The organism is Catenulispora sp. GP43 (assembly GCF_041260665.1).
Lineage (GTDB): Bacteria > Actinomycetota > Actinomycetes > Streptomycetales > Catenulisporaceae > Catenulispora.
On sequence record NZ_JBGCCT010000021.1, the window covers coordinates 55568 to 111858 of the forward strand.

The following is a 56291-nucleotide window of genomic DNA, read 5'->3' on the forward strand; positions in this document are numbered from 1 at the left end:
TTCCCGTTCGCGGTGTTCAGCAGGTGGCTGAAGTACCCGTGCCTGGTGATGCTGGTCGGGATGCACTTCTCGATCGCGGTCGTGATGGGGCTGCCGCTGTTCTCGGCGGCGATGATGGTCGGCGACGCGGTGTTCCTGCCGACGAGCATGTGGCTGTGGGTCGGCAGGAAGGTATGCGAACAGCTGGCGCGGCTGCCTAGGCCCGGGCTGTATCTGATTTCCAAGCGGGCGCGTCCTACTCCAACCACTCCGCAAAGTCCGGAAGGGTCCGTACTCCCCCATCAAGCACAGCCTCATAGATCAGCGTCCCATTGACCGTCCGGCCGTATTCGGGGCGCGGCGTCCACTCCTCCTTGATGCGCAGGATGGCGGCGCGGGTCTCGTCGGTCAGGCGCGGGAGCAGCGTGCGCAGGTGCGCCAGGTCCGGCTGCCGCTCGGGCTGGTCGACGAACCACAGGTCCAGACTCCAGTCCCGGGGCCGCGCCGAGCGGTAGCGCACCTGGAGGAACAGGCCGTCGGGGTACTTGTCGGGCTCGGTGTTCCAGGCGCCGGTGTCGTTGCGGAAGGTCACCTGCCGTACCCGCTCGTGCCGCGCGATTTTGGTCGCCAGCTGCGCCACGGCGTCGAAGGCCGGCAGGTCCAGGCGGGCACACGCGGTGGTCACGTCGATGTCCGGCTTCACCATCACACCGAGCGCGGAGCTGCCGGTCCGGATCGGATCGCCGACCGCCTCCAGCCCGGCCTCCAGGTCCAGATCGTCGAGGACCGCCTCCGCTTCGCCCTGCAGGAGTCGCTGCCGCCGGAACAGTTCGTCGTCGATGCCCATCCTTCGAGTATCGTCCACGCACGATCTAAGCTGCGGCTATGACCCGCACCGATCCCGCACCGGAACCGGAGACCAGCCAGACTCTGGACCGGGGGATCCGCGTGCTCACCGCACTCGCCGACGCCACCGCCGGCCTGACGGTCGCCCAACTGGCCGAACGCGTCGGCGCCCCCCGCACCGCCGGCTACCGCCTGGTCGCCACCCTGGAGGCGCACGGCCTGGCCCGCCGCGACCCGGACGGCCGCGTGCACCTCGGCGTGGGCGTACTGCGGCTGGCGGCGCGCGTGCACCCGCTGCTGCGCGAGGCCGCGACCCCGCCCCTGCGCCGGCTGGCCGAAGCCGTGGGAGCCACCGCGCACCTGACGGTCGCCGAGGGACCGGACGCGCTGGCGATCGCGGTGGTGGAGCCGACCTGGACCGACTACCACATGGCCTACCGCGTGGGATCACGCCACCGGCTGGCCCAGGGCGCGGCGGGCAAGGCGATCCTGCTGGGCCGCTCCAGGGCCGGGCGGCCGCCCTCGGCATCCAAGGACCCTGCGACGCTCTACACGGTGAGCGAGGGCGAACTCCAGCCGGGCGCGCACGGCATCGCGGCGCCGATCCGGGAGGTGCCGGGGCTGGAGGCGAGCGTCGGGGTGGTGTCGTTCGCGCCGTTGGACACCGGGGCGGTCGCGCCGCGGGTGATCCAGGCCGCGGCGGAGATCTCGGCGGCTTTGAAGTAGGGCGTGGGCGGCGCCACCCCTCAGCGCGGCGTCACCCCTCAGCGCGGCGTCAGCTCGAAGACCCGCAACTCCCGCCCGCTGCGCTCGGTGTACACATCGAAGTTGGGCCAGGTCGTGGTCAGCACCGGCCAGATCGCCGTCCGCTCCTCGCCCTCCAGCAGTCGGGCCGTGACCGGGATCTTCTTGCCCTTCACCGTCAGCGTCGCCTCCGGGTTCGCCATCAGGTTCAGCGTCCACACCGGGTGGTGCTCCTGGCCCCAGTTCGAGCCGGTGAGGTAGTACTTGCCCTCGTGCCCGACGTAGAGCAGCGGCACGGAGCGCTCCTTGCCGGTCTTGCGGCCGACCGTGGTGAGCAGCAGTCCGGTCAGGCCGGAGGGGGTCATGGCGCCGACGCGGCCGCGGCTCATTTTGTACAGGACGCGGTCCACGCGCGGGATCGTGTGCTTCCCGACCGCCACGAACCAGGGCTGGCGGGCGAGGGCCTGGGCCGTGTTCTTCAGTGCCTTGGGCGTCATGGCGCGGAGTATGGCAGCTGACGTGCCATCAGAGAAGGTCCTGAGCGATAGCGTCCCGGCGTCGTCCCCAGGGCCTTGCGGAACGTCTCGATGAACGCGCTCGGTGTCGCGAACCCGCACGCGGCCGCCACCGTCGTGACCGCCTCGCCGGTCGCGAGCAGCGCCAGCGCGTGCTGCAACCGCAGCTGCGTGCGCCACTGCGGGAAGGTCATGCCGGTCTCGGCGCGGAACAGGCGGCTCAGGGTGCGTTCGGCGGCGCCGGCCTCGCGGCCGAGGGCGGCCAGGGTGCGGTCGTCCGCCGGGTGGTCGGCGAGGGCGCGGGCGATCGTGGCCAGGCGGTCGTCGTGCGGCCAGGGCAGGCACAGCGGCAGTTCGTCGACGGTGCGCAGGCGGTCCAGCGCCACCTGTTCCAGGTTCCGGCGCTGCCGCGGGCCCGGGTCCTCGGTGGTGAGCGCGGTGATCACCTCGCGCAGCAGCGGGTCCACCGCCAGGACGGTCGGGCGGTCCAGGTGCAGGGGGTTGGTCGCGGCCGGGAAGATCAGGGTCCGCATCTCGGTGGGGCCGTGCGCCCGGTGCGCGTGCGGGACGGCGGCCGGGATCCACGCGGCCCGGTGCGGCGGCACCATCCACACCCCGGCCGACGTGGCGACCTCCAGCATCCCGCGCAGCGGGTAGACAAGCTGGTTCACGTCGTGGTGGTGGCGCTCCACCTGCTCGCCGGGCAGCAGCGGGTGCCGCGTGGGGCCGGTGAGGATCAGGCGTTTTCCCGACATCAATCGGCAGGATATCGAAAGCCGGACAGGGGCGCGCGGCGCGATCGTGGACACCATGAGCCTGATCAGCGGCCCGAGCCGGGTCCGTCGCGCGGATCCGCCAAGCCCACCCCGCAATCGCATGACCCTCTGGGGCGCGGCGCACGCCATCGACGACATGTACCAGGGCCTCGTCCCGGCCAGCGTCCCCTACTTCGTCCTGGAACGGCACTACAGCTACCTGGCCGCCTCCGGCCTCACCCTGGCCGCGACGCTCGGCAGCGCGCTCCCGCAGCCGGCCGTCGGGCTGGCCGTGGACCGCTGGCGGCTGCCCCGGCTGGCGGCGGTCGGCGTCGCGGTGGCCGGCACCGGGCTGGGCCTGTCGGGCCTGGCCGGGCCGTACGCGCTGGTCTGGCTCTGCATCCTGGTATCAGGGCTCGGAGTCGCGATGTTCCACCCGGCCGCCGGCCGCTCGGCCCGCGAGGCCGCCGGGGACAGCGCGGCCGCCATGAGCGTCTTCGCCGCCGGCGGCAGCGTCGGCTTCTTCCTGGCCCCGGTGCTCGCGACCCCGGCCCTGGACGCGTGGGGCGTGGACGCGACGGCCCTGTTCATCCCGCCGGCCTGGCTCATCGCCCTGGTCCTGCTCAGGAATCGCCCCGCGGGCACGGCGCACCACACCCGGACGGCCACCGGCGAAGACCGCTGGCGACCCTTCGCCGCGCTGACCGGCATCGAGGTGGTCCGCTCGGCGGCGTTCTTCGGCATCAACACCTTCATCGAGCTCTACTGGCTCAACCACCTGCACGCCTCGCGCACCCTCGCCGGAGCGGCACTGGCCTGCTTCCTCGTCGGCGGCGTCGTCGGCACGCTGCTCGGCGGACGCATCGCCGACCGCGTCGGCATGGTGCGCACCGTGCAACTCGGCGGCGCCCTGACCGTCCCGATGCTGCTGGCGCTGCGCTTCTGCCCGGGTGCCGTCGCCCCGCTGGCGTTCGCCGTCCTGACCGGGCTCGCGCTCAACATCCCGTTCGCCGTCCTGGTGAAACTCGGCCAGGACTACCTCCCGGGACGCCCCGGCACCGCGGCCGGCGTCACGCTCGGCCTGGGCGTCAGCGCCGGCGGCCTGATGGCGCCGGTGTTCGGTCTGATCGCCGAACGCCATGGGCCACAAGGGGTGCTGACGGTGCTGTGCGCGGTCCCCGTCGCCGGACTCGTCCTCGGCCTGCTGCTGCGCGAGCCCGAAGCGCGCCGATGAGGCTGTCGGGTCCGTGGTGTTCACTGAGCACGTGACCGTCCAGGACCTGACAGCCCGACTCCCCGAGCCCGCCGCGCTGCGAGCCGCCTGCCGCGCCTTCGGCGTGCTCGATGCCGTCTTCGACATCGAGTACGCGAAGTACCACTTCACCGCCGCGTGGCAGGAGGGCGTCGACCTCGCCTCCATGGACAACGGCGGCGGCGACTGCTGGAACATCGTCTTCGAGCCGGCCGGCGTCTTCCTCCACGGCTTCGACCACGAGTCGGAAGCGACCCCCTGGCGCGACGAACCCCGCGCGCACTGGCCCGGCCTGCTCGACGGGCTCCCGGCATCGCTGGCGCATTGGGCTGAGAAAGAGGAGTTCCAGTTCGAGGGCTTCTTCGACGCGACCGTGTGCATCTGGCGCGAGACCGGCGACACCGCCTGGCGCTGCGGACCGGTCGAGTTCGACGGCGACGCCTCATCGGACGACGGCTCGGGGTGGTTGTTCAACGCCGTCGTCGAAGGCAGCGTCGACTCCTACCTCGATCACGCCAAGTACTACTTCGAGCGGGAGATCGACGGGGAGGCTGTGCGGGCGGTCCTGGCCGGTGAGGCGCTGACGGCGGAGCTGGTTCGAGCGCTGAATGCGGATGCCGACTTCACGAAGGTGGCGAAGGTCGCGAGTCTGGCGGGGTATCCCGTGGCGGGCTAGTTCCCACCCTCGGCAGCCCACCGCCGCACCATGTCGATCCGCTTCTGCAACTGCGTCGCCGTCGCCTGCGCCACCGCCGGGCCGCCGCACATGCGCCGCAGATCGCCGTGGATCGTGCCGTGCGGCTTGCCGGTCTTGTGGTGCCACGCGCCGACCAGCCCCTGCAGCTCCTTGCGGAGCTCCAGCAACTGCTTGCGGGTCATCACCGGACGCTCTTCCGCGCCGACGATCGCCTCGGCCTGCGAACGCAGCAGGGCCTTCTTGCGCGCGCTGCTCAAGTGCATCTGCTGGCGCTTCGCCAACAGCACCTTGATATGCTCGGGCTCCAGCAGTCCCGGCAGCCCCAGGTACTCCGCTTCCTCGCGCGATCCGGGGTCCGCGGGGAGGCCGAACTCGGCGCCGTCGTACAGGACCCGGTCGAATTCGGCCTCTGAGTTCAACGCCTGGAAGGTGAAGAGCTCCTCCTCGTAGCCCTGCTCCTTCTCGGTGCGGTTGGCCTCGGCGAGCAGCGCCTCCTCCTCGCCCCAGACGTCCTCGGTCGTGGTGGCCTGGGTCGGCTTGTCCAGGGCGTGGTCGCGCTGCTTCTCCATCTCGTTCGCGAACTCGAGGAGCATCGGGATCGAGGGGACGAAGACCGACGCGGTCTCGCCGTGGCGGCGCGCGCGCACGAAGCGGCCGACCGCCTGGGCGAAGAACAGCGGCGTGGAGATGCCCGTGGCGTAGACGCCGACCGCCAGGCGCGGGACGTCGACGCCCTCGGACACCATGCGGACCGCGACCATCCAGCGGTCGTCGTTGTTCGAGAACTCGGTGATGTTCGCCGAGGCCGAGGGGTCGTCCGACACCACGACCGTCGGCCGCTGGCCGGTGATGTCCTTGAGTATGTCGGCGTAGGCGCGGGCCGCGCCCTGGTCGGTGGCGATGACCAGACCGCCGGCGTCCGGGATGCCGCGCCGCACCTCGCGCAGGCGCCGGTCGGCGGCCCGCAGCACCTGCGGCATCCAGTCGCCGGCCGGGTCCAGCGCGGTGCGCCAGGCCTGCTTCACCGCGTCGTTCGTCATGGGCTCGTTGAGCTGCATGGCGATCTCGTCGCCGGCCTTGGTGCGCCAGCGCATCCGGCCGGCGTAGGACATGAACACCACCGGGCGCACGACACCGTCGGCCAGCGCCGAGCCGTAGCCGTACGAGTAGTCCGCGATACTGCGGCGGATGCCCTCGTTGTCCGGCGCGTAGGTCACGAACGGGATCGGGTTCGTGTCCGACCGGAACGGCGTCCCGGTCAGCGCCAGGCGGCGCGTCGCCGGCTCGAACGCCTCGTAGGCCGCCTCACCCCAGGACTTGGAGTCGCCGGCGTGGTGGATCTCGTCCAGGATCACCAGGGTCCTGCGACCCTCGACGCGGTTCCGGTGCAGCATCGGATGCGCGGCCACACCGGCATAGGTCACCGCGATACCCTGGTAGTCCCGCGAGGTGCCGCCGGCCACGCCGCTGTAGTTGGGGTCGATCTTTATCCCGACCCGGTGCGCCGCCTCAGCCCACTGCGTCTTCAGGTGCTCGGTCGGCGCCACGATCGTGATGGTGTTCACCACATGCCGGTCCAGCAGCTCCGTGGCGATCCGCAGCGCGAAGGTGGTCTTGCCGGCGCCGGGCGTGGCGACCGCGAGGAAGTCCCGCGGCTCGCGGGTCATGTACTCGTCCAGGGCCGCCTGCTGCCAGGCCCGCAGGCGGTTCGCGGTGCCGCGCGCGGCGCGGTCGGGGTAGGACGGGGACAGATGGGAGGCCGCCGAGATGCTCACGGTTCCTCCTCTTGTTCCACCCGCTTGTTGTGCCGTCTCACGTTTTCGAACGCGCGATCCGTAAGGACCGACCCCCGAGAGTACCTCAACTGAGAACCCACCACGCCCGATCGGGTCGCAACGGCAGTCGAAGCGGTGAACCCTCCCGCGGATCCCCGACGGCGTCCCGGATCGCGGCCAGCACCGCGGCCGGCGTCGCCATCACCGACAGGTCGCCGACCGGCTTCATGCCGGCCAGCGGCGGGGCGGCGACCGGCAGGCCGTCCGGGCCGATCTCCTCCTTGGCCTCCTCGGCGGTCTCCAGCAGCGCGGCGACCACGACCTCCGGCGCGTCCATCGCCGAGGGCTCACCCCAGCCGAACGGCAGATCCGCGCCTTCGGACAGGACGAAGCCGGCGCCGGCCACGACCCCGGAGGCGACGCGGTGCTCGGCCCGCTCCCGGACCGCGACCCGGCCCGCGTCCTGCGCGATGGCCACCTGGACCACGTTCACCAGCCCGAGTTCGGTGTCCACGTCCACCACCGCGCGCACCGCGCCGACCGCGACGCTGGCCGCGTCGGAGGTGCCGGTGAGGGTCGGCATGGTGAGCATGCGGAACTCGCCGTCGCCGCGGACCACGCGGCCGGCCGGCAGGCACTGCCGGTAGGCGTCGTCCAGCGGGAGGTGGAAGACGTCGTCGTGGGACACCAGGTATCCGTCGACGACCTTCAGCAGGCCGCCGTCGATCCCGATCTGCTCGGCCAGCGCCTGGAAGAGCTTCGCACGGACCTGCTTCGCCGCCGCCTCGACCGCGCTGCCGTGCACCCACGCCGGGTGCGTGACGGCCGAGGACGAGGGCAGCGAGCCGGGGTCCTCCGGCGCCCGGACGGCGACCCGCTCCGCCGGGATGCCCAAAGTGCGCTCGACCGAGACCCGGATCAGGTCGTGCAGGCCCGAACCGGTCTCCACGGCCGAGCAGGCCACGGTCGCGGCCGGGCCGTCCGGGGACATCGAGACCAGCACCACGGCGGTCGCGTACTCCCCCAGCTGCGTCGGGTTCGACAGGTCCGCCATGCCCAGGGCCACCCCGACCCCGCGCCGGATCCGGGTCAGCTCCCCGGTCCGGCCCACGGTCCCGGGGTACTCGCGGATGTCCGGTCCCGGCGGGAAGCTCGGCATCGGGGTGTCCAGCACCTCGTGCAGGCAGTCCGGGATCGGCACCGGCGCGGCCGCCGGCTTGCCCAGCGGGTCGCTCGCGTCCGGCACCAGGTCGCCGGGTCGCAGCAGGTTGCGAAGCCGGACCTCCAGCCCGCCCAGGCCCACCGCCGTGCCCGCGGCGTCCATCTGCGCCTCGTACGCGGCGCAGGTCAGGGCCCCGCCCCCGCCGCGCACCCGGCCGGCCGGCGGGTTGTTGGTGCGCACCACGCGGCCGGTGACCCGGACGTTCGGCACCCGGTAGGGCCCGACCGCCAGCCGGCAGGCCTCGTCCAGGATGTCGATCGTGGTGGAGGCGTACGCGCCGCCGTCGAGCAGGATGTCGGCCTCGACCGCGACCAGGGCGCCGTCGTCGGCGACCACGTGCCGGTAGCGCAGCTGCGCCGCCGGGCGTCCCGGGTGCGCCGGGGCGTCGCGCGGCACGACGGCCTTCACCGGCCGGCCGGTCGCCATCGCCAGCAGCGCGGCCTGCACCTGCAGGCCGACGTCCTCGCGGTGGGTGTCGGCGCCGCCGACCCGGGTCGGGATGACGTGCACCTTCTCCACCGGCAGGCCCAGGCACTGCGCGACCACCTCGCGGTCGCCGCGCGGGGACACGGTCGCGACGTAGATCTCGATCCCGCGCTCGCCGTTCGGCACCGCGATCACCACGGCCGGGGCCGCGGGGCGCGCGGCCACCGCGTCGAAGACGTATTCGCCCTCGATCACCTTGCGCCCGGCGGAGGCGGCGCTCGCCGGATCGGCCAGCGTCGCCGGCTCGGTGCCGAAGGCCAGGGTGGTGCTGTGCAGGACGTTGCCGTCCGGGTGGATCGGCGCGGCGGTCGCGGACTGGTCCGGGTCGTGCAGCGGCCGCAGCGGGTCCCAGACCACGCGCACCCGCTCGGCGGCGGCGCGCGCCAGCGCCGGATGCTCGGCGGCCACCACCACGACCGGCTCGCCGATGTAGCGGGCCACGTCGGCGGCCAGCACCGGCTGGTCGATGGAGCGCGGCCCGTGGAAGTTGTAGCCGGGCAGATCGGCGGCGGAGAGCACGGCGTGCACGCCGGGGATGGCGCGCGCCGCCCGCATGTCCAGGCCGCGGATCGCCGCGCTGGCGTGCGGGGAGCGGGTCGCGGCCATCCAGAGCATGCCCTCGGCCCGCAGGTCCGCCGGGAACTTCGGCTCGGTCACGCGGGTTCCCCCGCCTCGAAGACGAGCATGGCGATCTCGCCGGAGTCGCCGGGGCGCGGGCCCGAGGCGTCGGTGTCGGCGTCGGCGTCGTCGCCGGCGGCCCCCCTCGCCCGGGCGACGGCCTCGATCCAGCGGCCCGACTCGGCGCAGCGGCACAGGATGCCGGCCAGCGCCTCGCGGATCGCCGCCGGGCCGGGATCGGCGGTGCGGCGCAACAGATGGGTGATCGCGACGGTGAGCGCGGGGGCGCAGAACCCGCAGGGGCTGGCGCCGGCCGCCGCGACCGCCTCGCGGGCGGTCTCGAAGGCCGCGTCCTGGGGCGTGCGGACGTCCCGGTCGGCCGCGGCGACTGCGGGGACCAGGCAGGCGGCCGCGGGCCGGCCGTCCAGGGTCACCAGACAGGACCCGCATTCGCCGACCGCGCAGCCGTCGCGCGGCTCGTCGAGGTCCAGGCGCTCGCGCAGCACCGCCAGCAGCGAGTCCCCGATCCACACCTGCGGCACCGGGTATTCGTGCCCGTCGACGCGCAGCGTCAGGCCCACGGCCGGCCATTCCATCGCCGACTCGGTCACCTAATGCTCACCGGTCCGTCCCCCTTGCCCGACACGCTCTACTGGTTTTCCTGGTTCCGCGCCTGCTCGGCCCGCTCGACACGCTGCTTGGCGCGCTGGAAGTCCGCACGCTTCTGCAGCTCGCGGACCTGGTCCAGCCAGCCCAGCGGCGGCAGCGCGCGCAGCAGGGCCCGGCGGGCGCAGATCTCCACGGCCTTCCGACGATACGGGTCGCCTCCCCCGCCCAGCGTGCCGCCCCCGTCGCCGTAGACGAGGGAGTCGGCGACCAGGCGGCCGAAGGTCTCATAGACGGTCGGGTCGGCGATCGCGCCGGCGTCCCAGTCCACCTGCTCGGCCAGCCAGCGGTCGGCGTGGTCGGCGCGCAGCAGGGTCGGCAGCCCGCCGCGGCCGGTCCCGGAGGGCAGCCCGGCCAGCGCCATCGCGCCGACCACGCAGGTCGCGCTGCGCCGCGCCGGGTCCACGGCCAGCATGATCGACAGGATCGCCCGCGAGATGCCGCCGCGGACCCCGATCTTCATGAAGCCCTGCATGCCCTGCACGACCGGCACCCGCGCGCCGACGACCAGCTCGCCGGGGGCGAGCTGCGGCACGCCGTCGCGGTCGTAGAAGTCGGAGACGGTCACGGTCCGCACGCCGTCGGCGGAGGCCACCAGCACGGACGCCCCGAGCGCGGCGAGCACCACCGGCAGGTCGGCCGAGGCCGGTCCGACCACCAGGTTCCCGCCGAGCGTGGCGGCGGCCCGGATGTGCGGGGCCCCGACGGTGCGCACGGCCTGGTTCAGCGCCGGCACCTGCTCGCGCAGCTCGCGCTGCTGCATCTCGGCCAGCGTCAGCCCGGCGTGCAGCAGCACCTCGCCCGCCCCGGTCGACCAGCCGCGCAGCTCGGCGCAGCGGTGCAGGGTCAGCACCGTGCCGGGGTGGCGGCGGCCGGCGGTGATCTCCGGCATGGCCACGGTGCCGCCGGCGATGATCACGGCGTCGGGGTGCGCGGCCAGGACCTGGACGGCTTCGACGACGCTTTGCGGGCCGAACAGGGAGCGCGGGGCGGTCACGGCGGAGCCGGCCAGGCCGCTGCCGACCGGGGGCGGCGTGGCCGAGGCCGGGGCTGGGGCCTGCGCCGACGCCTGGGCCGACGCCTCGGCCGACGCCGGGTGGCCGGCGGCCGCATCGGCGCGCTCGAACGCGCCGCGCGCCTGCTGCCGGCTGGCTTGTCCCTCGGCCGCGCCGCGGGCCCGGGAGCCGATCGCCTGCCCCCGCCCCTGGTTCCCGACCGGCGCCGAACGCGCCTGATCGCCGGCTATCGCGCCCGCGCCGCCGTCGTCGCCTTCATCTGCCTCATCGACCTCGAAAGTGCCCAGCTCGAACCCGGGCCGCTCGCCCTCGCCCCCAAAGACAAACGCACCCACCAGCGCACCCTCCGGGCTCCCGGCGGTCCGCGCCGGCAGCGCGTGGCCGCCGGCCGGCACCGCACCGCCGGCACCGCCCCCGAATCCCCCGTCGCCGGACGGCCCGAAACCGTCCGGCCCCATCATCCCGGTCAGCTCGTCCCGCCGTCCCCAGCGTCGCCGTCACCGCCGCCGGGCTCCAGGCCCTCGAAGATCTCCTTGCATTCCGGGCACACGGGGAACCGGCTCGGGTCCCGCGAAGGCACCCACACCTTCCCGCACAGCGCGGTCAGCGGCGTACCGAACACGGACGCCTCCATGATCTTGTCGCGCTCGGCGTAGTGCGCGAAGCGCTCCTCGTCACCCGGGTCGTAGCGGTAATCGGACTCGACGCGTTCCTCGACGATCGTCGAGCCGGCCGTGTCCGGTTCGAAAGTCGGCGTGCTCATGCTCTCGAGTCTATGCCGCGCCGCACCCCCGCGAGCGGCGGAGCGGAACGACGCGGCACTGGATCGTTACCTGCTGGTCACGGGCTAGCCGTGCAGGTAGACGATCCCCAGCTCGTTGAGCTGCCACAGCTGGTTCGCCGCGCCCGAGTACGGCTGCAGCTCGATCACCGGGTTCCCGGACCCGTCGGTCGAGCCGCCGATGGTGGCGACCAGGTTCTGGTTCTGCGCCGAGGCCACCGCGTAGTAGCCGCCGCCCTCGGGCTTGAAGAACCAGTGCTGGTTGGCGCCGCCGTTGCAACCCCACTGCTCCAGCTTCACCCCGGCCGCCGCGGTCCCGCCGGTGGCGTCCAGGCACATGTTCCGGTTGCCGCTGAAGTCGACCTCGTAGGAGCCGTCGGACTTGATCTCGGTGACGAAGGACTGGTTCAGCCCGCCGGTGGCCGCGTAGGTGATCAGCGGCCGGCCGTTGGTGGAGTCCCCGTCGGTGCCGCCGCCGGAGAAGTCCCAGACGTTGTGGTCGGCCTTGCTGGTCAGCTGGAACCAGCCGCCGTCGTCGACCTGGTCCATCCAGGGCTGGCCGGGGGTCAGCGGTTTGATCGTCGTCCCGTCCTGCTGGTCCAGGGTGCAGTACGACTCAGCGTTCGCCGTCCCGTAGAAGTCGCCCAGACACGCGCCCTCGCCCTCGTAGCCGGCCACCCGCAGGTGGTAGGACTGCCGGATCTCGTCCATGCAGATCAGCCCGCCGAACAGGACCTTCTGGTCGCAGCCGTTGCGGGTCATCTCCGAGGTGTCGATGACGTCGCCGTTGGTGTACTCGTACGGCGAGGTGGTGAACTCCGCGCAGACCTCGTGGCCGTAGCTGACCCGCCGCTCGTCCAGGTAGCGCACGCCGGGCACCTGCTCGGCGGCGTGCCGCAGCGCGTCGGAGAACAGCGGCACCACCAGGTTGTGGCCCCAGGCCAGGTCCTCGGTGAAGGCCGGGCAGCCGTTGGAGACCTTGGCGGCGTAGTTGTCGACGCCCGAACGCAGGTCCGGGGTGATCGGCGTGAAGTAGGACTGGAAGACGAGCTGGTAGTCGGAGTCCGCGTAGCCGGCGTTGCGCATGGTCTGCCGGACGTCCTGGATGGCCGCGATCACCTTCGGCTGCACGGCCGCGGCGCGCCGCTGGATCTCGGCGGTGCCGATGGTGTCCCGGCACCCCTGCGACTGCGGGATCGGGAAGTACTGGTCCAGGCAGGCCTCCATGATCCCGGTGAAGTCGAAGTCGTCGTTCGCGCCGATGGTCAGGACGACCATCTTGACGTTGTCCGCCTTCGCGATGGTGGTCAGCTGGGTGTCCTGCTTCGGCTCGCCGTAGTCGCCGCCGCCACTGCCGGTGACCGCGGAGTACTGCGGGAGCGAGACGATGTCGCCGGTCTGCGCACCGGAGCAGGCGACGTCGAACGGGGTGAGGCCGGACAGCCCGGTGTCGAAGATCTCGGACTTGGTGCTGCGGTGGCAGTAGTCGCTGGGGCCGTCGGTACCGGCGACGTAGTTGTCGCCGGTGTCGGTCCCGGCGCCTTCGCCGGAGATCGCGCTGTCGCCCATCGCGACGATGGCCGCGGGCCCGGCGTGGGTGGTGGCCTGAGCGGTCCCGCTCCAGGCGGACACCAGGGCTCCGGTCAGCACGGTGGCCGCGAACAGGGCCATGAGGGGTCTGCGCCGTGTTCTGTTCACTAGTGCTCCCAGCAGGTGAGGGGGTGCTACGGAGGTGGAACATGACGATTCCTCAAATATGACTTACCTGCCGGTAGCTAACAAGGGGCTTCTTCGGGCGTCCGCGCGGCGACGCCGATTGCGGGGCGTCAAACGGTCACAATGGTGCGAACCGTTATGAATGGACTGATGCTGTGACCGAGAACCCGAACACCCAGCCGGATCCGAACGCCGGCCAGCCGCCGGGCGGTCCGGTCGGCCAGCCCACGACACCGGAGCCGGCCGCGCAGGCCGAGCAGCCCGCCGCCGCGGAGCGCGCCGAGCCCGGCGAGCCCAGTGCGCCCGGCGAGCGCGGCGAGCGCGGCGAGCGCGGCGAGGCCGGCGCGGAAACCCCGGCGACACAGAGCCCGGCGACCGGCGCCTTCGCCGAGGAGACCTGGGTCGGACCCACCGAGGGCGAGCCCGCGTTCGGCGAGCCGATCGACCCGAACGCGCCGAAGACCAGCGTCGCGGCGACCTTCCTGCCCGGCATCGACGCCGGCTCGCTGCTGGCGCTGATCGTGGCCGCCCTCGGCGCCGGCTCGTTCCTGCTGGTCAACCCGCTGGTCCAGGCGCACGACGCGGCCCGCACCTGGTCGGACTTCAAGAACAACGTCCCGCGCACCAAGCAGGACCCGTTCGGCCTGCAGCGCGACTGGGTGTCCTACCAGTCCTGGGCGATGATCATCCTGGGCCTGGTCGCGGTGGTGCTGGCGCTGGTGGTCCTGGCCCTGTGGACGGCGCGCCGGAACAAGCTGCGGTCGCGCTCGTTCGCGCAGGCGGCGCTGGTGCTGGGGCTGGCGGTCCTGCTCTACGGCATCCTGCTCAAGACCGGCGCGGTCGGTTCGGAGATCCCGAGCCTGAAGGACATCTCCGCCGGGCTCAGCGCCACGCAGTAGCGCGGATCGCGACAGGCCCGGCGCGACCCCGCCGGGCCTGTCCGCCCGCGCCGTCCGCGGCCTATATCAACTAATTGAGATCAGGGTCCTCGGTCCAGTTCGCCACCATCGCCATGGTCCCGCCCTGCCGGCGCAGCACGCGCCGCCACAGCTCCTCCGGCTCGGTGGTGAACACGTCGGCCAGCTCCGGCTCCACCACGTACCACGCCCGCTGCGCCAGCTCGCCGGCCAGCTGCCCGGGCCCCCAGCCGGCGTACCCGGCGAAGATCCGCAGCGCCGTCAGGTCCGGGGCCAGCACCTCCGGCGGGGCGTCCAGGTCCACCAGGCCCAGGCGGCCGGAGAACTGGCGCCAGCCCAGCGGCTCCTCGCCGGGCACCGCCGCCTCCGGGCGCACACAGGCGATGCCCAGCGCCGAGTCCAGCGCGACCGGGCCGCCCAGGAACACCGTCGGCGGCTCGGCCGCCAGCGGCGCCCAGGTCTCCAGCACGTCCTCGACGTCCAGGCTCCCGGGCCGGTTGAGGACCACGCCCAGGGTGCCGTCGTCGTCGTGGTCGACGACCAGCACCACCGTGCGGTCGAAGTTGGGGTCGACCAGGACCGTGGTGGCCACCAGCAGCTTGCCGGTCAGCCGTTCCAGCGGCGCTCTGCCGCCGTCCTGCTCCCCCGCGTCGCGCCCTGCGTCCGTCATGGCACACATGATCCCGCACCCGGACCCCCGCTGGCGCCTTTTGCCCCAAGGCCCGCGCGTCCGCCACCGGTCGGCGACCCTCAGCGTTCGAACCGGCACACCCCGTTGACCCGGCACGGGTTTCGGGCACGGACCACGCGCGCACCAACTGCGATCTTCGTCAGCTTCGACCGCATGCGCCCAGTGTTCGAGTACCCTTGACCCGCCCCCACCCGTCTCCCGACCACCGCCCCACACGGAGACGCAGAGCGCCGCTGATCGATTCGTCCCGCCCTGCGTTGCCCCACCAGAGCGGACCGCACGCACACACCAGTGGAGAACCATGGCCCAGAGCACCGCCTCCGACGTCCTGACAGTGCACGGCGGCGCCGCCCTGTCCGGTGAGGTCCGGGTCCGCGGCGCCAAAAACCTGGTCCCCAAAGCGATGGTGGCCGCGCTGCTCGGACACGGCACGTCGGTGCTGCACAACGTGCCGAACATCTCCGACGTCCGGATCGTCACCGGACTGCTGGAGGCGCACGGCGTCTCGGTCACCCGCGGCGACGACCCGGACACGCTGATCCTGGACCCGGCCTCGGTCGAGGCCGCCAGCGACACGGCGGTCGAGGCGCACGCCGGGACCAGCCGCATCCCGGTCCTGTTCTGCGGTCCGCTGCTGCACCGGCTGGGCCGCGCCTTCATCCCGGACCTGGGCGGCTGCAAGATCGGCGACCGGCCGATCGACTTCCACCTGGACGCGCTGCGCTCCTTCGGCGCGGTGGTCGAGAAGCGCCCCGAGGGCCTGCTGATCTCGGCCCCCGAACGGCTGCGCGGCACCCACATCCGGCTGCCCTACCCCAGCGTCGGCGCCACCGAGCAGGTCCTGCTGACCGCGGTGCTGGCCGAGGGCGTCACAGAGCTCTCCAACGCCGCGACCGAGCCGGAGATCGTGGACCTGATCGCGGTGCTGCAGAAGATGGGCGCCATAATCTCCGTCCACAACGACCGCGTGGTCCGCATCATCGGCGTGGACCGCCTCGACGGCTTCACCCACCGCGCGATCCCGGACCGCCTGGAGACCGCCTCGTGGGCCTGCGCGGCCCTGGCCACCGGCGGCGACATCCGCGTCATCGGCGCGACCCAGGGCGAGATGATGACCTTCCTGAACGTCTTCCGCCGCATAGGGGGAGACTTCGAGGTCGACGACGCCCCCGGCACCCCCTCGATCCGCTTCTGGCACTCCGGCGGCCAGATGCGCGCCCTGGCCCTGGAGACGGACGTGCACCCGGGCCTGTCCACCGACTGGCAGCAGCCGCTGGTGGTGGCGCTGACCCAGGCCCACGGCCTGTCGATCATCCACGAGACGGTCTACGAGCAGCGCCTGGGCTTCACGGAGGCGCTGAACCGCATGGGCGCACAGATCCAGCTCTACCGCGAGTGCCTCGGCGGCAGCGCCTGCCGCTTCGGCCAGCGCAACTTCATGCACTCGGCGGTCATCTCCGGCCCCACCAAGCTGCACGGCGCCGAGCTGACCATCCCCGACCTGCGCGCGGGCTTCAGCTACCTGATCGCCGCGCTCGCGGCGCAGGGCACCTCGACCGTGCACGGCATCAGCCTGATCCACCGCGGCTACGAGGACTTCGAGGCGAAGCTCTCGGCGCTGGGCGCGGATGTGGAGATGGGGATCCCGGGCTGAGGCCCGGCCGGCGGGACTCGGCACTCGGCGCGCGGCTCTCGGCACTCGGCGCGCAGCACTCGGAGGCCGCCTCGGCACTGCCGGCCGAGGCGGGCACCGCACTGGACCAGCTAGCAGCTAGCGAAGCGAGTGCCAGTGCCAGTGCCAGTGCGGCGAGCGCACCTCACCCGACCTGCGGCGTCAACAGAATCGCCCGAGCCCCCAGCCGCACGGCCTCCCGCACCGCGGCCGGGTCCGGATTGCCCTGGACGTCGAAGCCGATGTTGTGGAACTTCGCGAAAGCGTGGTTGTCCCGGCACATCAGCGTGTACAACGCGGCGACCCGGTCCGCGTCCTGGACCACCTCGACGTCCGCCGAGCGCAGCCGTCCCTTGTACCTGACCTGGATCGGGTCGCCGGTGCGCAGGTTGCGGCTCCAGGCGAACTGCGTGCCGATGAGGACTTTCCCGTCGTGCGCCATGTAGGCGATCGGGATGGCGTACCTCTTGCCGCTCTTGCGGCCGAAGACGTACAGCAGGATCAGCCTCTTGCCGATCCCCTTGGCCACCCCGGGCGTGTTCAGGGCCGCGCGCGTAAAGGCGTTCACCAGGCCCTGCATCGGCAGCGTCTTAGCGCGCCCGGGCGGGCGTCCTGCGGTTTCCGTCCCAGTACCCATGGTGCGGACGCTACTCCGGCATCCGCACCACGACCACGTTTCGCGCTACTGCGCCGGTTCGCCCTTCACGGCCGCGACCACGGCCTCGGCCACGGTCTTGGCCAGGTCCTTGTGGAACACGCTCGGCACGATGTAGCTCGGGTTCAGGTCGACGTCGTTCACCGTCGAGGCGATCGCGCGCGCCGCGGCCACCAGGACCTCGGGCGTGACGTTGTTCGACTGCGCGTCGATCAGGCCGCGGAAGACGCCGGGGAAGGCCAGCACGTTGTTGATCTGGTTCGGGTAGTCGCTGCGGCCGGTGGCCACCACCGCGGCGTGCGCCAGGGCGTCGTCCGGGTCCACCTCGGGCTCGGGGTTGGCCAGGGCGAAGACGATCGCGCCGGGGGCCATGGTGGCGATGTCGTCGCCGGTCAGGATGCGCGGGGCGGACACGCCGATGAAGACGTCGGCGCCGGCCAGCGCCTCCTTCAGGGTGCCGGTGAGGTTGCCGGGGTTGGTGTGCTCGGCGACCCAGCGCAGGTCGCCGTCGCCGTGGGTGTCGTCGCGGCCGGCGTGCACCACGCCGTGGTAGTCGGCGACGGTGATGTCCGTGGCCCCGGCGGCGATCAGCAGCTTCAGGATCGCGGTGCCCGCCGCGCCCGCGCCGGAGCCGACGATGCGCACGTCCTGGAGCTTCTTGCCGACCACCTTCAGCGCGTTGGTCAGCGCCGCCAGCACCACGATCGCGGTGCCGTGCTGGTCGTCGTGGAAGACCGGGATGTCCAGCTCCTGGCGCAGCCGGCGCTCGATCTCGAAGCACCGCGGCGCGCTGATGTCCTCCAGGTTGATCCCGGCGAAGCCCGGCGCGATCGCCTTGACGACCTTGATGATCTCCTCGGTGTCCTGGGTGTCCAGGCACAGCGGCCAGGCGTCGACCCCGGCGAACTGCTTGAACAGCGCCGCCTTGCCCTCCATCACCGGCAGCGCCGCGATCGGCCCGATGTTGCCCAGGCCCAGCACCGCCGAGCCGTCGGTGACCACGGCCACCGTGTTGCGCTTGATGGTCAGGCGCCGGGCGTCCCCGGGGTTCTCGGCCAGCGCCAGCGACACCCGCGCGACGCCCGGGGTGTAGGCCATGGACAGCTCGTCGCGGTTGCGCAGCGCGACCTTGGAGCTCATCTCGATCTTGCCGCCGAGGTGCATCAGGAAGGTCCGGTCGGAGACCTTGCCGACCTCGACCCCCTCGATCTTGCTCAGCTCCTCGGTGATCGCCCGGGAGTGCTCCTCGCTGCTGGCCGCGATGGTGACGTCGACGCGCAGCCGGTCCCGGCCCGAACCGGAGACGTCCAGACCGGTCACCACACCGCCGGCGTCCTCCACCGCCCTGGTGATCCCGCTCACCGCGTTGCCGTAGGAGGGAGCCTCCAGACGGACGGTGATCGAATAGGACACACTGGGCGACGCGGACACGGGCGGTTCTCCTTTGGACAGCCAGCTTTCTTGATGTCAAGGGTAGACGCATCCGCCCTGCGCCCGAGGCATAGATCGGGTTGTCCGCCGCGCGCATTATGAACAAAACAGCGGCGCGTAGCGTCTCCTCGACGTGCGGTGGTGGGAGACGGGTGGGCGAGCAAAGCCCGATCCGTGACGTCCTTTGCGTGATCGGTTCGTGGCTGCATCGTGATCTGATGCGTGATCCACACCCTCGCCGGGGCCGGAATGATCGCGTACACTCGCAGCCAAGGTCATAGGTTCGCGGTGTTAAAGGCCCAGCGGAGCACATTCCGCCGGGCTTTTCTCGTCTCAAGCCGCCAAGGCCGACAATGGTTCTTCAAGCAGGAAATGAGAGCAGGATGGCTCAGGGGACAGTCAAGTGGTTCAACAGCGAGAAGGGCTACGGCTTCATCTCGCAGGATGAGGGCGGCCCGGACGTGTTCGTGCACTTCTCCGCCATCCAGTCGAGCGGCTACCGCTCGCTGGAGGAGAACCAGCGCGTCGAGTTCGAGGTCACTCAGGGCCCGAAGGGCGCCCAGGCGGAGAACGTCCGCCCGGTCTGAGCGATCCGCTCGGAAATAACCGAGCCGCATTCGGTGGGAACCCCTTCCGAATGCGGCTTTTTCGTTGTCGTGGAAAAACATCCGGGAAATCAGCCCCGGAAATCCCCCAAGGGCCGATATAGGCGACTAACGCCGATAGAAGGCCCACGCGTCGGCGACCGTCTCGGCCAGCTCGGTCCGCTCCGGACGCCAGCCCAGCACGGTCTTGGCCCGCTCCGCGGAGGCCACCAGCCGCGCCGGGTCGCCCGCGCGCCGCGGCTTCTCCGCCGCCGGCACCTCGGCCCCGGTGGCCTTGCGCACCGCCTCCAGCACCTCGTAGACCGAGAACCCGGTCCCGGTGCCCAGGTTGCAGATCAGGTGCTCGCCCTTCTTCGCCGCGGTCAGCGCCAGCAGGTGCGCCTCGGCCAGGTCCCGGACGTGGATGTAGTCGCGGATCGCGGTCCCGTCCGGCGTCGGGTAGTCGGTGCCGAACACCGAGGCCTCCGGCGCGTTCCCGGCCGCGACGTCCAGCAGCCGCGGGATCAGGTGGGTCTCCACCTCGTGCCGCTCGCCCTGCGCGCCGTACGCGCCCGCGACGTTGAAGTACCGCAGGGACACCGCCGCGATGCCGTAGGCCGGGGCGGCGAAGGTCAGCATCTGGTCGGCGGCCAGCTTGGAGGCCCCGTAGGGGTTCGTCGGCACCGTCGGCATGTCCTCGGTGATCGGCGTGGCCTCCGGCTCGCCGTAGCAGGCGGCCGTCGAGGAGAAGACGATCGTCCCGATGCCGTGGTCGCGCATCGCCTCCAGCAGGTTCGCGGTGGTGGTGATGTTGTGCCGGAAGTACCGGACCGGCTCGGCCACCGACTCCCCGACCAGCGAACGCGCCGCGAAGTGCAGGATCGCGTCGATCGGGCCCTGCTCGGTGACCGCCCGCAGCACGTCCCCGAGCTGCCGCTGGTCCAGCACGTCCGCGTGCCGGAACGCCGCGCCGGCCGGCACCGCGTCCCGGTGCCCGGTGGACAGGTCGTCGACCACCGTCACGTCGTGGCCGGCTTCGACGAGCACCGCGGAGGTGACCGACCCGACGTACCCCGCACCCCCAATGACCAGCAAACGCATGTTTCCTCAGACCTCCGCTAGGACGGGTTGGACGGTCCCAGCCTAGCCGATCTCCCAGAAATAAACAGACTCACCCAGAAATCAACACAACCACCAGGGTCCGCGGCCCGTGCACGCCCTCCACCCGGTCCAGCTCGATGTCGGAGGTCGCCGACGGCCCGGAGATGAACGTGGTCGGCCGGCCCGGCACCAGCGCCCGCACCGCGACCGGCACGTCGGCGGCCACCTGCGAGCTCCGCACGACGCACACGTGCAGGTCGGGCACGAGCGAGAGCGCACGCCGCCCCTGCCCAGCGTCGGCATCGAGCACGATGGTCCCGGTCAGCGCGATCCCCTGCGCGGCCAGCGTGATCACGCCGTCGGACGCGTCCAGCTCCGCGGGGGTCAGCGGCGGGTCGTCGGAGAGCCGCGAGCCTTCGTACCGAGCTAACAACGCGTCCGGAAAGCCCGGCGGGACAACGAGATTCGCGACTCCGTGCCCGGCGAGGACGCGCGCGATCTCGGCCGGCGCGTCCTGTTCGCCGACCCGGACCACCGTCGCCCGGTAGTCCTCGACCCGTTCCACGAACAGGTCGACGATGTCGCCGACCGCATGGCTGTCGACGTAGTCGCGGGTGACTTCGACGTCCTCGGGACGCTCGTCGTTCGGGACGTCTCGCAACGCGGAACGGATGCGCGCCAGGATGCGGTTCGCGGACGGCTCCCCGTAAAGGCCTTCTTCGCGCACCGGCTCAGCCGGCTTGGCCTCGCTCATCGCCGTCCCGCCTTCCGCCACCACGCCCGGAACGACTCCCGCGCCGGAACCGGCACGTCCCGCGCTCCCGTCCACTTCTTCGCGGGCCCCGGCAGCCACCGTCCGCCGCCGATGCCCGCGACCCGGCCGCCGATCGCCCCCAGCCGTTCGGCCCAGGCCAGCCGGCGCGGCGAGCCGAACACCATCCGCGCGCCCTTCATCGCCAGCGCTTCGGGCTTCGGCAATCCGCCCCGGTGCGCGTCCACGACCTTCGCCCGCAGGTGCACCAGCATCTCGGGGATGTCGATCCGGACCGGGCAGGCGTCGTAGCAGGCCCCGCACAAGGTCGAGGCGAACGGCAGCGAATCGGCGTGATCCGACGTCCCGATCCCGACCAGCTGCGGCGTCAGCACCGCCCCGATCGGCCCCGGGTACACCGATCCGTACGACCGGCCGCCGGTCCGCTCGTAGACCGGGCACACGTTCAAGCACGCCGAGCAGCGGATGCAGTGCAGCGCCGACCGTCCCGCGGTGTCGGCCAGCGTCTTCGTCCGGCCGTTGTCGAGCAGGATCAGGTGGAACTCCTGCGGTCCGTCGCCCGGCGTGACCCCGGTCCACAGCGACGTATAAGGGTTCATCCGTTCTGCCGTCGAGGACCTCGGCAGCAGTTGCAGGAACACTTCCAAATCGCTGAAGGACGGCAGGACCTTCTCGATCCCCATCACCGTGATCAGCGTCTCCGGCAGCGTCAGGCACATCCGGCCGTTGCCCTCGGACTCCACGACCCCGACGGTCCCGGTGTCCGCACAGGCGAAGTTCGCCCCGGAGATCGCGACCTTCGCCCGCAGGAACTTCTCCCGCAGGTGCACGCGCGCCGCCTCGGCCAGCGCGCGCGGCTCGTCGGTGAGGTCGTCCGGCGCCGGGACGCCGTGCTTGCCCATCTCGCGCCGGAAGATGTCGCGGATCTCGGAGCGGTTGCGGTGGATCGCCGGGACCAGGATGTGCGAGGGCCGGTCGTGGTTCAGCTGCACGATCAGCTCGGCGAGATCGGTCTCGGTGGCCTCGATCCCGTCGTCGTCGAGCTCCTCGTTGAGCCCGATCTCCTGGGTGGCCATCGACTTGATCTTCACGACCTCGGTCGCGCCCATGGCCCGCACCAGATCGCTGACGATCTGCTTGGCCTCACGCGCGTCCTCGGCCCAGTGCACAACGCCGCCGGCCGCGGTGACCGACGCCTCCAGCTGGAGCAGATAAGTGTCCAGGTGCCGCATCACGCGGTCCTTGATCTGCGAACCGGCCAGCCGCAGCGTCTCCCAGTCATCGAGCTCTGCGACAGCCCGCAACCGCTTGTCGCGGATCGTGGTCGTCGCGTGCTTCAGGTTGCGGCGCAGCTGGTCGTCCTGGAGCGCGTCGTGCGCCGCCTTGGGGAACGTCGGCGAACCGAGCCAGACGACGTTGACCTCGTCCCGGCTCATCGCGTCGCCGCCAGGATCTCGGCCAGATGCAGGGTCCTGACTCCGGACTTGATCCGGCTCAGCCCGCCGCCGATGTGCATCAGGCAGGAGTTGTCGGAGGCACACAGCGTCGGCGCGCCGGTCTTGCGCACGTTGTCCATCTTGTCCTGCAACATCGCCACCGAGGTCTCAGAGTTCTTCATCGCGAACGTCCCGCCGAAGCCGCAGCACGACTCGGCCTCCGGCAGCTCCACCAGCTCGATGCCCTCGACCGCGCGCAGCAACCGCAGCGGCTTGTCGCCGACCCGCAGCAAGCGCAGGCTGTGGCACGTCGGGTGGTAGGTGACACGGTGCGGGTAGTACGCGCCGACGTCGGTCACGTCCAGGACGTCCACCAGGAACTCGGAGAACTCGTACACGTTCGGCGCGGTCTCGGTCTTGTGGTGGTGCCGGACGTGGCCGCCGCAGGAGCCGGACGGCGTGACGATCGCGTCGTAGCCGCGGAAGGCGTCGTTGAACGCCCCGACCAGCGAATCCGCCTCACGCCGATAGCCGGTGTTGTAGTGCATCTGGCCGCAGCAGGTCTGCGCCATCGGGAACTCGACGGTGTGCCCGAGCCGCTCCAGCACGGCGGTGACGGCCTTGCCGGTGTCGGGGAAGAGCACGTCGTTGTAGCAGGCGATGAACAGGGCGATGCGCATCTCAGATCTCTGCCCACAGAGCGTCGGGAATCGGCAGCCGCGCCATCTCGACGCAGTCGAACACCTCGGCCGGCGAGCGCGAGCCGATCAGCACCGATCTCACCGCCGGATGACGGTGCGGGAACTGGAGCGCGGCGGCACGCAACGGGACACCGTGCCGCTCGCAGACCCCCTTGAGACGCAAGGCCTCGTTCAGGATCTCGGGCGGGACAGCCAGGTAGTCGTACGTCGAGCTCGGCTGGGGATCGACCAGGAGCCCGGAGTTGAACACGCCCCCGATCACGATGCCGACAGCGCGAGCAGCGGCTTCGTCGAGCAGCTCGGCACCGGACCGGTCGAGCAGCGTGTAGCGGCCGGCGAGCAGCACGACGTCCACGTCGGTCTCCCGCACGAACCGCAGCGGCACCGCGGTCTGGTTCATCCCGACGCCGATCGCGCCGACCACACCCTCGTCCCGCAGCTTCGCCAACGCGGGGAACGCCTCGCCGATCGCCTGATCCGCGTGGAGATCCGGGTCGTGGATCAGGACCGCATCGACGCGGTCCAGTCCGAGGCGCTCAAGGCTGGCCTCGATCGAGCGGCGCACGCCGTCCCCGGAGAAGTCCCACACCCGCCGGAACGCCGCCGGCACCGCGAACCCGTCGGGATCGTCGCCCACCGGATCGGCGACCGGTTCCAGGATCCGCCCGACCTTGGTCGACAAGACGAACTCGTCCCGCGGCCGCTCCCGCAACGCCGCTCCGAGCCGCCGCTCCGACAATCCGAGACCGTAGTGCGGCGCGGTGTCGAACACCCGGATACCCGCGTCCCATGCGGCATCGACAGTCGCCCGCGCGTCCTCGTCCGCGACCGCGGCGAACAGGTTGCCGATGGCCGCGGCGCCGAAGGCCAGGTCGGTGAGCTGGACACCGCGGCCGATGGTGGTTGCCATGGCCTCACTGTCCCACGGGACGGAGGCGCAACCCAGCCATTCCGCCGTCCACGGCGAGTGCGGTCCCGGTCACCGAGGCCGCCGTCGGCGAGGCCAGGTAGGCGATCGCCGCCGCGACCTCGTCCGCCGACACCAGGCGGCCCATCGGCTGCCGGGCCTCCAGGGCCGCGCGCTCGGCGGCCGGGTCTTCCGCGGCGTCCAGCAGGCGGCCGACCCACGGGGTGTCGGCGGTGCCGGGGTTCACGCAGTTCACCCGGATGCCCTCGCGGACGTGGTCCGCGGCCATCGCCAGGGTCAGCGAGAGGACGGCGCCCTTCGTCGCCGAATAGAGCGCGCGCTGCGGCAGGCCCGCGGTCGCGGCGATCGAGCAGGTGTTCACGATCGCGGCGTGCCGCGACGCGCGCAGGGCCGGCAGCGCGGCGCGGGTCACCCGCACCATGCCGACCACGTTCACGTCGTAGACCTTCATCCACTGCTCGTCGGGGTTGTCCTCGACCGTGCCCGCGGCGCCGATGCCGGCGTTGTTCACCAGTACGTCCAGACCGCCGAGCGCCTCCAGCGCGGCCGCGACGGCCGAGCGCACCGAGGCGTCGTCGGAGACGTCGGCCCGGAAGCCGTGCAGCCCCGCCGAGACGGCCGCCGCCGGGTCCAGGTCCAGCACCGCCACCGCCGCCCCGCGGTTGGCCAACAGCCGCGCGGTGGCCGCGCCGATGCCCGAGCCGCCGCCGGTGACGACCGCCTTCAGCCCTTCGAAGTCCCGCATGTCCCGCACCTCACACCTCTCCTCGGTCCGCGCGCCAGAACGATCCGTCAGGGAACGAATACGCCTCCAGGGTCGCCGGGAACATCTCCGCGGAGAAGCCCGGCGCCGTCGGGGCCTGATACGCCCCGCCGGTGACCACGGTCGGCGTCAGGAAGTGCTCGTGCAGGTGGTCGACGTACTCCACGACCCGGTCCTGCCTGGTGCCGGACAGCGCCACGAAGTCGAACATCGACAGGTGCTGCACCAGCTCGCACAGGCCGACCCCGCCGGCGTGCGGGCAGACCGGCACCCCGAACTTGGCCGCCAGCAACAGGATCGCCAGGTTCTCGTTGACCCCGCCGACCCGCGCCGCGTCCAGCTGGACGAAGTCGATCGCCCCGGCCTGCAGCAGCTGCTTGAACACGATCCGGTTCTGCACGTGCTCGCCGGTCGCCACCTTCACCGGCGCCACCGCGGCCCGGATCGCGGCGTGTCCGAGGACGTCGTCCGGCGAGGTCGGCTCCTCGACCCAGTACACGTCGAACTCGGCCAGCGCCTTGACCCACTCGATCGCCTCGCCGACGCTCCAGCGCTGGTTGGCGTCGATCGCCATCCGGATGTCCGGGCCCACCGCGGCCCGCGCGGCCCGGCAGCGCCGCACGTCGTCGGCCAGATCCGCGCCGACCTTCAGCTTGATCTGGCCGAAGCCGGCCGCGACCGCCTCGTGCGCCAGCCGGGTCAGCTTCTCGTCGGAGTAGCCGAGCCAGCCCGGCGAGGTCGTGTAGGCGGGATAGCCTTCGGCGCGCAGCAGCGCCTCCCGCTCGGCCGCCCCGTTCTTGCCGCGCCTGAGCAGGTCCAGCGCTTCCTCGGCGGTCAGAGCGTCGGTGAGGTAGCGGAAGTCGACCTGCGAGACCAGCCGCTCGGGGTCCGCGTCGGCCAGCAGCTTCCACAGCGGCACGCCGGCGCGCTTGGCCGCCAGGTCCCAGATCGCGTTGACGACCGCGCCTATCGCCATGTGCATGACGCCCTTCTCGGGCCCCAGCCACCGCAGCTGGCTGTCGCCGATCAGGGCCCGGTTGACGATGCCCGGGTCCGCGCAGACCTCGTCCACGTCCAGCCCGACGACGTGCTCGCGCAGCGCCTGGATCGCCGCCACCTGCACGTCGTTGCCGCGTCCGATGGTGAAGGTGAAGCCGTGGCCGCTCAGGCCGTCCTCGGCGTCCGTGCGCAGGATCAGGTACGCCGCGGAGTAATCAGGGTCCGGATTCATCGCGTCGGAGCCGTCGAGCTCGCGCGAGGTCGGGAAGCGCACGTCGAAGGTCTCGACACCGATGATCCGGCTCATGCCTGGACCAGATTCGAGCGCTGCGATCCCAGGCCGTCGATCTCCAGCTCGACCACGTCGCCGGCCCGCAGGTAGGGATGGTCGGCCATGCCGAGCGCCACGCCGGCCGGCGTCCCGGTGTTGATGACGTCCCCCGGCTCCAGCACCATGTGCTGGGACAGGTAGTGGATCACCTCGGCCACCCCGAAGATCATGTTCTCGGTGTCGCCGTTCTGCCGCTGCTCGCCGTTGACCGTCAGGCGCAGGCCCAGCTTCTGGAAGTCGCCGGCCTCGTCGGCGGTCACCAGATACGGCCCCAGCGGGTTGAACGTCTCGCACGACTTGCCCAGGTCCCACTGCCCCGAGCGCTCCAGCTGGAACTCGCGCTCGGAGACGTCGTTGCTGACCGCGAAGCCGCCGACGACGCCGAGCGCCGCCTCGTACGAGTCCAGGTAGCGGGCCCGCGCACCGATCACGACGGCCAGCTCCACCTCCCAGTCGGTCTTCACCGAGCCGCGCGGGATGAGGATGTCGTCGTTCGGGCCGACGACCGTATAAGGGTCCTTCATGAAGACCACCGGCCGCGGCGGGATCGCGGCGCCGGTCTCCTCGGCGTGGTCGCGGTAGTTCAGCCCGATGCACACCACCTTGCCCGGGCGCGCGACGGCCGCGCCGACGCGCAGTCCCGCCACCTCGGCGGCCGGGATCTCGGGCAGCGTGCCGGCCTCGGCCGCGGCGCGGACCGCGTCCGCACCCCGCTCCAGCCAGAACGCGCGGTCCAGGTCGCCGATGACACCGGTCAGGTCGAAGTGGCGGCCGTCGGCGGCGAGCAGCACGGGGCGCTCGCGGCCGGGCTCGCCCAAGCGGAGGAGTCTCACGCTCCGGGACTCTAGGCAAACATCGGATCTATCGTCAAGGGAATCAAGATCCTTCTCGTTCCCCGGACCGGGTTCGGCCTGCCAATTCCCCGAGTTGATCTAGTAAAACGACGTAACGATTGCGTTCCACAGTCTTTACAGGCCCTGATCCGGCGGCTATACATCGGATGACTGAACGGCACGTGATACAGACCACACCCCTCCCCCGCACACCCTCACCAGCGAGGACGACATGAGGCTGCACCGTACGTCGAGAACAGTTCTGGCCCTCACGGCCGTCGCGGCGCTCGGCCTGAGCGCCACCGCCTGCGGGCGCGGCGGCTCCAAGTCGGCCTCCGGCGGCAAGAAGATAGGCATCGACTTCCCCAGGTCGGACTCCGACTTCTGGAACAGCTACGCCAAGTACGTGAACGCGGACGTCAAATCGGGCTCCGTCAACGCCCTCCCCGCCACGAACTCCAACAACCAGACCGATGTCCTGGTCTCCAACGTCTCCACGCTCACCGGCCAGGGCGCCAAGGTCATCCTGATGGCCCCGCAGGACACCGGCGCGATCGCCAGCACCCTGGAGGACCTGGCGAGCAAGCACATCCCGGTGGTCAGCGTCGACACCCGCCCGGACAAGGGGCAGGTGTACATGGTCGTGCGCGCCGACAACAAGGCCTACGGCACCAAGGCCTGCCAGTTCCTGGGCGACAAGCTCAAGGGCACCGGCACCGTCGTGGAGTTCGAGGGCGACCTCACCTCGATCAACGGCCGCGACCGCTCCCAGGCCTTCGGCGACTGCATGAAGCAGAACTACCCCAACATCAAGGTCGAGGCCGAGCCGACGAACTGGGTCGGCGACACCGCCGCCGCCAAGCTCCAGGACGCCCTGAACGCCGGCACCGTCAACGGCATCTACATGCAGGCCGGCGGCGTGTTCCTGGCCCCGACCCTGTCGCTGCTGAAGCAGAAGAACCTGCTGGTGCCGCCGACCGACCCCAAGCACATCTTCATCATCTCCAACGACGGCATCCCGGCCGAGTTCCAGGCCATCAAGGCCGGACAGATCGATGCCACGATCTCCCAGCCGGCGGACCTCTACGCCAAGTACGGGCTCTTCTACGCCCAGGCCGCCGCCGAGGGCAAGACCTTCTCCCCCGGCCCGACCGACCACGGCTCCACCATCATCCAGCTGCCGAACGGCCTGGAGGACCAGCTGCCGGCACCGCTGGTGACCGCCGCCAACGTCGACGATCCCTCCTTGTGGGGCAACCAGGTTGGCAAGTGATCAAGCAATGACGACGCACGACCTGAGGGCGGCCGGGAGCACCGGCCGCCCCGTCGCCACGGCGATCGCCGTGTCCAAGAGCTTCGGCGCCACCCGCGCGCTGATCGACGTCGACATCGCCGTGGCCCCGGGCGAGGCGCACGCGCTCGTCGGGCGCAACGGCGCCGGCAAGTCCACGCTGGTGTCGCTGCTGACCGGGCTGGCCCGGCCGGACGGCGGGCGGATCCTGTTCGACGGCGAGGCCGCGCCGCAGCTGTCCGACCGCGCGGCCTGGCAGGCGCGGGTTGCCTGTGTGTATCAGAAGTCGACCATCATCCCGACGCTGTCGGTGGCCGAGAACCTGTTCCTGAACCGGCAGTCCGACGGGCTGCGCCGGATCAGCTGGAAGGCGCTGCGCGGCCGGGCGGCCGATCTGCTGGCCGAGTACGAGATCGACGTGGACCCGGCCGCGGCCGCCTCGACGCTGGCCGTGGACCAGCGGCAGGTGCTGGAGATCGCCCGCGCGCTGTCGTTCGGGGCGAAGTTCATCATCCTGGACGAGCCCACCGCGCAACTGGACGGCGCGAAGATCGCAGGGCTCTTCGACCGGCTGCGGCGGCTGCAGGAATCAGGCGTCGCGTTCCTGTTCATCTCACACCATCTGTCCGAGGTGTACGAGGTCTGCCAGACCGTCACGGTCTACCGCGACGCCCGGCACATCCTCACCGCGCCGGTCGCCGGCCTGGACAAGGACCAGCTGATCGAGGCGATGACCGGCGAGGACCGCTCGGAGCGGGCCCGGTTCGAGGTCGCCGCCTACTCCCCGCCGGCCGAGACGTCGACGCCGGCCCTGAGTATCAGGGATCTGACTCTCGCCGGCGTCTACGAGGACTTCTCGGTCACCGTCGGCGCGGGCGAGATCGTCGGCCTGGCCGGCGCGGGCGGGTCCGGCGTGGTGGCGCTCGGCGAGACCGTCGCCGGGCTGCACCGGCCGAGCGCCGGGACCGTGACGGTCGCCGGGCGGCAGGTGCGGACCGGCAGCGTGCCGGACGCGCTGCGAGCCGGGCTCGGCTTCGTCCCGGAGGACCGGCACGCGCAGGGCGTGGTCCCGATGCGGCCGATCGCGGAGAACATCACCCTCACCGCCACCGACCGCCTGGGCCGTCACGGCTTCTTCACCGGCGACTCGCTGCGCCGCGCCGGCACCGCGCTGATGGAGCGGCTGGACGTCAAGGCCGAGGGACCGGACCAGCCGGTCGGCGCGCTGTCCGGCGGCAACCAGCAGAAGGTGGTGATGGGCCGCGCGCTGGCCCACTCGCCGAAGGCGCTGGTGCTGATCCGGCCGACCGCCGGGGTGGACGTGAAGTCCAAGGAGTCGCTGCTGGGCACCGTGCGCCAGGCGGCCGACGAGGGCTGCGGCGCGCTGCTGGTCTCCGACGAGCTGGACGACCTGCGGATCGCGCACCGCGTGCTGGTCATGTTCAAGGGCGCGGTGGTCGCGGAGTTCCCGGCCGGCTGGACCGACGCCGACCTCGTCGCGGCCGTCGAGGGCCTGGGTGGGATCGATCAGAGGATGGGGAAGGAAGGTTCCGGCCATGAGTGAGGCCACGACGATGCCCGACGCGGCCGAGACCGTCCCGGCCGGCCGCGCGGCCCGCTTCAGCCGCCCGAGCACCCGCTGGCTGCGCGAGTTCTCGCTGCTGCCGGCGATGGCACTGCTGATCCTGATCGGCTTCATCGAGTCCCCGGACTTCCTGACCGGCGACAACTTCCTGGCGATGCTCCAGCAGTCGACCGAGCTCAGCGTCCTGGTCCTGGCCGAGGCGCTGATCCTGATCAGCGGCCGCATGGACCTGTCGCTGGAGTCGACGGTGACCCTGGCCCCGGTGATCGCGCTGTGGCTGGTGCTGCCGACGTCCGGGAACCGCTTCAACGGCCTGGGCCTGGGCGCGGCGTGGCTGGCGATCCCGGCGTGCCTGCTGGTCGGGGCCGCGGTCGGGGCGGTGAACGGCTTCCTGATCCTGAAGATGAACCTGAACGGCTTCGTCGTCACCCTCGGGATGCTGACCATGCTGCACGGCCTGGTGATCGTGATCGACGGCGGCCAGACCATCTTCACGCTGCCCGGCTCCTTCGCCTACCTCGGCCACACCGAATGGGGCGGCCTGCCGGCCTCGGTCTGGGTCTGCGGCGTCTTGTTCGCCGTCGGCATCGCCGCCCTGGGCTGGTACCGCCACGGCCGCGCCCTGTACGCGATCGGCGGCAACCCGGCCGCCGCCAAGGCCGCGGGCATCCGCGTGGAGCGCACGGTGTGGATCGTCCTGATCATCGGCTCAATGCTCGCCGCCTTCGCCGGCATGCTCTACACCGGCCGGCTGGGCTCCGCCTCGGCCAGCGCGGGCACCGGCAAGATCTTCGAGGTGTTCGCCGCCACCGTGATCGGCGGCGTGAGCATGAACGGCGGCCGCGGCTCGCTGTTCGGGGCGCTCACCGGCGTGCTGACGCTGAAGCTGATCGAGAACGTGCTGACGTTCGGGCACGTGTCGGCGCAGGACATCGAGTTCTTCAACGGCGTGGTGATCCTGGTGGCGCTGATCGTCTCGCGCTACACCTCGGGCGCCGCGCAGGACTAGGCGAGGCGGTCGGGTTCTGGTTCTGGTTCTGGTTGCTGTGCTGCTTCCGGTTCCGCCAGGACCAGGATCCGGCCGCTTTCCGCGGTGACCGGCGTGACCGGCGTGCCCGCGGGGTGGGAAGCGCAGGCGCTGCCGACACCACTCTGCCGACCTGCGGCGCCCGCCGGCGGAACCGCCCACGTCAGCCCCCTTGCGTCGACCGCTTCTCGCTCAACGTGTTCCGCAGCCACTGCTCGATGCTGACGATGTGGATCGTCGCCCACGCCCGCGCGCCCTCGGAGTCCCGCTCGGCCAGCGCGTCCAGGATCGCGGTGTGCTCCATGAGCGTCCGGGTCAGCGCCCCCTCCTGCGTCAGCCCGCGCCAGACCCGCGCCCGCGTGGTCGGCCCCGACAGGCTGTCCAGCAGCGACCCCAGCACCACGTTGCGCGAGCACGCCGCGATCCGGCTGTGGAACTCCAGGTCGTTGCGCACCAGGTCCTCCACCGTCGGGGCGTTGCCGATCAGCGCCAGATGCGCACGCAGGTCGGCCACCTCCTCGTCGGTGATCCGCTGCGCGGCCATGGCGGTGGCGGCCGGCTCCAGGATCCGGCGGACCTCCAGGAACTCCAGGACGGTGTCGTCCCGGTGGAAGTCCACCACGAAGCTCATCGCCTCCAGCAGCCGCGCCGGCTCCAGGCTGGTGACGTAGGTACCGTCGCCCTGGCGGACGTCCAGCACGTGGATCAGCGACAGCGCCCGGACCGCCTCCCGCAGCGAACTGCGGGAAAGCCCCAGCTCAGCGGCAAGGTCGGCCTCCTTGGGCAGGCGATCGCCGGGCCGCAGCCGGCCCTTGATGATCATCTCTTTGATCTTCTCGATCGCCTCGTCGGTCACCGCCATGCGGTCATTGTGCCAGCGCCGGAGCCGGACGGCGTGGTGGCCCGAACACATGAGCGCCAGCGCCCCTTACCGCGAACTGACACACCCCCCGCCAAGATCGGCACCGTGGACGTGTCGTTGCTGGACGGCTGGCTGCCCTGGGCCCTGCGGGTGCTCACCGTGGCGCTGGTCGTCGTCACGATCGGACGCAGGCGGCTGAGGGACCGGGTGTTCCTCCTCATGCTCCTGCCGATCGTGTTCGGGGGAGCTGTTCTGTTCGGCGTGCTGTGCGCGGTGCTGGTGCGAACGGCGCTGGGGGTCTCCGATCCCCTGCCGTTCGGGCTCTGGTTGTGGCTCGCGGTGTTCGCGCTGGCGGTCGGGCTGGCGGTGGTGTGCTGGCGCGGGTCGCGGTGGTGGCAGCGGACGGCCGCGCCGTTGGCGATGCTGCTGGCGCTGCTCACCGCCGGCGATGCGCTGGACATCAGTCTCGGCTACTACCCGACGCTGGCGGACATGTACGGCGAGCTGACCAACCAGGCGCTGCCGCAGCAGGTCAGCCTGGCGCAGCTGGGCAGCATCCACGGCAACACCAGGACCGGCCGGATCGTCGAGGTGGACATCCCGGACACCGCCAGCGGCTTCCAGCACCGCAGCGAGTACGTCTACCTCCCGCCGGCCTGGTTCCGCTCCACGCACCGCCCCAAGCTGCCGGTGGTGGAGATGATCGGCGGGGAGTTCGCCGAGCCGGACAACTGGATCCGCGCCGGCAACGCCATCAAGACCGCCGACGCCTACGCCGCCGCGCACCATGGCTTCGCGCCCGTGATGGTGTTCGTCGACGCCTCCGGCGGCTTCAAGGTGGACACCGAGTGCGTGAACGGCCCCGCCGGCCACGCCATGGACCACCTGGTGAAGGACATCCCGCCCTACGTCGAGAAGACCTTCGGCACCTCGGCCCTCCCGGCGAAGTGGGCCGTCGCCGGCTGGTCCATGGGCGGCACCTGCGCCATCACCCTGGCCCTGACCCATCCCACGGTCTTCGGCCACTTCCTCGACATCAGCGGCGACCTGGGCCCGAACAAGGGCGGCAAGAACTCCACCATCGCCACCCTGTACGGCGGCGACGCGGCCGAGTACGCCGCCGACGACCCGCTCACCATCCTGAACAAGCGCAAGAAGTGGCCCAAGAGCTTCTCCGGCATGTTCGCGGTCGGCAACCAGGAGACGGCGCAGCCCAAGCACGCCCAGCAACTGTCCGCGGCCCTGAAGAAGGACCACGTCCCGAACCAGATCTGGACCGGGTCCGGGAAGCACTCGTGGACGTTCGCCCAGGCGGCTTTCGTGCAGGAGCTGCCGTGGCTGGCCAAGGCGATCCAGGTGCCGGGAGCGAAGTAGCAGTAGCAGGACGCGTGTACCGGGTCTATTCTGCGATCGCCGTCGATCAGTCGCGCAGGGATTCCGGGGGACGCAATGGTGCAGCTGTACGGGACGACAGATCAGAGCACGCTGCCGGACAGCATCGCCAAGGCGGACAAGCTGATGCTGGCCGGTGCGGCGCTGGCCGTGGTGCAGGGGCTCGTCGCGGCCATCGGCGATCTCCACCGGCCCGTGAACGCCGCCTTCAGCCTCCTCAGCGGCGTGATCGTCGGCGCGGTCTGGTGGTGGGTCGCGAAAGCCTGCGCGGAGGGCCGGGGCGGAGCCCGCCTCCTGGCGACCGTCTTCTTCGCCCTGTCCACGCTCGGCATCTCGAGCACGCTCAACGGCCTGTACCACTTCGTCACCGCGGCGCTCACCGTCCTGGACGTCCTGAGCTGGCTCGTCGGCCTGGGTGTGGTCCTCCTGCTGTGGCAGCGCGACTCCAGCGCCTTCTTCGAATCGCGGCGCCGTTTCCCGCGCTGAGGCGAGGGCGGTTAAGGCGTCTGCGTCACCGCCGCGACCTCCGCGGTCACCTCCACGGCGTCCGTAGCCGACGCGCCGGTCACGATCCACCGGTCGGTACGGATCCGCGCCCCGAGCGCGATCAGCCGCGCCAGCATGAACACCCCGAGCGCCCACCACAGGCCGATCAGTCCCTGGTCCAGGTGGTACGAACCGAGGGCGGCGGCCAGGTAGGCACCGGTGGTCCCGATGCCGGCCCAGGCCAGGAACCGGCCGTCGCCGGCCCCGATGAGGATGCCGTCGAGCACGAACACCGGTGCCGCGATCGGCAGGAACAGCGCCTCCAGCAGCAGGACGTCCTCCAGCAGGTTCCGCACCGCCTGGTCGTCGGTGAACAGCGGGATGAACGCCTGCCGCGTCGCCAGCACCAGCAGGGCGAGCACGACGCCGACCACCACGCCCCACTCGATCGTCCGCCGATTGGCGCGCCGCGCGCCGGCCACGTCCGAGGCCCCGAGCAGCTGCGAGATCCACGCCTGTCCGGCGATGGCGAGCGCGTCCAGCACCAGCCCGAGGAAGCCCCACAGCGACCACGCGACCTGTTGCGCCGCCAGCGCCTCAGTCCCATAGCGCGCGGCGAGGATCGTCCCGGCCAGGAGCGCGATGCGCAGCAGTATCGTGCGGATCAGCAACGGGATCGAGGCGGTCGCGGCCTGCTTGATCCCCTCGCGGTCCGGTCGTAGTGGCGCCTCGTACTTGCGCGCCGCCTTATAGACGACCACCGCATAAGCGGTCGCCATCCCGTACTGCGTGAGCACCGTCCCTGTCGCCGAACCGGCGATCCCCATCCCCACCGGATAGACCAGCACCAGGTTCAGCACCACGTTCATCCCGGCGCCGGTCGCCGCCACTACAAGTGTCGTGCGGATGTCCTGCAGACCTCGCAGGACTCCCGTGGAGGCCAGTACCAGGAGCATCGCGGGCTGCCCGATAGAGGCGATCCGCAAGTACGTCACGCCATAGGGCACCGCCTCGTGCGACGCCCCGAACAACCGCACCAGCGGCGCCGCGAACACGATCCCGGCCAGTCCCAACACCACGCCGAGGATCACACCGAGCCACATCCCGTCCACGCCCTGCCGCACCGCCCCCGGCAGGTCCCCGGCGCCGATCCGCCGCCCGACCGCGGCCGTCGTCCCGTAGGCGAGGAACACGCACAGGTACGTCAGCGTCGCCAACAGCGCGCTCGCCGCCGCCAGCCCGGCCAGCTGCGGCGTCCCCAGGTGCCCGACGATCGCCGAGTCGGCGAGCAGGAACAGCGGCTCGGCGACCAGGTTCCCCAAAGCCGGCAGCGCCAGCTTCAGCAGCCGCGCGTCCTCGGCCGTCGGGCACAAGCTGTGCACGGACGTCATCGGCGGTCCCCGGTCGGCGAGGTGGTGGACGGGAAAACAAGCGCGCGTCACAGGCGAAGCGCCGCCACGAATATTACCGCCCAGGATCGGCCCCCAGCAGGAGGCGCCGTGGAAAACTGATCGCATGACCGTCGAGGACATCCGCTACCGCATCCCCGCCGAGCGCGCCGCCGAGTTCGAGGCCGCCTACGCCGACGCGGCCAAGGCCCTGGCCGCCACTCCGGAATGCGTTGGTTACGAGCTGATCCGCGGTATCGACGAACCGGACCAGTACGTCTTCCGCGCCACCTGGAACGCGCCGAAGCCGCATGCCCGTACGACCCAGAGCGAGGACTACCTCCAGGGCTACGAAGGCGACATCACCGACCGGCGCACCTACGAGCCGACGGCCGTCCGGGGCGACGGCGGCGCGGTCCCCACGCTGTACGAATGGCTCGGCGGCGCGGATGCTCTGCTGCGCCTGACCGAGGCCTTCTACCGCGAGGTCCTCAAGGACGACCTGCTCCACCCGCTGTTCGCCGGCATGGACCCCGAACACCCTCAGCACGTCGCGGTCTGGCTCGGCGAGGTCTTCGGCGGTCCGAGCGACTACACCGGCTCGCATGGCGGCTACCGCCACATGATCCGGCAGCACCTCGGCCGCGGCATCCAGGAGAAGCAGCGCCGGCGCTGGGTCAGCCTCCTGATGGACGCCGCCGACGAGGTCGGCCTCCCGGACGACCCGGAGTTCCGCGCGGCCTTCACGAGCTACATCGAGTGGGGCACCCGGCTGGCCGTCATCAACTCGCGGCCCGGTGTGAAGGAGTACGACGCCCCAATGCCGAAGTGGCATTGGGGCGGGCACCCTCCGTACCGCGGATGAGGTCTACTTCACGAACGTGATCGGGTACTGCGACGCGCCACGGCCGTCCAGCAGGTGGTCGTCGCAGCCCTTCAGGAACCGTTCGAAGAACGAGTCCACCAGCGCGCGGTCGGCCGCCACCGCCTTGGCCGGGTCGACCGTCCCGTTGTCGTAGGCCAGCGTCGAGGCCGGGATCCGGTCGGCCAGCTGCGCCAGCAGGGGCTCGGCATCGGTGAACGACTGGTGCTGCGAGTCGTTCAGCGTGATGTCCGCCTTCCACCCCTTCTGGTGCTGCCAGAACGACGCCCACGACGGCTCGACGTGGATGCTGCTGGGATAGCGGCCGGTGCTGCCCATCAGCAGGAGCGGCTGCTTCAGCCCGTGCAGCGCGACCTGGCTCAGGTGGGTGCCGTCGGCGTTCTCGGTGAACTCCATGGTGCCGTCCAGGTTGACGCCGGCCTTGACCCGCGGATCGTTGTACATCGTCTCGGCCGCCTCGAACCCGCCGGCGGAGTGTCCGAACATCCCGATGTCGGTCAGGTTCATGCCGGCGGTCAGCCGGTGCGGCAGGCTCGACAGGCGGTTCAGCACGAGCTGAGTGTCGGCCAGGCGGACGTCCATCACCTTGGTGAGCAAGACCGTCGCCGCCGCCTGGTCGTTCCCGACCTGGTTGAAGGCCGCCAGCAGCGGCCCGTTGCCGACCACGTGGCCGTCGGGGAACTCCGTGGCCGGCGCCTCCCCGGTGTGGTCGATGGTGACAACCACATAGCCCTGCGAAGCCAGGTTCTCGACCAGGGTCACGTTCGAGTCCCGCGGGTCCCCGGCGCCGGGCGAGTACAGGACGACCGGGAAGCGGCCCGGCGCCATGGCGGCGTTCCGCACCGAGTGCGTCTTGGTCGCGGCCCAGTTCACCAGACCAGTGGGCAGGCTGTTGCCGTCGTCGAGCGAGGCACCGATCGCGGCGGCCGCGGCGGCGGGGTACTGGTTCGTGAACGGCTTGCCGGCGGTGTGCACCGCCGGGTAGAAGACGCTGATCATCAGCTCGCGGTAGGGCTGGTTCGGCACCCACGGGTCCGCGCGCTCGTCGTCGACGAGCCGGAAGGTCGACTCGCCGGTGGCGTAGCGGCCCTGGGGCGCGGGAAGCGTGAGCGTCCGGCCGTTCGCAGGGTTCGATGACGCGGACCAAGCCGGCGCGGTTGCCGATGCCGTTGCCGAGCCCGAGGCCGTTGCCAAGGCCGGAACCGCGGTCGAGAGAACGAGACCGGAAACGGCGACCCCGGCCAGAGAAGCGGCGAGGAGACGAGAGCTGCGCATGGGAGTTCCTTCTGATGCGGCGTTGCGTTGTTCGGACACCTCGATCCTCGCAACGCACGCACCTCACGAACCACCGCGCTACCAGGCGTTTCAGCGCTCGTGAAGGCCGAACCGCCATAGGGCGGATAACCGCCCTATGACAGCGTTCGTACTAGCGCGTCAGCCGGACGTGACGCACGCGCTCGCCTTGTTGGACCACAGGCCCTGCACGTCGAAGGTGCCGGTCGACAGGGTTTCGTAGGCGTCCAGGTTCTCGCACTCGTCGCCGACCTCGCCGCCGCTGGAGTTGTACCAACCGGTGGTCGGCCAGAAGTCGGTGACGGTCTCGGCGTACTCGTGCGTCTCGGTGGACTCGATGCCGGAGAGCATGCGGCCGTCCGTCAGCGTGGTGCAGGCGCCCGCGCCGAGGTCGGGGACGTACGGGAGGTTGGTGTAGGCGAGCGTCCCGTAGCCGGACGTGGTCTTGTCGTGCCAGGCGCAGAAGCTGCCGTGCGGACCGAAGCCGTCCGGGTGCGTCCCGGTCGGTGACACGACCACGTACTGGGCGTTCAGATTCGGGGTCTGAGTCGTGTTGCCGAAGTGCGCGGCGGCACTGGCCGCCTCGGCCGCCAGCTGCGTCTTGGTGGCCTTCCTCGGCGCCGCCGCCGCGCTGTCGAACCAGACACCGGCCAGCGGCGAGGAGGCCGGGTGGTTCACGAACGTCGCGCCGGCCGGGCAGGCCGTGGTGCCGGCCGGAGCGTTCTCGCAGTACTGGGTGAGGATCGTGCCCCAGGTGTCGGACGCGCCGTACAGGCCCTTGAACATGGCCTGCAGGTCCGGGGCGACACCGGCCGGGTCACTGGACCACTGGCTGCCCCAGAAGACCAGGTAGACCTGCGGGTTCGGGGACACCACGCCCTGGGTGCCGTTGGTCTGCAACGAGAGTTGGCCGACGCCCCCGGCCTTGCCGGCCGCGAGGGCCGCAGAGCTCGGATGAAGCCGCTTGGCGTGCGCCGACGCGGCGACCGTGGGTGCGGGCGCGGCGGCGATGGTGGCGAGGGCGGCCGCTGCCAGGGCGGCGATGCGGAGGTAGCGCATCAGACTCCTTCTGGACGACGAGAGGACCGTGGTCGGCCCAGAAAGAAGGCGCCGCGACGGCGTCGGCCGTTACTGCTTCGCCCTCGCCGCGGCCGCCCTCGCCGCGCTCGCCGCCCCAGAAGCCTCGTCCACTCCCGTCAGCCGATCCCGTCAGCCGACGCCGTCAGCCGATCCCGATCCCGATCCCGTTCAGCATCGCCTTGATCGCCGGCCCCGCCTTGACGTCCCCGAACCCGCCGTTCAGCACCACGCAGGCCACCGCGATGTCGTGCTGCGGATCCATCGCGATCATCCAGCTGTCCGGGTCCTCGTTCTGGCGCTCGGCCGTCCCGGTCTTCGCGCCGAGCGTCGGGCTGATGCCGCGCAGCGAGGTGGCGGTGCCCTCCGTGATGACCCCGCGCATCAGGGTCTTGAGCTCGGTGTCGACCGTGGCCGGCAACGGCGTCGCCGCCGCCTGACTCTGCCCCGGCACCAGGATCGGCTGTTTGAAGGTGCCACTGGCCACGGTCGCGGCGACCGAGGCCATCGTCAGCGGGCACATCGTGATGTCGCCCTGGCCGAAGGTCTCGGCGGCGAAGCGCTCCTGGCCGTCGGCCGCGGGGACCTGCTCGTTGCCCGCCGTGCAGTACGTCGCCGAGCCCAGTCCCATGTCCCACGGCTGGTTCAGGCCGAACTGCGTCTTCGCCTCGTTCTCCAGCGCGGACAAGCCCGACAGCCGGTTGCGCAGTCCGACGTAGGAGGTGTTGCAGGACTGCTCGAAGGCGTCGGTCAGGGTCGCGTTCGGGTAGCCGTTCTTCAGGCCCTCGTCGTTGTGGTAGGTCTGCGACCCGACCGTCGAGGTCGGCGGACACGGCGCCGGGTCCGAAGGCTTCAGACCGGTCTGGAGCAGAGCCGCGGTGGTGATGGTCTTGAACGTCGAGCCCGGCGCGCGCAGCGCGTGATACGCCAGGCCCGCCGTGGTCTGGGAGTTGCCGGCCATCGCCAGGACGCCGCCGGTGCTCGGCTTGATGACCACCATGCCGGAGTTCGGGTACGCGCTCAGCGCCTTCTCGGCCGCGGTCTGGACGCGAGCGTCGAGCGTGGAAGAGATCTGCGACGTGGCGCCGCTCGGCGCCGTGCCGAGCGCGACCGGCGTGCTCCCGGCGATCGGCGCGCCGGTGTTCGCGTCGACGAAGGTGATCTGGAGCGCGGTCGGCGCCGCGCCGCCGGGCTGCTTGGCGGTCGCCAGCCGCGAGAGCACGGTCACCAGACCGGGATGCGCCGACGCCAGGAGCGGCTGGCCGGTGTCGTCGACGACGGTCGCGGGCGGCGGGGTCGCGGTGAGGTTCGCCTGCGCGCCGAGTTGCGGATGGATGACGGCCGAGGACCAGTGGACCAGGAGGCTGTTCGCGTTCCCCGCCGCCGGGGCCACGGCGAGGGTGGAGTTGTAGCTCCACTGCAACCCTCCGTCGAAGGAATCCACGACGCTGAAGGTGTAGCGGGTCGCCGAGTCCGGCGAAGCACCGGTCGCAGGGACCTGTGATCCGAGAATGAGCTGGGCGGACTTGGGATTCAGCGACTTCATCACCGCCTGCAACCGCGGCCCGGCAGCCGCCGCGTTGTCGGTGAGCGAGCCGGCCTTGGTGTAGTCCCCCGATGCCCACGCCGCCAAGAAGTCCTTCGCCACCGCGTCCGGCGTCGCGGGGGCGGCGTCCGACGACGTCGCCGCCGAGCCGCCCGGCCCGCCCGGGCCCCTCAGACCATTCTTCGCCGTCGGCTCGGTGCCGTGGTCGGACCGCAGCCAGAGAGCCACGGAAGCGGCCGCCACCGCCGCGACTGTGACGATCGCCGCGGTGACCGTCCGTGTAGTGCGGTTTCCCTGCCGTTGCTTGCCTGCCATAGCTCGCAAGGAAAGCGCGCCCGTCACGACTCTGTCCAAGAGTCGTATGGGAAACACATCCATAGTGATGTGGCTATGATCCGATGTCATGGACCTCTTGGCGCACCTCCGCTACTTCCGCGTGGTCGCTGAGGAACAGCACTTCGGGCGGGCCGCGATCCGCCTGCGGCTCGCGCAGCCGTCGCTGTCGCAACGGATCCAGCGCCTGGAGCGCGAATTCGGGGTGCGGTTGTTCGACCGGGGCCGCGGCGGCGCGGTGCTGACCCCGGCCGGGCGTCTGGTGCTGGCGCAGAGCGAGGCCGTTCTCGACGCCGCCGACCGGCTGCGCTCGGTGGTCGGGCGGTTGCAGGACGGTGAGATGGGGACCTTGCGCGCGGCGGTGCCGCCGCACCTCGGCGGGGCAGCGGTGGCGGCACTGCTGACCGCGTTCCAGGAGCGCAGCCCCGGCGGCGAGCTCGATCTCCGCGAGCTCGCCACCGCCGAGCAGACCGCGGAGCTGGCGGCCGGCACGCTGGACGCCGGGATCGTGCGGCATCCCTGTCCGGCCGGCGGCCTGGCGTTCGGGCCGATCCTGCACCAGCCCCTCGGCGTGCTGCTGCGCGACGACGACCCGCTTGCCGCGGATCCGGACGTCGATCTCAGGACCCTGAGTGGCCGCGCCCTGGCCATGCCGCCGCGCGCGAACAGCCCGGCACTGCACGACGAGACGGTGACCGCCTGCGCGCGCCACGGTTTCACGCCGACCACGATCCGCGACGTCGAAGGCCTGGACTTCACCCGCGCCCTCATCATGGCCGGAGCAGACCTGATCGCCCTGATACCCGCCCCGCCGCCCGAACCAGGCACCGCCTGGCGTCCGCTGACCGGCCATCCCCTGTCCTGGCGCACCTCCACGTCCTGGCGCGCGGGCCACGACGGCCCGGCCGTGCGCGTGTTCGCGGAGGCCGCCGACGCCGCGTTGCGCACGCACGCCGGCATGTACGCGGCACCGGCCGAACGTCCGCGCACCACCCGACCGGAGACGGAGTTCGCGCTGTGACCGAATCCCCCTCCCCTTCGACCGCCTCCGTGTCGACCGCCTCCGTGTCGACCGCCGCCACCCGCCGCGCCGCGGCCCGCATCAACGCGGCCTTCGCCGACGCCGGCGTGACCGGCCGGCTGCACGCCCTCGACATCGATTCCGGAGCCTCGATCTCGGTCGCGGCCACGCAGCCCGTCCCGACCAGCAGCCTCCACAAGGTGTGCCTCCTGGCGGCCCTCTACCGCGAAGACGCCGCCGGACGCCTCGATCGCACCCGCCAGATCGACGTCTCCGCCGCCGAGCGCACCCCGGGCCTGTCCGGCCTGGCCGTGATGCGCGACGCCGTCCGGCTCTCCCTTCGCGACCTCGCCACCCTCGTCGTCGCGGTCAGCGACAACGCCGCCGCGGACGTCCTGTGGCGCGAGATCGGGTTCGACACCGTCAACCGCACCATGGCCGATCTCGGCCTGCCCGACACGATCGCCGTCCACGACATGGCGGCCATCAGGGACGCGCTCCTGGCCACCCCGAACCTCGCCGACCCCGCGGCGTTGGCCGATGTCAGCGTCCTGAATCCGGAGCTGACCAACCGCTCCACGCCGCGCCAACTGGCCGAGCTGTTCGCCGCCATATGGCGCGACGAGGTCTGCACCGGCGAGCTCGCCGGGGAACTGCGCTCCGTGCTCGGCGTGCAGGCCTGGACCCATCGCCTGTCGTCGGGCTTCCCCTTCGACGACGTCCGGGTCAGCGGCAAGACCGCCACGCTCCCCACGATCCGCGCCGAAGCCGGCGTCATCGAGTACCCCGACGGCGGGCGCTACGCCGTGGCCGTCTTCACCCGCGCCGCCTCGACCGCCGCGGTCCTGCCCGCCGCCGACGCCGTCATCGGCACCGCCGGGCGCATCGCGGTGGACGCGTTGCGGTCGCACTGAAAGCTGCCAAAGGAACAAATGCATCACAAGGATCTGCTTATGGTTTTCAGTGCATTTACGGACACGCGCCCGGCCTCCTGAAAACGCCGCACCCCAGGTTGCGGCAAAACGAATTGTTAGGAACCTTGACAGACCTCTGGTCTAGTCCAATGATGTCCTCCAGGGCGGCCGCCTCTTTCAAGATCCAGTCCTGATCAACGCCCTTCCATCCGGGAGCATCATGAAACGGACAGGCCGTCATCTCCGCGTGCTCGCAACAGCCGCGGCGACACTGGCCGCGAGCACCGGCGCCTTCCTGGCGTCGACAGCCGCGGGCCATGCCGCCACGGCGACGCCGGCCGCGTCGACCGGCACCCCCATCCCGGCGCACGTGTTCGCGCCGTATTTCGAGGCCTATAACGGCGACAACCCGGCGACCCTGAGCCAGCAGTCCGGCGCCAAATACCTGACGATGGCGTTCATCCAGGCCGCCACCAAGGGTTCGTGCACGGTCTACTGGGACGGCGACACCTCGACGCCGATCTCGTCGTCCACCTTCGGGTCCTCGATCTCCACGATCCGGGCCGGCGGCGGCGACGTCATCCCGTCGTTCGGCGGGTACACCGCCGACAACCAGGGCACCGAGATCGCCGACAGCTGCACCAATGTGAGCTCGATCGCCGCGGCGTACGAGAACGTCATCACCACGTACAACGTCACCCGGCTCGACCTGGACACCGAGGACAACTCGCTGACCAACACGGCGGGCATCGACCGCCGCAACAAGGCCATCAAGATGGTCGAGGACTGGGCCGGGACAGTAGGCCGCACCGTCCAGTTCAGCTACACGCTGCCCACGACCACCAGCGGCCTGGCCTCCTCGGGCCTGGCGGTGCTGAAGAACGCGGTCACCAACAACGCGCGCATCGACGTCGTCAACATCATGACCTTCGACTACTACGACGGCGCGACGCACGAGATGGCGAACGACACCAAGACCGCCGCCACCGGCCTTGAGGGTCAGCTCGCCTCGCTCTACCCGGGCAAGTCCGCGGCCCAGCTGTGGTCGATGGTCGGCGTCACCGAGATGCCCGGCATCGACGACTACGGGGCGGCCGAGACGTTCCAGACCTCGGACGCGGCGCCGGTCTTGAACTGGGCCAACTCCCAGGGCATCGCCGAGATCTCGTTCTGGGCCCTGCAGCGCGACAACGGCGGCTGCGTCGGCACCGGCGGCTCGGACACCTGCTCGGGCATCGCGCAGAGCACGTGGTACTTCAGCAACACCTTCGAGCCGTTCACCAGCGGCGGGAGCACGCCTCCGCCGCCGACGAACGACTTCTCCGTGGGCGTCTCGCCGACGTCGGCCTCGCTGGCTCAGGGCGGGACCGCCACGGCGACGGTGTCCACGGCGGTCACGAACGGCAGCGCGCAGAGCGTCGCGCTGACCGCCGGCGGAGCGCCCTCCGGGGCCACCGTCAGCCTCAGCCCCACCTCGGTGACCGCCGGCGGCACGTCGACGCTCACCGTGGCCACGGCCTCGACCACCCCGGCCGGGACGTACCCGATCACCGTCACCGGCACTGCGGCCTCAGGAAGCCACAGCGCCACCTTCACCCTGACCGTCACCGGTCCGGGCGGCGGGGGCGGCGGCGCGGTCGTCAACGGCGGGTTCGAGACCGGGTCGTTCAGCCCGTGGACGTGTCAGAGCACTGACGCAGTCGTGGGCAGCCCGGTGCACTCCGGCTCGCACGCGGCGAAGATCTCGCCGACCGCGAGCGCCACCGGCGAGTGCGACCAGGCGGTCACCGGCCTGACGCCGAACCACGCCTACACGCTCACCGCGTACGTCCAGGGCAACTACGCCTTCATCGGCGTCAGCGGCGGGGCCAGCGGCAGCGCGTGGACCTCGGCGTCGGGCTGGACCAAGCTGTCGGTGCCGTTCACGACCGACGCCACCGGGAACGTGACGGTGTTCGTCCACGGCTGGTACAGCCAGGGCGACGTCTACGCGGACGACTTCGCCATTTCCTGACCGGTTCCCCCTCCTCCCGCGCGGTGTCCCTGCGGACCCGCGGCCCCACAAGGTCCGCGACCGCCGGGGCGCCGCGTCAATCCCGGATAGACGCTAATCACTCGAAGTAAGGAAGTACCAAAGCCGCATATTGCCGACGCAAGAAGGACATTGGTTACGTGGAGGCATGCCGACCGATCCCATGCCGCAGGACCTCGTCCAGGACAGCCAGCTGAGCCTGAGCACCGCCGCCGCCCGCAACCTGGCGACCACCACCAAGACCGTCCCGCAGATGCAGGGCATCACCTCGCGGTGGCTGCTCCGCAAGCTCCCGTTCGTCCAGGTCTCCGGCGGCACCTACCGGGTGAACCGCCGGCTCTCGCACGCGGTCGGGCGCGGCCGGATCGCCTTCGACCAGACCGGCGAGGACCTCAGGGTCCTGCCCCCGACGCTGACCGAGCTGCCGATCCTGCGCGGCCTGGACGACGAGGCGCTGCTGGCGGAGTTGGCCGGCCGCTTCACCCAGCGCCGCTTCGCCGCGGGCGAGCAACTCGCCGAGGCCGGCCGGCCGGTGAGCGAGATCCTGGTGGTCGGCCACGGCAAGGTCGCCAAGGTCGGCACCGGCAAGTACGGCGAGACGACGGCCATCGGCTCCTTCGCCGGCGGCGACCACTTCGGCGACGAGGCGGTGGACGGCGGCGTGGTGGACTCGGTCCCGTGGGCCTACGGAGCCCGCGCCACCACCTCCGGCATCCTGCTCGCGCTGCCGTTGAGCGCGTTCCGGGAACTGCTGGACCGTTCGGAGACGCTGCGCACGCAGATCGCCTCGCACACGGCCCGCCGCGCCAAACCGGTGAACAAGAAGGGCGAGGCGGAGATCTCCCTGGCCGCCGGCCACGAGGGCGAGGCCGACCTGCCGGGCACGTTCGTCGACTACGAGCTCCAGCCCCGCGAGTACCAGCTCTCGGTGGCGCAGACGATCCTGCGCGTCCACTCCCGCGTCGCAGACCTCTACAACGCCCCGATGAACCAGACCGAGCAGCAGCTGCGGCTGACCGTCGAGGCGCTCAAGGAGCGGCAGGAGCACGAGCTGCTGAACAACCCGCGGTTCGGCCTGCTCCACAACGCCGCGAACGAGCAGCGCATCCACACCCACAGCGGCCCGCCCACCCCGGACGACATGGACGAGCTGCTGTCGATGCGCCGCTCCACCAAGTTCTTCCTGGCCCACCCCAAAGCCATCGCCGCCTTCGGCCGCGAGTGCACCAAGCGCGGCGTCTACCCGACCTCCGGCACCGTGGACGGCCACCGCGTCTTCGCCTGGCGCGACGTCCCGATCTATCCCTGCTCGAAGATCCCGGTCACCGGCCACACCACCTCGATCCTGGCCATGCGTACCGGCGAGGACGAGCAGGGCGTGGTCGGCCTGCACCAGGCCGGCCTGCCCGACGAGTTCGAGCCGAGTCTGAACGTCCGCTTCATGGGCATCGACGACAAGGCGGTGATCAGCTATCTCGTGAGCGCCTACTACTCGGCCGCCGTCCTGGTGCCCGACGCGCTCGGCGTGCTCGAGAACGTCGAGCTCGACCGCCCGCGCGGATAGGCGCGGCGCGGGCGGTGTCCTCGGCGGCCCGTGCGGCGGGCCGCCGGGGACGTGCGCGCTCGACGGACAGAGAACTGACAGGGGACGGACAGAGGACGGACAGCGAACAGACTCAGTCGCCGAAGAGCAGGGTGTCCAAGCCGCGCCGCACCCCGACCGCGTCGCCGACGTGCCGCACCGCGAGCAGCGTGCCGTCCACGTAGGGCGCGGGATCGGGCCCGGCATCGTGCTTCATGACCAGCCGCTCACCGGCGCCTCCGAAGACGATCTCTGTACTGACCACATAGCTCGGCAGCCGCACCGAATGGACACGGGCCCCGCCGACCTCCGTACCCCGCGCCTCGACCGGCCCCTGCAAATCGCCAAGTGGCACCGCGGGCACCGGCCGACGGATCGCCCCCAACCGCTCGGCCAGCTCCCGCGCCGTCCCACTCGGCACATCCGGTTTGCTCACACTGGCGTAGTCGATGATCTCCCACCGATCCAGATGCTCCGCCGCGAGCGCCGCAGCCTTCTGAAGCACCGCGGCCATCACGGAGAAGTTGCCGGCGGCGATCACCCCGACCTCGTGATCACGCGCGGCCTCATCGAGCTCGGCGTAATCCTCGGCACTCAGCCCGGACGAACCGATCACGACATGCGCACCGCCCCGGACCGCGGCGAAAGCGTTCTGCTTCACAGCCGCCGCACTCGTGTAGTCGACGACGACATCAGCCGGCTCGGCAGCGAGCGCCTCGGCGACGGAGGCATAGACCTGCCCGGACGCGGTGCCGCCGACAGCCTCCGCGATCGGCCTCCCCGCCGCCGACCGCGAGACCCCCGAGACGAGCACGAGATCGGCCGACGCCTCGATCCCCGCGACGATCGCCGAAGCGGCCCACCCGGTGACCCCGGAGAAGCAGATCCTGATCATGTGCTCAGGGTAAGGCGCCACCCCGGTTCCCGCCCGCCGCGCTGACCTGCGCGTTCGGCCAACCGCTCGGCTCGGCTCGGCTCGCACCGATCGCACCCGTTCAGGCCGGCCGATCAGCGCGGGCTCCATCACTCGCCCCACGCTCATGGCGCCCGTTCAATTCGGCGCACATCGGCCGAACCTGCCGCCTCGCCGCACGAGCTCCCGGATCGCCCGCTTACTCCCCCACCACCCCCGATTCCACCGGCAGCCCGGCCCCAGTCCAGTCTTCGATCCCCTCCCGATACTTCCGCACGTTCGTGTACCCCAGCCGCTCCAGCTTCGCGGCAACCTGGCCGCTGTTCGGGCAGGCCGCGTTCGAGCAGTACGTCACGATCAGCGCGTCGCGGTCCGGCAACAGGTCGCGGTACACCTGCTCGGCGTCGTCGGCGTGCAGGGGGATGGCGCCGGGGAGGTGCTGCTTCTCCCAGTAGGCGCCGGCGAGGGCGTCGAGGACGGTGGCGGTGCCGTCGTCTATCGCGGCCTTCAGCTCGTCGCGGGTGATGAGGGTGGTCATGGGTGTGCCTCCTGAATCGCCGATTCGGACCGCGATGCGGACTGCGGTCCGCTTGCCTGTTAATAGAGTATGCGGACCTCGGTCCGCTTGTCTAGAATGAATCCATGCCCGAACCGTCCCGGCCCGATCTGCCCCTCGCCGACGATCCGCCCCGCGAGCGGGCCGATGCCGCGCGCAACAGGGCGCTGGTGCTGCAAGCCGCGTGGCGCCTCTACACGCATGGCGGTGTCGAGGCGCTGACCACCGATGCGGTGGCGCAGGAGGCGGGTGTCGGCAAGGGGACCGTCTACCGCCGCTTCCGGGACAAGAGCGGGCTGGTCGCGGCGCTACTGGACGACAAGGAGAAGCAGCTCCAGCTCGCGATGATCGCCGGGCCGGCGCCGCTCGGGCCGGACGGCGCGCGGGGCGAGCGCCGTGTGGCCTTCGTGCACGCGTACCTGGACTACCTGCGGGCGCATCTGGATCTGCTGCTCGCCTCGGAGACCGCCGCGCCGGGCGCCCGCTACCGGCTGGGCGTCTACCAGTTCTGGAAGACCCATCTGACCATGCTGTTCGCCGAGGACCGGGACCCGGAGTTCCGGGCCTACGCCGTGCTGGCGCTCCTCGACGCGAGTCTGGTCAGCCACCTTCTCGCGGACGGCTGGTCCTGGGACCGGATCCGCGCCGGAGCCGAACAGGAGGCGCGCCGATGATGCGCGAGCTGGTCATCCTCGGTACCGCCTCGCAGGTGCCGACGCGGCACCGTGCCCACAATGCCTACTTCCTCCGCTTCGACGAGCAGGGCTTCCTGTTCGATCCCGGCGAGGGTGCGCAGCGGCAGATGCAGTTCGCGGGGCTCTCGGTCAGCGAGATCACCCGGCTGTGCGTCACCCACTTCCACGGCGACCACGCCCTGGGCCTGCCCGGCATCCTGCAGCGCATGTCGCTGGACGACGTGCCGCACGAAGTGGTCTGCCACTTCCCCGGCGAGCACGAGGAGTACTTCGAGCACCTGCGCTTCGCCACGCCGCACCACGCCCGCGCGAAGATCGCGACGCAGCCCGCCACCGGAGCGCGCTCCTACCCCCTGGGCGGCGGCCTGACGCTCAGCGTCGCCCCGCTCGACCACGGCATCCCGTGCCAGGGCTACCGCATCGACGAGGCCGACGGGGTCAGGATGCTGCCCGGCAGGCTCGCGGCGGCCGGGATCAAGGGCCCGGACATCTCACGCCTGCGCGCCGTGGGCCGCATCGGCGACGTCACGCTGGCCGACGTCAGCGCCCCCAAGCCCGGCCAGAGCTTCGCCTTCCTGATGGACACCCGCCGCTGCCCCGGCGCCGAGGAGCTGGCCGCCGGCGTGGACCTGCTCGTCGTCGAGGCCACGTTCCTGGACTCCGAGCAGGAGCAGGCCGGCGAGTTCGGCCACCTCACCGCCCGCCAGGCCGCGCGCCTGGCCGCCGACGCGGGCGTGCGCGAGCTGGTGCTGACGCACTTCTCGCAGCGCTACCCGATCGACGAGGCGCCGGCCCGATACCGGGCCGAGGCCGCCGAGGAGTTCGACGGCCCGATCCACATCGCCGAGGACCTGATGCGGATCCCCTTCCCGAAGCGGGTGGAGGCCGCCGAGGCGAAGGAGGCGAAGCGATCCAAGACAGCCCCCTGACACCCGTCACACCGCGGCGAAGGGCTTCCCCTCCAGGGGCAGCCCGGCCATCTCCGCGCTGAGCCCGACCGCCTCGTACACATGCGCCGCGACATCCACGTGCCGCAGCGTCCCCATCTCCGCCCCGGCCGTGATCCCCGGCCCGTTGGCGGCGATCCACGCCGTGCGCTCCACCTCGCTGTCCCCGCCGTGGCCGCCCTCGTCGACGTGGCCGTGGTCGGTCACCACGATCACGGTCCACCGCTCCTGCTCGTACGCCGGCCGCGCGCGCAGCGTCGCCACCAGCCGCCCGACCCGCGCGTCGGCACGCTCCACCGCCGCGCGGTACTCGGCCCCGACACCCAGTTCGTGCCCGGTCTCGTCCACGTCGCCCAGGTACACGAACGCCACGTCGTAGTCCGCCGCCAGCAGTTCGCGCTCCGCGTCCACCGTCGCCGCCTCGTCCCCGCGGTCGCAGTCCAGGCCGTAGGACGTGAACGTGACCCGGTCCGGCGCCGCGAACAGCGGTCCGCCGCACGCCGCGGTCGCCAGCGGCTCCCAGCTCCCGACCGACAGATACGTCCGCTTGCCCGCCAGCGAGGCCAGCGTCAGGAAGTCCGGATGGTCGGCGAGCCGGTGCCCGGTGAAGACGTTGTGCATGATGCCGTGCTTCGCCGCGGACACCCCGGTCGCCACCGTCGCCCAGCACGGCCCGGACCACGTCGGCGTGGCGTCGTCGATGCGCACCGGCGCGAGGAACCCGGCGGCCGCGACCGCGTCGAGGTGCGGGGTGGGGACGGCGCGGAGCACGTCGAGACGGACCCCGTCGATGCCGATGACGAGGACGCGTGATGGTGAAGTCATTGGTACCGGTCTACCTGTTTCTTTAGCGGACGCCGCGAATCCTGTTGATACACACCGCGCCGGCGACTGAAGCGATCGCCGACGCCCAGAACAGCGCAGCATACCCACCCGCGAACTTGATGAGCAGCGCCGCGATCGGCGGCACCAGCGCGAACGGGATGATCGTCATCAAGTTCGCGAAACCCATGTCCCGTCCCCGGTCCGCGCCGGAGGGCAGGGTCTGCGTCACCAAGGCGCCGTCGACACTGAGGTAGACGCCGTATCCGAGCCCGAGCACGGCACCCGCGGCGAGCATCATGCCCCAGGTCTGGTGCACCGCGAGCATCGCCGCCGCGACCGCCATCACCGCCGATCCGGCGGCCACCAACGGCTTGCGCCGCCCCCAGCGGTCCGACAGCCAGCCGGCGATCACGACCAGCGCGACCGTGGAGACGCTGTTCACCGCGACCACGATCAGCAGGTGGCTGTCGTTGCTCTTGTCCGTGGGCGTGTTCTTGAACCCTAGGACGTCGTCCAGGAAGTACGGCGTGTAGAGCGTCCCGAGACCGTAGCCGAGCACCATCAGGAACCGCGTCGCCAGCGCCCAGCCGAAGTCGGGGTACTGCCGCACCTGGATCCGGTAGTTGGCCAGATAGGCCTGGAAGCTGAAGGGCTCGCGCCGTTCGCGCGGCAGCCTCCGGTCCCCGACGCGCCACGCGAACAGCATCACGAACACCATCAGCGAAGCCAGCGCCGCATACTGCCCGACGTACCCCTTCGACAGCGAGACCAGCACCCCGCCGATGATCAGCGCGGCGGCCTGCGGCACCCCGCCCCAGCCGAGCACGACGCCGCGCTGTCCGGCCGGCACCTGGTCCGGGATGATCGTCACCATGCCGGCCGCGAGCGCGGCCACGAACACGGTCTGCAGCAGGTAGCCCAGACCGACGCCCCACACAGAGTTCTGCGTCCCGCTGAAGACCAGCGCTGCGGCGCACGCGATGCCGCCGAGCGCGATCCACGGCCGCCGCCGCCCGAACCGCGAGACCGTCCGGTCCGACAACATCCCGAACAGCGGGCCCAGGAACAGGATCGACAGCGTCCCGATCGTGTTCACCCAGGCGAAGTCCGCCACGTGCCCGGCCGGGTCGATGTCCTTGATCTGCTGCGGCACCGTGAACGTGCTGGGCACCTGGCTGGCCACCTGCCAGCCCAGCCCGGCGAACACGAACCCGGTGATCCACGGCGCCCGCACCTTCTCCGTGGGCTCCACGTCGAACGGGGAGGACGTGGTGCCCGGGCCGTGCGAAGTCTCAGTGGACAAGGCGCGCTCCAGATATGTGAAGCTTCTTCATGTTCTCGGGAGGCTCATCGTAGGCGTGTGCGAGTCATCCAACAAGAGGTGGTGCCCCAGCGGAAGAACCGCTGGGGCACCACGTCGTCTCCGTTGTCGGAGAAAGGCTTACGGCTTGGCCGCCAGCGCCTGGTCCACGCTCGGCCCCGGCGTCCCCAGGCCGGTCACCGTGTCATACCCGGCGCGCGCCGAGCATTGCGTCGCCGGGCACGCGCCGTTGCTCCCGGAGGTGACGTCGACGAGTGCGGATCCGAGCCCGTAGACGTCCCGGAACACCGAACCGTCGGCCGAGGCCAGGTGCGCCTTGCCGAGCGCGGCCCGCCCCTGGTCCGTGGCGGCCAGGATCGCCGACCAGATCGGTGCCGACAGGCTGGTCCCGCCGACTTCGGCCCAGCCGGAACGGCTTTGCGTCACGTCCGTGTAGTAGACGGCGACGCCGGTCTGCGGGTCGGCGACGGCCGAGACGTCCGGGGTCCCGCGGTGCGGGTCGGGGTTCACGCCGTCCTGGTACGCCGGCCGCTTCTCGAAGAAGGACAGGCCGCCGCCGGTGCCGCGCCATGCGGTCTGGCTCACGGTGTCGCCCGCGGCGTTCAGCTTCAGCGTGGTGCCGCCGATGGAGAGCACGTTCGGCGAGGTGGCGCTGTAGCCGTCCGGGTTGCCGCTGTCGCCGGCCGATTCCACGCAGACGGTGTCGGTGTACAGGCACCTTCCGTCGTAGAAGGACTCGCCGGAGAACTCGCGGTTCAGGCCGTAGCTCATCGACACCGCCGCCGGACGCAGCGCCGCCGCGGCGTCCACGGCCTCGTTCAGGTGCTGCATCGTCGGATCCTGCGCCTCGACGAGCACGATCTTCGCGTGCGGGGCGACGGCGTGCACCCACTCGACGTCCAGCGCGGCCTCGCCGTCCCAGCCGCCGCCGTCGACGGTGGTGCCGGGCATGGTGTGCACGGAGAAGTCGAAACAGTCGGTGCCGGCCGCGACGCTGTCGCACGACGGCGGCAGGCCGAACTGCTTGCTGAAGGTGTTCAGGTCGCTCGGGAGCGCCGAGTGGTGGTAGGCGTCCACGATCGCCACGGTCTGGCCGGTGCCGTCGCCCTTCAGCGCCAGGTTGTGCTGGATCTGGGCCGGGGTGTAGCCGCGGAGCGTGGGAGCCGCCGCCGGGATCACCGAGTCCGGGGTGAGGCTGCCGCCGGTCGGATCCTGCACCGGGGTGGTCGGGGGTGCGGTCGGCGGCGCGGTCGGCGCGGCGGCCTTCAGCTGCGCCTTGGGGGCGCTCTTCGCGGCCGCACCAGGGGTCAGCGTCCCGGTCAGGGTCGAGACCGTGAGGCCGTGCATGCTGGTGTCGCTGTCGAAGTAGAACGACCCCATCCACTCCGAGCCGATGCCCCATTCACGGATGTCCTGCTGGAGGCCCAGAATCTGCGAGCCGTCGATGACGAGCTGGTATCCGTCGTCGAGGGGCCCGGTGTGCGCGACGTCGTACGGGTAGTCGTTGTTCCCGTCGAACTGTGCCGGGTCATAGGCCTGCACGCCATACGGCGAGTCCAGCAACACCGTCGAGCCGCCGGTCGAGGTCCCGAAGCCGCCGGAGTAGGTGTCGGAGTACATGCCGGTGTCGGCCCACGTCTCGCCGTCCGGCATCAGACGGCTGATCTGCGCGAAGTGGTACCAGGCCAGACCGAGCTTCGGATCGGCGCTGAAGCCGATGTGGGTGGTGGTGCCGCCGGCGGTGTGCGAGGTGAGGACGGCGCCGGTCCTGCTGTCGCGGACCTCGACGAGCATGGTACCCGCGACGCTGTTGGGCTCCGTGGCGCCCCAGGCAAGGGCGACGCCGTGGCCGCCGGCGCCGGGAATGTCGGCGCTCGCATAGGCGGCTTGCAGGAGGCCCCCGCTGGTCACCGACTGATCAGCGGGCTGATTCCACAGTGTCGCACCGGTCCGCGCATCGACCGCGAGAACGCGGTACTGCGGCGTCTTGTCGCCCGCGGCTGTGCTGTACTCGGCGATGACGCGGCCGTCGGGGTCCACGGTCGCGTTGCTGAACTTCACCGCGCTGCCGGCCGGCTTGAAGGTCCACAGCTGCCTGCCGTTCAGGCCGTAAGCGGTGAGCGCGTGGGTCGGGTCGATGATCTCAGTGTTCTGACCGGAGCCGGTGGCGGTCACCGACCACGTGTAGCCGCCGGGCACGTCCTTGGCCACCGTGACCTTGCCGGTCGCCACGTCGATCAGGTCCCAGCCGCCGGTCGCGGCGACCAGCACCTGCCTGCCGTCGTCGACGAGCTCGGCATGGTGCACGGCGCCCCGGACGGCCGCGGTCCACAGCACCCTCGGCTCGCCGTTGGGCTGCGGGTGGCCGTCGAGCAGGAACACGCCGCGGCTCTGGCCGGCGCCGACGATGTTCTTGACGCCGTCCTTCGCCGTGGTCGCGCCGGGCACGAGGACGCCGGCGTAGAGGTCACCGAGCTGCGGCTGCACGGCCACCGGGGCGCCGTTGGAGATCTTGTAGGCGTAAGCGGTCTGATCGGCGGCCACCGACAGGATCCGGTCCCCCCACTGCGCGGGCTCCAGGCCGGTGCCGACCGCTCCGGACCGGCGCCAGCGGAGCTTGCCGGTACGGGCGTCGAAGGACATGATCTGCGTGCCCTCGGGGCCGTTCGGGACGGCCTCGGTCGGGTTCTGCGGGTCCTGGGTGGTGACCACGACGCTCGCCCTGTCGGCGTCGGGCAGCATCATGCCGCCGACGACCGGCGCGTCGCCGGCGAAGGCGGCCGGGATCGGTGTGGTCCACAGGTTCTTGCCGTGCGCGTCGAAGGACAGGACCGACGAGCCGACCGGGAGCGCCTGGTCGCCGGACAGGTCCAGGGTCAGCTCGGTGGCCTCGTACGCGGGGTTCTTCCCGCTGCCGGGGCCGGAGTCGGCGACGCGCAGCGAGGTGACGAACGTGCCGGCACGGTTCGCGAGCACCTGCCGGCCGCCGGTCCGCGGGTCGATCGCGGTGAGCTGCCAGCTGACCGCGTCCTCGGGGTCGTTCTCCTCGGCGACGACGAGCCGGTGCCGGCCGGGATCGTCACGGATGATGCGCGGGTAGCCCGGCGTCGGGACGTCCAGCTTCAGCTTGCCGGTGGCGGCGTCGAGCAGGATCACGTGGCCGTCGGCGGGACGCGGGGTGCCCAGGCCCATGGGGGTGTCGCTCCACCCGGTCGCGATGCCCTCGGCGGTCTGGGTGATGGTGGCCAGGGCGGCGAAGGGGACCTGCGTGCTGTAGGTCCAGGCGGTCGTGCCGGTCACCGCGCCGCCGGACCGGCGGAACCTCACCAGCGCGACGCTCGTCCGGCTGTCCCCGGACAGCGGCGCCTGCTCGACGCTCCACATCGGCCCGCTGACGTCGCCGACGATCAGGCCGCCGGCGCCGGCCGCGAGGCGGTTGACGTAGCCGGGATACACCTGGTGCCACAAGGTCTTCCCGGTGCGGCCGTCGATGACGGTGACGAAGGACGCGAAGTGCGTGAGCGGCGAGTCCGGCACGGTGAACGGGAAGCCCGCACTGGCGCCCAGCGTGTAGGCGACGGCGATGTCGTGCCCTGATCCACCGCCGAAGTCGCCGATCGCGAACGTCTGGTCGGAGCTGACGCCGGTGCCGGATATGGGGTCGTAGCCCGCGAACATGTCCAGCGGCGGCGGCTCGGGAAGGTAGGGCACGGTGCCCTTGAGGCCCCAGTCCGCAGCCAGGCCCTGCTCGGTCTTGGTCCAGACCGGCCGGCCGTCCCGCCCGACCCGCGCGACCTGGCCGGAGGTGTCGACGTGGAACCAGTCGTCGCTGCCGGGCACGGCCGCGGTGAGACCGAGGCCGCGCGCGGTCTCGATCTGCTGGTCGGAGGTGAGGGAGAGCCCTGACGCCGAGGTCTGTCCGGTGGCCGGATCGCTTTGCGCGGTAGAGGAAGCCGGGCCGGCTCCGGCCGCCGCGGCCTGCGCCGTCCCGACGCGCTGGGCGGCGGTGCCGCCGGTGCCGACGCCGACGGTGTACTTCGCGGACAGGCTCCGCACCTGATCCGCGGTCAGGCGCACGGCGGCGGACACGTCGGCCGCGGAAGCCACACCGGCGGCCGAGCCGAAGACCGCCACGGCCACGGTCGCCGCCACCCAGGGACGGCGTAGAGGTATCGCAGGCAAGGATGATCTCCCGACATCACAGAGCGCTGATGGAAACCGCCTCCGACCCGGCCGAAAGCCGGAAGCGGTGACTGGGATGCTGGCAGCGTCACCGGGCGGCGCGGAAGCGCTTTCCCTGACCGTTACCGGTCACCCGCCGGTTCCGGACGGACGGCGCTATAGTGTGGCCGCTTCTTGATCACAGGGAGGGATTTCGGGGTGAGCCACAGCAGCCGCAGTCACGTTCACAGCCACAGTCACAGTCACAGTCACCGCCACAGGCCATGCTGACCCCGGCCGGCTTGTCAGCCTTCGACGAAACCCTCCTGCGCTGTCTCCTCACCGCCGGCGACCCGCACACCCCCGCCACCCTCGCCGAGGAGCTCGGCGCACCGGCCGAGCAGGTCCGGCGCAGCGTCCGGCGCCTGGTCGAGCTCGGGCTCGCGGTGCGCGACGGCGCGGCCGTGCTGCCCGTCGACCCGCGCGTCGCGCTCACCGGGCTGCTGCGGGAGCGGCGCACCGAGCTGGACCGGCTGACCCAGACCATCGACGAGCTCTCGGCCAGCTTCCACGACCGGGCCGTACGCACCGGGGCGACGCGGCCCGTCGAGGCGATCGTCGGACGCTCGGCCATCGCGGCCCGGTTCCACGACCTGGTGGCGCGCGCCGACCACGAGATCCTCGCCTTCGACACGCCGCCGTACGTCGCCTCGAACTACGGCGACTCCGAGGCCGAGACCGGGGCGCTGGCGCGCGGGGTCGCCGTGCGCGCCGTCTACGCCACCGAGGTGCTCGACCACCCCGCGCGCACCAACCGGGTACGGGCCCTGGTACAGCTCGGCGAGCAGGCGCGGGTGGCGCCGTCGCTGCCGACCAAGCTGGTCATCGCCGATCGGCGCGAGGCCATCTTGCCGCTGTCGGAGCCGGGGGCCGGGGACGCCGCCTCGCGCTGCGCCGTCGTGCACGCCTCCGGGCTCTGCGAGGCGCTGATCGCGCTGTTCGAGGCGGTGTGGACGCAGGCCGTGCCGCTGTTCGCCCCGCGCGCCGCCACCAATCCGGACCTGCTCGCCGAGGACCACGCGATCCTGCAGTGCCTGGATGCCGGGATGAAGGACGACGTCATCGCCCGCCAGCTCGGCATCAGCGAGCGCACGGTGCGGCGCCGCGTCGCGGACCTGGCGGCCCGGCTGGGCGCCGCGTCCCGCTTCCAGATCGGCGCCCAGGCGGCGCGGCGGGGCTGGGTGTGAGTTACTGACCGCATGGACATCGCGCAGCTCAC

50 protein-coding genes (1 of these 50 cut by a window edge) are annotated in these 56291 nt (G+C 71.4%); 20 read left to right on the plus strand and 30 right to left on the minus strand.

All coding sequences use genetic code 11. From position 1 onward, the window contains the following. Positions 1-315: the 3' end of an HTTM domain-containing protein gene (locus ABH926_RS34750; RefSeq protein WP_370370202.1), read on the plus strand. The gene continues 987 nt to the left of window position 1, outside the view; only the last 315 of its 1302 coding nucleotides appear in the window; its start codon lies beyond the left edge, outside the window; its stop codon occupies positions 313-315. Here the strand turns inward: ABH926_RS34750 and ABH926_RS34755 are convergent. Beyond that, complete coding sequence (locus tag ABH926_RS34755) at positions 236-826, minus strand: hypothetical protein (RefSeq protein ID WP_370370203.1); 591 nt, start codon at positions 824-826, stop codon at positions 236-238. The two genes, ABH926_RS34750 and ABH926_RS34755, sit on opposite strands and share 80 nt — an antisense overlap. A 38-nt stretch (positions 827-864) precedes the next feature. On the opposite strand from ABH926_RS34755, the gene ABH926_RS34760 reads away from it, so the two are divergent. Continuing rightward, complete coding sequence (locus ABH926_RS34760) at positions 865-1551, plus strand: IclR family transcriptional regulator (protein ID WP_370370204.1); 687 nt, start codon at positions 865-867, stop codon at positions 1549-1551. Positions 1552-1589: 38 nt separating this feature from the next. Here the strand turns inward: ABH926_RS34760 and ABH926_RS34765 are convergent, their stop codons facing one another. Next, positions 1590-2066, minus strand: a complete 477-nt coding sequence (locus tag ABH926_RS34765) for a nitroreductase family deazaflavin-dependent oxidoreductase (RefSeq protein WP_370370205.1) — start codon at positions 2064-2066, stop codon at positions 1590-1592. Continuing rightward, the gene (locus ABH926_RS34770; protein WP_370370206.1) at positions 2063-2839 is read right to left on the minus strand and encodes a helix-turn-helix transcriptional regulator; all 777 of its coding nucleotides are present in this window, start codon (positions 2837-2839) and stop codon (positions 2063-2065) included. The genes ABH926_RS34765 and ABH926_RS34770 overlap by 4 nt, the downstream gene beginning before the upstream one ends. 121 nt (positions 2840-2960) lie before the next feature. On the opposite strand from ABH926_RS34770, the gene ABH926_RS34775 reads away from it, so the two are divergent. Next, a complete protein-coding gene (locus tag ABH926_RS34775) occupies positions 2961-4073 on the plus strand; it encodes an MFS transporter (RefSeq protein WP_370370207.1) in 1113 nt (370 codons plus the stop codon). A 31-nt stretch (positions 4074-4104) separates the two neighbouring features. Continuing rightward, positions 4105-4767 (plus strand): hypothetical protein, encoded by a 663-nt coding sequence (locus tag ABH926_RS34780; RefSeq protein ID WP_370370208.1) that lies wholly within the window; start codon positions 4105-4107, stop codon positions 4765-4767. On the opposite strand, the gene ABH926_RS34785 is transcribed toward ABH926_RS34780, so the two are convergent. The 6 genes from ABH926_RS34785 to ABH926_RS34810 all read right to left on the minus strand — a co-directional run bounded on the left by ABH926_RS34785 (position 4764) and on the right by ABH926_RS34810 (position 13023). Continuing rightward, positions 4764-6563 (minus strand): DEAD/DEAH box helicase, encoded by a 1800-nt coding sequence (locus ABH926_RS34785; protein ID WP_370370209.1) that lies wholly within the window; start codon positions 6561-6563, stop codon positions 4764-4766. The genes ABH926_RS34780 and ABH926_RS34785 overlap by 4 nt on opposite strands. An 85-nt stretch (positions 6564-6648) precedes the next feature. Then, the gene (locus ABH926_RS34790) at positions 6649-8928 is read right to left on the minus strand and encodes a xanthine dehydrogenase family protein molybdopterin-binding subunit (protein WP_370370210.1); all 2280 of its coding nucleotides are present in this window, start codon (positions 8926-8928) and stop codon (positions 6649-6651) included. Next, a complete protein-coding gene (locus ABH926_RS34795; RefSeq protein WP_370370211.1) occupies positions 8925-9500 on the minus strand; it encodes a (2Fe-2S)-binding protein in 576 nt (191 codons plus the stop codon). The genes ABH926_RS34790 and ABH926_RS34795 overlap by 4 nt, the downstream gene beginning before the upstream one ends. A gap of 38 nt (positions 9501-9538) precedes the next feature. After that, positions 9539-11032: a xanthine dehydrogenase family protein subunit M gene (locus tag ABH926_RS34800; protein ID WP_370370212.1), complete on the minus strand. Its 1494-nt coding sequence runs from the start codon at positions 11030-11032 to the stop codon at positions 9539-9541. Positions 11033-11037: 5 nt separating this feature from the next. Next, on the minus strand, positions 11038-11334 hold the full coding sequence (locus ABH926_RS34805; RefSeq protein WP_370370213.1) for a DUF3039 domain-containing protein: 297 nt from the start codon (positions 11332-11334) through the stop codon (positions 11038-11040). Positions 11335-11418: 84 nt separating this feature from the next. Beyond that, positions 11419-13023: an RICIN domain-containing protein gene (locus ABH926_RS34810; protein WP_370370214.1), complete on the minus strand. Its 1605-nt coding sequence runs from the start codon at positions 13021-13023 to the stop codon at positions 11419-11421. A gap of 200 nt (positions 13024-13223) precedes the next feature. On the opposite strand from ABH926_RS34810, the gene ABH926_RS34815 reads away from it, so the two are divergent. Then, entirely contained in the window at positions 13224-13967 is a 744-nt protein-coding gene (locus ABH926_RS34815) for a hypothetical protein (protein ID WP_370370215.1), read from the plus strand. 70 nt (positions 13968-14037) lie between these two features. On the opposite strand, the gene ABH926_RS34820 is transcribed toward ABH926_RS34815, so the two are convergent. Then, complete coding sequence (locus ABH926_RS34820; protein WP_370370216.1) at positions 14038-14655, minus strand: YqgE/AlgH family protein; 618 nt, start codon at positions 14653-14655, stop codon at positions 14038-14040. A 322-nt stretch (positions 14656-14977) separates the two neighbouring features. Between ABH926_RS34820 and murA the strand changes: the two genes are divergently transcribed. Continuing rightward, on the plus strand, positions 14978-16330 hold the full coding sequence (gene murA, locus ABH926_RS34825) for a UDP-N-acetylglucosamine 1-carboxyvinyltransferase (RefSeq protein ID WP_370370217.1): 1353 nt from the start codon (positions 14978-14980) through the stop codon (positions 16328-16330). A 163-nt stretch (positions 16331-16493) separates the two neighbouring features. Here murA and ABH926_RS34830 read toward each other — a convergent pair whose 3' ends face one another. Continuing rightward, positions 16494-16985 (minus strand): nitroreductase/quinone reductase family protein, encoded by a 492-nt coding sequence (locus ABH926_RS34830; RefSeq protein WP_370370218.1) that lies wholly within the window; start codon positions 16983-16985, stop codon positions 16494-16496. A 45-nt stretch (positions 16986-17030) separates the two neighbouring features. Then, positions 17031-18434, minus strand: coding sequence for an NAD-dependent malic enzyme (locus ABH926_RS34835; RefSeq protein ID WP_370370219.1), 1404 nt, complete (start codon positions 18432-18434; stop codon positions 17031-17033). A gap of 383 nt (positions 18435-18817) precedes the next feature. Between ABH926_RS34835 and ABH926_RS34840 the strand changes: the two genes are divergently transcribed. Beyond that, positions 18818-19021 carry a cold-shock protein gene (locus tag ABH926_RS34840; RefSeq protein WP_194904993.1) on the plus strand — a complete coding sequence of 68 codons (204 nt, stop codon included), beginning with the start codon at positions 18818-18820 and terminating at the stop codon, positions 19019-19021. 126 nt (positions 19022-19147) lie between these two features. Here the strand turns inward: ABH926_RS34840 and galE are convergent, their stop codons facing one another. From galE to ABH926_RS34880, 8 genes are all read right to left on the minus strand, one after another. Continuing rightward, positions 19148-20119, minus strand: coding sequence for a UDP-glucose 4-epimerase GalE (gene galE / locus ABH926_RS34845; protein ID WP_370370220.1), 972 nt, complete (start codon positions 20117-20119; stop codon positions 19148-19150). Positions 20120-20189: 70 nt separating this feature from the next. Continuing rightward, positions 20190-20873: a lactate utilization protein C gene (locus ABH926_RS34850; protein ID WP_370370221.1), complete on the minus strand. Its 684-nt coding sequence runs from the start codon at positions 20871-20873 to the stop codon at positions 20190-20192. Further along, positions 20870-22327: a lactate utilization protein B gene (locus ABH926_RS34855; RefSeq protein ID WP_370370222.1), complete on the minus strand. Its 1458-nt coding sequence runs from the start codon at positions 22325-22327 to the stop codon at positions 20870-20872. The genes ABH926_RS34850 and ABH926_RS34855 overlap by 4 nt, the downstream gene beginning before the upstream one ends. Further along, on the minus strand, positions 22324-23007 hold the full coding sequence (locus ABH926_RS34860; protein ID WP_370370223.1) for a (Fe-S)-binding protein: 684 nt from the start codon (positions 23005-23007) through the stop codon (positions 22324-22326). The genes ABH926_RS34855 and ABH926_RS34860 overlap by 4 nt, the downstream gene beginning before the upstream one ends. 1 nt (position 23008) lies before the next feature. After that, entirely contained in the window at positions 23009-23938 is a 930-nt protein-coding gene (locus ABH926_RS34865) for an aldo/keto reductase (protein WP_370370224.1), read from the minus strand. Between the two features lie 4 nt (positions 23939-23942). Further along, positions 23943-24701 (minus strand): SDR family NAD(P)-dependent oxidoreductase, encoded by a 759-nt coding sequence (locus ABH926_RS34870; protein ID WP_370370225.1) that lies wholly within the window; start codon positions 24699-24701, stop codon positions 23943-23945. 10 nt (positions 24702-24711) lie between these two features. Beyond that, positions 24712-26025, minus strand: a complete 1314-nt coding sequence (locus ABH926_RS34875) for an L-fuconate dehydratase (protein ID WP_370370226.1) — start codon at positions 26023-26025, stop codon at positions 24712-24714. Further along, positions 26022-26882, minus strand: a complete 861-nt coding sequence (locus tag ABH926_RS34880) for a fumarylacetoacetate hydrolase family protein (protein WP_370370227.1) — start codon at positions 26880-26882, stop codon at positions 26022-26024. The genes ABH926_RS34875 and ABH926_RS34880 overlap by 4 nt, the downstream gene beginning before the upstream one ends. 232 nt (positions 26883-27114) lie before the next feature. Here ABH926_RS34880 and ABH926_RS34885 point away from each other — a divergent pair, with 232 nt between their 5' ends. Genes ABH926_RS34885 through ABH926_RS34895 form a run of 3 tightly spaced genes read left to right on the plus strand, consistent with a single transcriptional unit; the run spans position 27115 to position 30767 of the window. Continuing rightward, complete coding sequence (locus ABH926_RS34885; protein WP_370370228.1) at positions 27115-28155, plus strand: sugar ABC transporter substrate-binding protein; 1041 nt, start codon at positions 27115-27117, stop codon at positions 28153-28155. A 7-nt stretch (positions 28156-28162) separates the two neighbouring features. Next, positions 28163-29737, plus strand: coding sequence for a sugar ABC transporter ATP-binding protein (locus tag ABH926_RS34890; RefSeq protein ID WP_370370229.1), 1575 nt, complete (start codon positions 28163-28165; stop codon positions 29735-29737). Further along, the gene (locus tag ABH926_RS34895) at positions 29730-30767 is read left to right on the plus strand and encodes an ABC transporter permease (RefSeq protein WP_370370230.1); all 1038 of its coding nucleotides are present in this window, start codon (positions 29730-29732) and stop codon (positions 30765-30767) included. The genes ABH926_RS34890 and ABH926_RS34895 overlap by 8 nt, the downstream gene beginning before the upstream one ends. A gap of 181 nt (positions 30768-30948) precedes the next feature. Here the strand turns inward: ABH926_RS34895 and ABH926_RS34900 are convergent, their stop codons facing one another. Beyond that, a complete protein-coding gene (locus ABH926_RS34900; RefSeq protein ID WP_370370231.1) occupies positions 30949-31647 on the minus strand; it encodes a FadR/GntR family transcriptional regulator in 699 nt (232 codons plus the stop codon). Between the two features lie 105 nt (positions 31648-31752). Between ABH926_RS34900 and ABH926_RS34905 the strand changes: the two genes are divergently transcribed. Next, the gene (locus ABH926_RS34905; protein ID WP_370370232.1) at positions 31753-33021 is read left to right on the plus strand and encodes an alpha/beta hydrolase; all 1269 of its coding nucleotides are present in this window, start codon (positions 31753-31755) and stop codon (positions 33019-33021) included. Between the two features lie 75 nt (positions 33022-33096). Then, on the plus strand, positions 33097-33525 hold the full coding sequence (locus ABH926_RS34910) for a hypothetical protein (protein WP_370370233.1): 429 nt from the start codon (positions 33097-33099) through the stop codon (positions 33523-33525). 11 nt (positions 33526-33536) lie between these two features. On the opposite strand, the gene ABH926_RS34915 is transcribed toward ABH926_RS34910, so the two are convergent. Next, complete coding sequence (locus ABH926_RS34915; RefSeq protein ID WP_370370234.1) at positions 33537-34916, minus strand: MATE family efflux transporter; 1380 nt, start codon at positions 34914-34916, stop codon at positions 33537-33539. A gap of 124 nt (positions 34917-35040) precedes the next feature. Here ABH926_RS34915 and ABH926_RS34920 point away from each other — a divergent pair, with 124 nt between their 5' ends. Then, on the plus strand, positions 35041-35778 hold the full coding sequence (locus tag ABH926_RS34920; RefSeq protein WP_370370235.1) for a group II truncated hemoglobin: 738 nt from the start codon (positions 35041-35043) through the stop codon (positions 35776-35778). A 3-nt stretch (positions 35779-35781) separates the two neighbouring features. Here the strand turns inward: ABH926_RS34920 and ABH926_RS34925 are convergent, their stop codons facing one another. From ABH926_RS34925 to ABH926_RS34935, 3 genes are all read right to left on the minus strand, one after another. Next, a complete protein-coding gene (locus ABH926_RS34925) occupies positions 35782-37071 on the minus strand; it encodes an alpha/beta hydrolase family protein (RefSeq protein WP_370370236.1) in 1290 nt (429 codons plus the stop codon). A 159-nt stretch (positions 37072-37230) separates the two neighbouring features. Continuing rightward, entirely contained in the window at positions 37231-38148 is a 918-nt protein-coding gene (locus ABH926_RS34930; RefSeq protein WP_370370237.1) for a hypothetical protein, read from the minus strand. Between the two features lie 163 nt (positions 38149-38311). Next, positions 38312-40027 (minus strand): penicillin-binding transpeptidase domain-containing protein, encoded by a 1716-nt coding sequence (locus tag ABH926_RS34935; protein ID WP_370370238.1) that lies wholly within the window; start codon positions 40025-40027, stop codon positions 38312-38314. Between the two features lie 88 nt (positions 40028-40115). On the opposite strand from ABH926_RS34935, the gene ABH926_RS34940 reads away from it, so the two are divergent. From ABH926_RS34940 to ABH926_RS34955, 4 genes are all read left to right on the plus strand, one after another. After that, positions 40116-41066 carry a LysR substrate-binding domain-containing protein gene (locus tag ABH926_RS34940; protein ID WP_370370239.1) on the plus strand — a complete coding sequence of 317 codons (951 nt, stop codon included), beginning with the start codon at positions 40116-40118 and terminating at the stop codon, positions 41064-41066. Positions 41067-41095: 29 nt separating this feature from the next. Then, a complete protein-coding gene (locus ABH926_RS34945; protein WP_370370323.1) occupies positions 41096-41980 on the plus strand; it encodes a serine hydrolase in 885 nt (294 codons plus the stop codon). A 220-nt stretch (positions 41981-42200) separates the two neighbouring features. Next, positions 42201-43994: a glycosyl hydrolase family 18 protein gene (locus tag ABH926_RS34950; protein ID WP_370370240.1), complete on the plus strand. Its 1794-nt coding sequence runs from the start codon at positions 42201-42203 to the stop codon at positions 43992-43994. A 166-nt stretch (positions 43995-44160) separates the two neighbouring features. Next, positions 44161-45576, plus strand: a complete 1416-nt coding sequence (locus tag ABH926_RS34955; protein ID WP_370370241.1) for a family 2B encapsulin nanocompartment shell protein — start codon at positions 44161-44163, stop codon at positions 45574-45576. Between the two features lie 112 nt (positions 45577-45688). Here the strand turns inward: ABH926_RS34955 and dapB are convergent, their stop codons facing one another. Beyond that, on the minus strand, positions 45689-46618 hold the full coding sequence (gene dapB, locus ABH926_RS34960; protein ID WP_370370324.1) for a 4-hydroxy-tetrahydrodipicolinate reductase: 930 nt from the start codon (positions 46616-46618) through the stop codon (positions 45689-45691). Between the two features lie 88 nt (positions 46619-46706). Beyond that, positions 46707-47045 (minus strand): rhodanese-like domain-containing protein, encoded by a 339-nt coding sequence (locus tag ABH926_RS34965; protein WP_370370242.1) that lies wholly within the window; start codon positions 47043-47045, stop codon positions 46707-46709. A 104-nt stretch (positions 47046-47149) separates the two neighbouring features. On the opposite strand from ABH926_RS34965, the gene ABH926_RS34970 reads away from it, so the two are divergent. Both ABH926_RS34970 and ABH926_RS34975 read left to right on the plus strand, forming a co-directional pair. Next, complete coding sequence (locus ABH926_RS34970; protein WP_370370243.1) at positions 47150-47737, plus strand: TetR/AcrR family transcriptional regulator; 588 nt, start codon at positions 47150-47152, stop codon at positions 47735-47737. After that, positions 47734-48687: a ribonuclease Z gene (locus ABH926_RS34975; RefSeq protein ID WP_370370244.1), complete on the plus strand. Its 954-nt coding sequence runs from the start codon at positions 47734-47736 to the stop codon at positions 48685-48687. Before ABH926_RS34970 ends, ABH926_RS34975 begins: the two co-directional genes overlap by 4 nt. Positions 48688-48693: 6 nt before the next feature. On the opposite strand, the gene ABH926_RS34980 is transcribed toward ABH926_RS34975, so the two are convergent. From ABH926_RS34980 to ABH926_RS34990, 3 genes are all read right to left on the minus strand, one after another. After that, on the minus strand, positions 48694-49530 hold the full coding sequence (locus ABH926_RS34980; RefSeq protein ID WP_370370245.1) for an alkaline phosphatase family protein: 837 nt from the start codon (positions 49528-49530) through the stop codon (positions 48694-48696). Positions 49531-49552: 22 nt separating this feature from the next. Then, positions 49553-50833 (minus strand): MFS transporter, encoded by a 1281-nt coding sequence (locus ABH926_RS34985; RefSeq protein WP_370370246.1) that lies wholly within the window; start codon positions 50831-50833, stop codon positions 49553-49555. 138 nt (positions 50834-50971) lie between these two features. Continuing rightward, positions 50972-55033, minus strand: coding sequence for a PQQ-binding-like beta-propeller repeat protein (locus tag ABH926_RS34990; protein ID WP_370370247.1), 4062 nt, complete (start codon positions 55031-55033; stop codon positions 50972-50974). A 263-nt stretch (positions 55034-55296) separates the two neighbouring features. Here ABH926_RS34990 and ABH926_RS34995 point away from each other — a divergent pair, with 263 nt between their 5' ends. Next, entirely contained in the window at positions 55297-56259 is a 963-nt protein-coding gene (locus tag ABH926_RS34995; RefSeq protein WP_370370248.1) for a helix-turn-helix domain-containing protein, read from the plus strand. Positions 56260-56291 lie beyond the last annotated feature (32 nt).

What these genes read in the sequence shown, in the direction of transcription:
- ABH926_RS34755 (WP_370370203.1), bottom strand. Translation starts at nt 826, where the DNA reads ATGGGCATCGACGACGAACTGTTCCGGCGGCAGCGACTCCTGCAGGGC.
- ABH926_RS34760 (WP_370370204.1), top strand. Translation starts at nt 865, where the DNA reads ATGACCCGCACCGATCCCGCACCGGAACCGGAGACCAGCCAGACTCTG.
- ABH926_RS34765 (WP_370370205.1), bottom strand. Translation starts at nt 2,066, where the DNA reads ATGACGCCCAAGGCACTGAAGAACACGGCCCAGGCCCTCGCCCGCCAG.
- ABH926_RS34770 (WP_370370206.1), bottom strand. Translation starts at nt 2,839, where the DNA reads ATGTCGGGAAAACGCCTGATCCTCACCGGCCCCACGCGGCACCCGCTG.
- ABH926_RS34775 (WP_370370207.1), top strand. Translation starts at nt 2,961, where the DNA reads ATGACCCTCTGGGGCGCGGCGCACGCCATCGACGACATGTACCAGGGC.
- ABH926_RS34800 (WP_370370212.1), bottom strand. Translation starts at nt 11,032, where the DNA reads ATGATGGGGCCGGACGGTTTCGGGCCGTCCGGCGACGGGGGATTCGGG.
- ABH926_RS34805 (WP_370370213.1), bottom strand. Translation starts at nt 11,334, where the DNA reads ATGAGCACGCCGACTTTCGAACCGGACACGGCCGGCTCGACGATCGTC.
- ABH926_RS34810 (WP_370370214.1), bottom strand. Translation starts at nt 13,023, where the DNA reads ATGGCCCTGTTCGCGGCCACCGTGCTGACCGGAGCCCTGGTGTCCGCC.
- ABH926_RS34820 (WP_370370216.1), bottom strand. Translation starts at nt 14,655, where the DNA reads ATGACGGACGCAGGGCGCGACGCGGGGGAGCAGGACGGCGGCAGAGCG.
- murA (WP_370370217.1), top strand. Translation starts at nt 14,978, where the DNA reads ATGGCCCAGAGCACCGCCTCCGACGTCCTGACAGTGCACGGCGGCGCC.
- ABH926_RS34830 (WP_370370218.1), bottom strand. Translation starts at nt 16,985, where the DNA reads ATGGGTACTGGGACGGAAACCGCAGGACGCCCGCCCGGGCGCGCTAAG.
- ABH926_RS34840 (WP_194904993.1), top strand. Translation starts at nt 18,818, where the DNA reads ATGGCTCAGGGGACAGTCAAGTGGTTCAACAGCGAGAAGGGCTACGGC.
- galE (WP_370370220.1), bottom strand. Translation starts at nt 20,119, where the DNA reads ATGCGTTTGCTGGTCATTGGGGGTGCGGGGTACGTCGGGTCGGTCACC.
- ABH926_RS34850 (WP_370370221.1), bottom strand. Translation starts at nt 20,873, where the DNA reads ATGAGCGAGGCCAAGCCGGCTGAGCCGGTGCGCGAAGAAGGCCTTTAC.
- ABH926_RS34855 (WP_370370222.1), bottom strand. Translation starts at nt 22,327, where the DNA reads ATGAGCCGGGACGAGGTCAACGTCGTCTGGCTCGGTTCGCCGACGTTC.
- ABH926_RS34860 (WP_370370223.1), bottom strand. Translation starts at nt 23,007, where the DNA reads ATGCGCATCGCCCTGTTCATCGCCTGCTACAACGACGTGCTCTTCCCC.
- ABH926_RS34865 (WP_370370224.1), bottom strand. Translation starts at nt 23,938, where the DNA reads ATGGCAACCACCATCGGCCGCGGTGTCCAGCTCACCGACCTGGCCTTC.
- ABH926_RS34870 (WP_370370225.1), bottom strand. Translation starts at nt 24,701, where the DNA reads ATGCGGGACTTCGAAGGGCTGAAGGCGGTCGTCACCGGCGGCGGCTCG.
- ABH926_RS34875 (WP_370370226.1), bottom strand. Translation starts at nt 26,025, where the DNA reads ATGAGCCGGATCATCGGTGTCGAGACCTTCGACGTGCGCTTCCCGACC.
- ABH926_RS34885 (WP_370370228.1), top strand. Translation starts at nt 27,115, where the DNA reads ATGAGGCTGCACCGTACGTCGAGAACAGTTCTGGCCCTCACGGCCGTC.
- ABH926_RS34890 (WP_370370229.1), top strand. Translation starts at nt 28,163, where the DNA reads ATGACGACGCACGACCTGAGGGCGGCCGGGAGCACCGGCCGCCCCGTC.
- ABH926_RS34895 (WP_370370230.1), top strand. Translation starts at nt 29,730, where the DNA reads ATGAGTGAGGCCACGACGATGCCCGACGCGGCCGAGACCGTCCCGGCC.
- ABH926_RS34900 (WP_370370231.1), bottom strand. Translation starts at nt 31,647, where the DNA reads ATGGCGGTGACCGACGAGGCGATCGAGAAGATCAAAGAGATGATCATC.
- ABH926_RS34910 (WP_370370233.1), top strand. Translation starts at nt 33,097, where the DNA reads ATGGTGCAGCTGTACGGGACGACAGATCAGAGCACGCTGCCGGACAGC.
- ABH926_RS34915 (WP_370370234.1), bottom strand. Translation starts at nt 34,916, where the DNA reads ATGACGTCCGTGCACAGCTTGTGCCCGACGGCCGAGGACGCGCGGCTG.
- ABH926_RS34920 (WP_370370235.1), top strand. Translation starts at nt 35,041, where the DNA reads ATGACCGTCGAGGACATCCGCTACCGCATCCCCGCCGAGCGCGCCGCC.
- ABH926_RS34925 (WP_370370236.1), bottom strand. Translation starts at nt 37,071, where the DNA reads ATGCGCAGCTCTCGTCTCCTCGCCGCTTCTCTGGCCGGGGTCGCCGTT.
- ABH926_RS34930 (WP_370370237.1), bottom strand. Translation starts at nt 38,148, where the DNA reads ATGCGCTACCTCCGCATCGCCGCCCTGGCAGCGGCCGCCCTCGCCACC.
- ABH926_RS34935 (WP_370370238.1), bottom strand. Translation starts at nt 40,027, where the DNA reads ATGGCAGGCAAGCAACGGCAGGGAAACCGCACTACACGGACGGTCACC.
- ABH926_RS34940 (WP_370370239.1), top strand. Translation starts at nt 40,116, where the DNA reads ATGGACCTCTTGGCGCACCTCCGCTACTTCCGCGTGGTCGCTGAGGAA.
- ABH926_RS34950 (WP_370370240.1), top strand. Translation starts at nt 42,201, where the DNA reads ATGAAACGGACAGGCCGTCATCTCCGCGTGCTCGCAACAGCCGCGGCG.
- ABH926_RS34955 (WP_370370241.1), top strand. Translation starts at nt 44,161, where the DNA reads ATGCCGACCGATCCCATGCCGCAGGACCTCGTCCAGGACAGCCAGCTG.
- dapB (WP_370370324.1), bottom strand. Translation starts at nt 46,618, where the DNA reads ATGGAGCCCGCGCTGATCGGCCGGCCTGAACGGGTGCGATCGGTGCGA.
- ABH926_RS34965 (WP_370370242.1), bottom strand. Translation starts at nt 47,045, where the DNA reads ATGACCACCCTCATCACCCGCGACGAGCTGAAGGCCGCGATAGACGAC.
- ABH926_RS34970 (WP_370370243.1), top strand. Translation starts at nt 47,150, where the DNA reads ATGCCCGAACCGTCCCGGCCCGATCTGCCCCTCGCCGACGATCCGCCC.
- ABH926_RS34975 (WP_370370244.1), top strand. Translation starts at nt 47,734, where the DNA reads ATGATGCGCGAGCTGGTCATCCTCGGTACCGCCTCGCAGGTGCCGACG.
- ABH926_RS34980 (WP_370370245.1), bottom strand. Translation starts at nt 49,530, where the DNA reads ATGACTTCACCATCACGCGTCCTCGTCATCGGCATCGACGGGGTCCGT.
- ABH926_RS34995 (WP_370370248.1), top strand. Translation starts at nt 55,297, where the DNA reads ATGCTGACCCCGGCCGGCTTGTCAGCCTTCGACGAAACCCTCCTGCGC.